The organism is Nocardia sp. 852002-20019_SCH5090214 (assembly GCF_001665865.1).
In the GTDB taxonomy this organism is placed as follows: Bacteria; Actinomycetota; Actinomycetes; order Mycobacteriales; family Mycobacteriaceae; genus Nocardia; species Nocardia nova.
In genome coordinates this window covers 1-42,285 of record NZ_LZMK01000244.1, presented here as the reverse complement: position 1 = coordinate 42,285, position 42,285 = coordinate 1, and the positions used below count along the sequence as shown (strand labels likewise).

39 protein-coding genes are annotated in these 42,285 nt (G+C 64.5%); 19 read left to right on the top strand and 20 right to left on the bottom strand.

Annotated elements, in window-relative coordinates:
* Positions 1-145: 145 nt before the first annotated feature.
* On the top strand, positions 146-397 hold the full coding sequence (locus tag A5780_RS19500) for a hypothetical protein (RefSeq protein ID WP_156769562.1): 252 nt from the start codon (positions 146-148) through the stop codon (positions 395-397).
* Between the two features lie 64 nt (positions 398-461).
* Here the strand turns inward: A5780_RS19500 and A5780_RS19495 are convergent, their stop codons facing one another.
* The 7 genes from A5780_RS19495 to A5780_RS19465 all read right to left on the bottom strand — a co-directional run bounded on the left by A5780_RS19495 (position 462) and on the right by A5780_RS19465 (position 8,721).
* Positions 462-1,331: an alpha/beta fold hydrolase gene (locus A5780_RS19495; protein WP_064909196.1), complete on the bottom strand. Its 870-nt coding sequence runs from the start codon at positions 1,329-1,331 to the stop codon at positions 462-464.
* 87 nt (positions 1,332-1,418) lie between these two features.
* Positions 1,419-2,408, bottom strand: a complete 990-nt coding sequence (locus tag A5780_RS19490; RefSeq protein ID WP_064909195.1) for a triacylglycerol lipase — start codon at positions 2,406-2,408, stop codon at positions 1,419-1,421.
* 184 nt (positions 2,409-2,592) lie between these two features.
* On the bottom strand, positions 2,593-4,224 hold the full coding sequence (locus tag A5780_RS19485) for an AMP-binding protein (protein ID WP_064909194.1): 1,632 nt from the start codon (positions 4,222-4,224) through the stop codon (positions 2,593-2,595).
* A gap of 178 nt (positions 4,225-4,402) precedes the next feature.
* Entirely contained in the window at positions 4,403-5,203 is an 801-nt protein-coding gene (locus A5780_RS19480; RefSeq protein ID WP_064909193.1) for an SDR family NAD(P)-dependent oxidoreductase, read from the bottom strand.
* Positions 5,200-6,126: an acyl-CoA dehydratase activase gene (locus tag A5780_RS19475; protein ID WP_064909202.1), complete on the bottom strand. Its 927-nt coding sequence runs from the start codon at positions 6,124-6,126 to the stop codon at positions 5,200-5,202. Before A5780_RS19475 ends, A5780_RS19480 begins: the two co-directional genes overlap by 4 nt.
* Positions 6,127-6,179: 53 nt before the next feature.
* On the bottom strand, positions 6,180-7,520 hold the full coding sequence (locus tag A5780_RS19470; protein ID WP_064909192.1) for a 2-hydroxyacyl-CoA dehydratase subunit D: 1,341 nt from the start codon (positions 7,518-7,520) through the stop codon (positions 6,180-6,182).
* A gap of 28 nt (positions 7,521-7,548) precedes the next feature.
* The gene (locus A5780_RS19465; RefSeq protein WP_064909191.1) at positions 7,549-8,721 is read right to left on the bottom strand and encodes a 2-hydroxyacyl-CoA dehydratase subunit D; all 1,173 of its coding nucleotides are present in this window, start codon (positions 8,719-8,721) and stop codon (positions 7,549-7,551) included.
* A 136-nt stretch (positions 8,722-8,857) separates the two neighbouring features.
* On the opposite strand from A5780_RS19465, the gene A5780_RS19460 reads away from it, so the two are divergent.
* Positions 8,858-9,976: a CaiB/BaiF CoA-transferase family protein gene (locus A5780_RS19460; protein ID WP_064909190.1), complete on the top strand. Its 1,119-nt coding sequence runs from the start codon at positions 8,858-8,860 to the stop codon at positions 9,974-9,976.
* A 91-nt stretch (positions 9,977-10,067) separates the two neighbouring features.
* Positions 10,068-10,910, top strand: a complete 843-nt coding sequence (locus A5780_RS19455) for a PaaX family transcriptional regulator C-terminal domain-containing protein (RefSeq protein WP_064909189.1) — start codon at positions 10,068-10,070, stop codon at positions 10,908-10,910.
* A gap of 33 nt (positions 10,911-10,943) precedes the next feature.
* On the opposite strand, the gene A5780_RS19450 is transcribed toward A5780_RS19455, so the two are convergent.
* The 4 genes from A5780_RS19450 to A5780_RS19435 form a co-directional block, all read right to left on the bottom strand.
* Positions 10,944-11,180, bottom strand: coding sequence for a hypothetical protein (locus A5780_RS19450; protein WP_064909188.1), 237 nt, complete (start codon positions 11,178-11,180; stop codon positions 10,944-10,946).
* A 246-nt stretch (positions 11,181-11,426) separates the two neighbouring features.
* A complete protein-coding gene (locus A5780_RS19445) occupies positions 11,427-12,527 on the bottom strand; it encodes an acyl-CoA dehydrogenase family protein (RefSeq protein ID WP_064909187.1) in 1,101 nt (366 codons plus the stop codon).
* Positions 12,527-13,672: an acyl-CoA dehydrogenase family protein gene (locus A5780_RS19440; RefSeq protein ID WP_064909201.1), complete on the bottom strand. Its 1,146-nt coding sequence runs from the start codon at positions 13,670-13,672 to the stop codon at positions 12,527-12,529. Before A5780_RS19440 ends, A5780_RS19445 begins: the two co-directional genes overlap by 1 nt.
* 51 nt (positions 13,673-13,723) lie before the next feature.
* Positions 13,724-14,155 (bottom strand): SRPBCC family protein, encoded by a 432-nt coding sequence (locus tag A5780_RS19435; protein ID WP_197521799.1) that lies wholly within the window; start codon positions 14,153-14,155, stop codon positions 13,724-13,726.
* 232 nt (positions 14,156-14,387) lie between these two features.
* On the opposite strand from A5780_RS19435, the gene A5780_RS19430 reads away from it, so the two are divergent.
* Positions 14,388-15,137, top strand: coding sequence for an SDR family NAD(P)-dependent oxidoreductase (locus tag A5780_RS19430; protein WP_064909185.1), 750 nt, complete (start codon positions 14,388-14,390; stop codon positions 15,135-15,137).
* Positions 15,138-15,148: 11 nt separating this feature from the next.
* Positions 15,149-15,937, top strand: a complete 789-nt coding sequence (locus tag A5780_RS19425) for an amidohydrolase family protein (protein ID WP_064909184.1) — start codon at positions 15,149-15,151, stop codon at positions 15,935-15,937.
* Positions 15,938-16,039: 102 nt separating this feature from the next.
* Here A5780_RS19425 and A5780_RS19420 read toward each other — a convergent pair whose 3' ends face one another.
* From A5780_RS19420 to A5780_RS19410, 3 genes are read right to left on the bottom strand one after another with little or no spacing between them, the layout of a single operon-like run.
* On the bottom strand, positions 16,040-16,240 hold the full coding sequence (locus tag A5780_RS19420; protein WP_064909183.1) for a ferredoxin: 201 nt from the start codon (positions 16,238-16,240) through the stop codon (positions 16,040-16,042).
* 5 nt (positions 16,241-16,245) lie between these two features.
* Positions 16,246-17,469: a cytochrome P450 gene (locus A5780_RS19415; RefSeq protein ID WP_064909182.1), complete on the bottom strand. Its 1,224-nt coding sequence runs from the start codon at positions 17,467-17,469 to the stop codon at positions 16,246-16,248.
* 59 nt (positions 17,470-17,528) lie between these two features.
* Positions 17,529-19,019 (bottom strand): aldehyde dehydrogenase family protein, encoded by a 1,491-nt coding sequence (locus tag A5780_RS19410; protein WP_064909181.1) that lies wholly within the window; start codon positions 19,017-19,019, stop codon positions 17,529-17,531.
* A 225-nt stretch (positions 19,020-19,244) separates the two neighbouring features.
* Between A5780_RS19410 and A5780_RS19405 the strand changes: the two genes are divergently transcribed.
* From A5780_RS19405 to A5780_RS19385, 5 genes are all read left to right on the top strand, one after another.
* Positions 19,245-20,387 (top strand): amidohydrolase family protein, encoded by a 1,143-nt coding sequence (locus tag A5780_RS19405; protein ID WP_064909180.1) that lies wholly within the window; start codon positions 19,245-19,247, stop codon positions 20,385-20,387.
* A gap of 28 nt (positions 20,388-20,415) precedes the next feature.
* A complete protein-coding gene (locus A5780_RS19400; protein ID WP_197521798.1) occupies positions 20,416-21,378 on the top strand; it encodes a PDR/VanB family oxidoreductase in 963 nt (320 codons plus the stop codon).
* Between the two features lie 96 nt (positions 21,379-21,474).
* Positions 21,475-22,644: an acyl-CoA dehydrogenase family protein gene (locus A5780_RS19395; RefSeq protein ID WP_064909179.1), complete on the top strand. Its 1,170-nt coding sequence runs from the start codon at positions 21,475-21,477 to the stop codon at positions 22,642-22,644.
* Positions 22,641-23,816 (top strand): thiolase family protein, encoded by a 1,176-nt coding sequence (locus A5780_RS19390; protein WP_064909178.1) that lies wholly within the window; start codon positions 22,641-22,643, stop codon positions 23,814-23,816. The genes A5780_RS19395 and A5780_RS19390 overlap by 4 nt, the downstream gene beginning before the upstream one ends.
* Positions 23,817-23,872: 56 nt before the next feature.
* Positions 23,873-24,229 carry a Rieske (2Fe-2S) protein gene (locus A5780_RS19385; RefSeq protein WP_064909177.1) on the top strand — a complete coding sequence of 119 codons (357 nt, stop codon included), beginning with the start codon at positions 23,873-23,875 and terminating at the stop codon, positions 24,227-24,229.
* Positions 24,230-24,332: 103 nt separating this feature from the next.
* Here A5780_RS19385 and A5780_RS19380 read toward each other — a convergent pair whose 3' ends face one another.
* From A5780_RS19380 to A5780_RS19370, 3 genes are read right to left on the bottom strand one after another with little or no spacing between them, the layout of a single operon-like run.
* Positions 24,333-25,124 carry a FadR/GntR family transcriptional regulator gene (locus A5780_RS19380; protein ID WP_082976571.1) on the bottom strand — a complete coding sequence of 264 codons (792 nt, stop codon included), beginning with the start codon at positions 25,122-25,124 and terminating at the stop codon, positions 24,333-24,335.
* 12 nt (positions 25,125-25,136) lie between these two features.
* Entirely contained in the window at positions 25,137-25,922 is a 786-nt protein-coding gene (locus tag A5780_RS19375; protein WP_064909175.1) for a crotonase/enoyl-CoA hydratase family protein, read from the bottom strand.
* Positions 25,919-26,683 (bottom strand): SDR family NAD(P)-dependent oxidoreductase, encoded by a 765-nt coding sequence (locus tag A5780_RS19370; protein ID WP_064909174.1) that lies wholly within the window; start codon positions 26,681-26,683, stop codon positions 25,919-25,921. The genes A5780_RS19375 and A5780_RS19370 overlap by 4 nt, the downstream gene beginning before the upstream one ends.
* Before the next feature lie 247 nt (positions 26,684-26,930).
* Between A5780_RS19370 and A5780_RS19365 the strand changes: the two genes are divergently transcribed.
* From A5780_RS19365 to A5780_RS19340, 6 genes are all read left to right on the top strand, one after another.
* Positions 26,931-27,797: a hypothetical protein gene (locus A5780_RS19365; protein WP_064909173.1), complete on the top strand. Its 867-nt coding sequence runs from the start codon at positions 26,931-26,933 to the stop codon at positions 27,795-27,797.
* Positions 27,797-28,219, top strand: a complete 423-nt coding sequence (locus tag A5780_RS19360) for a Zn-ribbon domain-containing OB-fold protein (RefSeq protein ID WP_064909172.1) — start codon at positions 27,797-27,799, stop codon at positions 28,217-28,219. Before A5780_RS19365 ends, A5780_RS19360 begins: the two co-directional genes overlap by 1 nt.
* On the top strand, positions 28,216-29,757 hold the full coding sequence (locus A5780_RS19355) for a class I adenylate-forming enzyme family protein (RefSeq protein ID WP_064909171.1): 1,542 nt from the start codon (positions 28,216-28,218) through the stop codon (positions 29,755-29,757). The genes A5780_RS19360 and A5780_RS19355 overlap by 4 nt, the downstream gene beginning before the upstream one ends.
* Positions 29,754-30,923: a thiolase family protein gene (locus A5780_RS19350; protein ID WP_064909170.1), complete on the top strand. Its 1,170-nt coding sequence runs from the start codon at positions 29,754-29,756 to the stop codon at positions 30,921-30,923. Before A5780_RS19355 ends, A5780_RS19350 begins: the two co-directional genes overlap by 4 nt.
* Before the next feature lie 17 nt (positions 30,924-30,940).
* Entirely contained in the window at positions 30,941-31,726 is a 786-nt protein-coding gene (locus A5780_RS19345; protein ID WP_369829536.1) for an enoyl-CoA hydratase/isomerase family protein, read from the top strand.
* Positions 31,727-31,995: 269 nt separating this feature from the next.
* Positions 31,996-32,868, top strand: a complete 873-nt coding sequence (locus A5780_RS19340; RefSeq protein ID WP_082976570.1) for a FadR/GntR family transcriptional regulator — start codon at positions 31,996-31,998, stop codon at positions 32,866-32,868.
* Positions 32,869-32,909: 41 nt separating this feature from the next.
* Here the strand turns inward: A5780_RS19340 and A5780_RS19335 are convergent, their stop codons facing one another.
* The gene (locus A5780_RS19335) at positions 32,910-36,248 is read right to left on the bottom strand and encodes a protein kinase (protein ID WP_369829535.1); all 3,339 of its coding nucleotides are present in this window, start codon (positions 36,246-36,248) and stop codon (positions 32,910-32,912) included.
* 274 nt (positions 36,249-36,522) lie between these two features.
* Between A5780_RS19335 and A5780_RS19330 the strand changes: the two genes are divergently transcribed.
* The 3 genes from A5780_RS19330 to A5780_RS19320 all read left to right on the top strand — a co-directional run bounded on the left by A5780_RS19330 (position 36,523) and on the right by A5780_RS19320 (position 39,996).
* A complete protein-coding gene (locus A5780_RS19330) occupies positions 36,523-37,566 on the top strand; it encodes an alcohol dehydrogenase catalytic domain-containing protein (RefSeq protein ID WP_064909168.1) in 1,044 nt (347 codons plus the stop codon).
* A 170-nt stretch (positions 37,567-37,736) separates the two neighbouring features.
* Entirely contained in the window at positions 37,737-38,933 is a 1,197-nt protein-coding gene (locus A5780_RS19325; protein ID WP_064909167.1) for a cytochrome P450, read from the top strand.
* A 31-nt stretch (positions 38,934-38,964) separates the two neighbouring features.
* Positions 38,965-39,996 (top strand): NAD(P)-dependent alcohol dehydrogenase, encoded by a 1,032-nt coding sequence (locus A5780_RS19320; protein WP_064909166.1) that lies wholly within the window; start codon positions 38,965-38,967, stop codon positions 39,994-39,996.
* A 414-nt stretch (positions 39,997-40,410) separates the two neighbouring features.
* Here the strand turns inward: A5780_RS19320 and A5780_RS43150 are convergent, their stop codons facing one another.
* Together A5780_RS43150 and A5780_RS41085 are read right to left on the bottom strand one after the other, a co-directional pair.
* Positions 40,411-41,124 (bottom strand): CocE/NonD family hydrolase C-terminal non-catalytic domain-containing protein, encoded by a 714-nt coding sequence (locus A5780_RS43150; protein WP_369829537.1) that lies wholly within the window; start codon positions 41,122-41,124, stop codon positions 40,411-40,413.
* Positions 41,125-41,304: 180 nt separating this feature from the next.
* The gene (locus A5780_RS41085) at positions 41,305-41,550 is read right to left on the bottom strand and encodes a hypothetical protein (RefSeq protein ID WP_197521796.1); all 246 of its coding nucleotides are present in this window, start codon (positions 41,548-41,550) and stop codon (positions 41,305-41,307) included.
* Positions 41,551-42,285: the final 735 nt, after the last annotated feature.

Sequence of the window (42,285 nt, the reverse complement as noted above, 5' to 3'; positions counted from 1 at the left end):
GCGTGTGCTGCTGCGGTCTCACAGGGCGCAGTCGCGAAAACATCCGTGCGCCGAAATTCCTCCTATGGGGGACGGGCATGCCCCATAGGAGGGATGTGGCGAACGGCAGATTGCCGGAGCATGGATCTGATACCGAGGAGCCTCGATGAAGCAGCTACCGAGAAGCGTATCAGCGATGCAGGCGGCACGGTGGTGTCCGTCCGAAGGGCATGTGCACCTGCGTATCTGGCTGGCCGACGTCGCGCTCGACTACACCGCCACCGCGGAAGCCGCGCGCAACATCATCATGGACTGGGCGCGAAGACGCTGGTGCACAATAGAATTGGTCCTCACCACGATAGAGCATTGCGACGTCATGCCCCGATTGCCGTGTGAGCGTCTCTTTCTCGGCCCTTGAGGCCCTCCGATCTCTGGTATCCATCGCCGCCCGGCCGAAACGAAGGCCGCGATACCAGCGCGCCTCAACTCAGCTTCCGATCGATCCAGGCCAGCAGATCGGCGAATACCTCGTCGCGGTTGGTCTCGTTGAAGATCTCGTGGCGGGCGCCGTGCCACACCTTCAGCGTGATGTCGGTCAGCCCGGCCTGCTCGTATCGCTGCACCAAGGCGTTCACCAACGCGAGTTCGCCGTTCACCGGATCTTTATCGCCCACAGCGATATACAGCGGCAGATCCGCGCGAATCGACGCGACGTATTCCGCGGCGGCGACCGAGACCGCCCCGCCTACCATGCCCTTCATTCCCGCGATATCGAGCCCGAAACCGCACAGCGGATCGGCGAGATAGGCGTCCACCTGCGCCTCGTCGCGACTGATCCAGTCGAATTCGGTTCGTGGCGAAGGGATTCCCGCGTTGAACATCGACAGATCGACCGGTGCGTCGAGGTCCAACGGGAGCAGATCCAGGGCGGCGGTGCCCGACAGCACCACGGCATCGACCTCGGCGCTGTGCTCGGGCAGGAACTGTTGAGTGGCGAAAGAACCGAGGCTGTGGGCGATGAGCACCAACTTCAGTCCCGGATTCGCGGTACGGGCATTGCGCGCCATTCGGCCGACATCGGCCACCAGCTCGATCCAGCCGTCGGCGCCGATGGCCCCTGGTTCCTGACCGTCGAGCAGTGTCGCGCCGTGGCCGCGATGATCGTGCGCATAGACGACGAAGCCGCAGGATGCCAGTATCTCGGCCAACGGTGTATAGCGCAATGCGTGCTCACCTACGCCGTGCACGATCTGGGCGATCGCCCGGGGGGTCCCCTGCGGGTCCCAGCGGTAGGCGGCGACGGTCAGACCGCCGCTGCTGTGAAAATCGACGCGTGTGGGTTGCTGAGACACTGTGCACTCCTCTCGAGCCGAGCGCTCGACTCGTTGTTTCCGACAGCCGCGCACATGCGACCGGGATGAAACGCCGACGGACAGCGGTCAGCGGTCGTACAGCTCCGCATATGCCGGCAGCGGCTTCTCGGCGGGAACCCAATTCCTGGTATCGAGCAGTCCGAACATCAAGGCCGACACCGTGTGGGTGAACGTCGTATAGCCCGCGGGGTCGAAGCCGGGCAGTGTCGCCTGCCCGCACACCGACCGGTCCACCCGGCTCGGATCGGCGGGCCCGGGATGGCCGAGCGCGTCCAGAACCAGGGCGTAGGCCACCGGGTCGAAGACCAGCATTCCGTGATCGGCCAGATGGCCGGGGCACACCTGCTGAACCATGATCGTCCGTCCACCGCGCATCGAACCGGCCTGCGGCTGCGGCAAAACGAGTTCATCCTGCACGGTCTGGATGGAGGTGAACGCCGGTCCGTCCGGTACGGGCGCATTGGCGAAGGCCCGCGTCACATGGGAACGAGTACCCATTTGCCAAGCGATCGGCGCACACGCGCCGCCTGCGCACAGACTGTCTGCCACCGCGCTGCCACCCAGCGGACCGGCGATCGGGATCACATCGGAGGTAACGGCAGCCACCTGTGGCCAGAATTTCGCGATCCACGCCGCCATCGCACCGCCCTGGCTGTGCCCCACAATGCCGATCGGCCGGCCGGATACCCGATGGGCCTGCATCGCCGCGTATGCCGCATACTCGGCCGAGACCGCGAAATCACCGAGCGCCCGGTCCGGAAGCTCGACGGTGCACCACCCATAACCCGCTGTGGGAAGCGCCTTTTCGTAATTCCAGGACCAGATCTCGTCCGGCGTGCCACCGGTTCCGGGAATCAGCAGCACCGTTGGCCGGCCGGACCGCGCGCCCGAGTCACACCGGACCGCAGCGCGCAGCCTCTCCTGGCCAACGGTGAACTCGTGCGCCGCCACCACAGGGAATCCGACTTCCGGATCGTCCGCCGAACCCGGCGGCGTGGTCACGCAGAGCATTCCCAGCCCTGCGGCCACGGTGGCGACGAAACGAGCCAAACGCATACTTCACTCCACACATCGTCGGACCGAGCCGGGCGACGGCCTTCGATGGCTCTGGAGCGCCCGCTCAATGTGACTGCCGTCACAAACTGGCCTTACTATATGTATGGTCAGTCCAATAATCAAGGTGTAGCAAGGTTTGGTTAGACCTTCGTGCCTTATTTCGGCATGGGCTGCGATGAATTGGTCAGTCGGTGACCGGCGTCAACGATGACGCCGGGACCAGGCGCCCCGAGGCGATATCGTCCTGGACACGGAACTTCTGGATCTTGCCCGAGGGCGTCATCGGAAGTTCGGTGGTGAAGTACCACAGCGATGGCGTCTTGTGTGCGGCGATTCGTTCGCGGCACCAGAGCTTCAAATCCGCCACGTCCGGCGGATTGTCCGGATCCTCGGCGCGCAGCACCGCCCCGATCCGCTCACCCCACTTCTCGTCGGGCACACCGACGACGACCGCTTCGACCAACGCCGGATGCTGAAAGAGCAGTTCCTCGATTTCGCGCGGGTAGATGTTGAGGCCACCGCGGATGATCATGTCCTTGAGGCGGCCGGTGATTCGCAGGAATCCCCGGCCGTCCATGGTGCCCAGATCGCCCATGTGCAGCCAGCCCTCGGCGTCGATCGCCGCAGCGGTCTCCTGGGGCATATCGGAGTAGCCGAGCATGTTCTGGTAACCGCGGCAACAGATTTCGCCCTGCTCGCCGATCGCGACAATGTCGCCGGAGACCGGGTCGATGATCTTGACCTCGAGTTCGGGCAGCGGCTGACCGACGGTGGTGGCCTGGTCGACCGGATCGTCGGTGATCCGGGTCTGGCTGATCACGCCGTGCATTTCGCTCTGCCCGAACAGGATGGTGAATCGGCAGCCGAGCCGGGCGATCACGCGCTCGACCAGTGCTTGCGGAACGGCGGCGGCGCCGGACATGATCGTGTGCACACTGGACAGATCACGCTTGTCGAAATCCGGATGTTCGAGCAGCGCGATGAGCATCGTCGGGACCATCAAAGAGTGTGTGCCCCGGTAGGTTTCGAGCATCTCGAGCATGAGCGCGGCATCGAATCCGGGCAGCACCACATACGTCCCGTGCGCGGCGAAGGTACCGAGTTCGGTGACTCCCCCGCCGCCGATGTGGTACATCGGCATCGCGTTGACGCATACCACCGGCCCCGCTCCGCCGGCGCGTTCGAAGACGAAGGTCGCCTCGTTGACGATTCCCTTGTGATGCAGCAGCGCGCCTTTGGGGAATCCGGTGGTGCCGGAGGTGTATTGGATCTGCACCGGGTCGGTGGGTGACACGGCGGGAAGTTCCGCGGCCGGATCGGCGGTGGCGAGGAATTCCTGCCACCGGCCGGTCGGCACCACCTCGCGCAGGTCGGGAAGGGCTGCGGCGATCTCGCCGAAGACGCTGTGCAGGTCCGTCCCGCGATAGCTCTCGCGGAAGAACAGTCCGGCGGCACGTGATTGGCGCAGGATGTATTCGAGTTCGTGCGCCCGGTAGGCGGGGTTGATGCCGACCACCACCATCCCGGACATCGCGACCGCCTGCTGCAGGATCACCCAGTCCGCACTGTTGGGAGCCCAGACCGCGATCCGCTCGCCGGGGACGAAATGCGTGAGCAGTGCCCGGGCGACGGCCTCGACGTCGGTGAGCAGTTCGCGGTAGGTCCACTCCCGGCGGCCGGCCGGATCGGGGGTGCCGTCGACGAGTGCCACCCGGTCGGGCACCGTGGCCGCGGCCTCACGGAGCAGATCACCGAGCGTGATGTCGCGAACGCCCGTGCTCGTCGAGGCCGGCCAGAAGGATTGTGTGAGGGTCATCGTGCGATCCGCCTTCGGCTGTGCGGTGTGAATGATGCTGTGAATTCGTATGCCACGAGGGGTGGCGCGGCGCTGACGAGGTATGGCGCCGGTCACATCGAATGTAGTACGAATCCAGCTCTAATATCAACAGAATTGTCAAATATTCTAATGTTCAGACCATAACGCCGGGCGGTCGTCATCCCGCCGAGATACCCCCGTTGGGGCTCACCGCTTGGCCGGTGATCCGACGAGCCTGGGGACTGCAGAGAAAAATGATGAGCTCGGCGACATCGACCGGTTCCGCAACGCCGAGAGATGCTGCGCGAGCGGCCTTTTCGAAGAGTTTGGCGCTGAACGGCTCGGCCATCACGCGGTCGTAGGCGCCGGTGTCGCGGATCAAGGACGGTGTGACGGCATTGACACGCACACCGTCGCGTTTGGCCTCCATGGCCAACGTCTTGGTGAAGGAGACAATGGCCGCCATTGCGGCGCCCAGGACCGACTCACCCGGCGTCGGCACCTTGGCGGCATCGGACGCCACATTGACGATGGCGCCGCCGCGTTGCGCACGCATATCCGGCAGCACCGCACGGCACATGTTGATCGGCCCGAGCGCCTGCTGCAGCAGAATGTCGGGCACGTCTCCCGGAGCCGTGTCGTGGAAGAGCCGCGGCGTGAACGAGCTGGTCGTGCTGTTGATCAGAATGTCGGCGCTGCCCAGCCCGGCGCGCAGTTCGTCGGTCACCCGCCCGGCTTCGGCCGGATCGTTCACATCACCGGCGACGAACAGCGACCACACGCCGGGTGCGAGGGAGCGGATATGCGTTGCGGCCTTCTCGCCGCGTTCGCGATTGCGTCCGACCAGCCCGATCCGCTGCGTTCCGGCCGCGACGAATCGACGCGCGACCTCGAGGCCGACACCGCTGGTGCCGCCCACGATGTACACCGTCGACTCGGCGGTAGCCGGTATTCGGATCTCGGTCGTCGGCTGATTCATCGGATACTCCTTCGCAGTTCGAGTGTTGTCGGCCCGCGGTGCGGTGCGTGATCGAGTTGGCCGTCGCATTCCTGACAGTGCGGTGTCGCGGCGGAAGCCATTGCCGCCACATGCTTTTCGGCCGCGCCGTCACGATCCGCGGGAGATTGCGCAGCGCCGAGGTATTCATCCCGGGCGAGCAGGCCGGCCCCGTAGGCACCGGCGATCTGAGGCTGCTCGAGCAGTTCGACCGGCCCGCCGAGGGCCCGCGAGACGTAGTGCAGGGCGGCCGCGTTCTTGGCCACCCCACCTGTCATCACGGCCGGTGGCGCCTTACCCACCTGCGCCACCAGTCCGAGGGTGCGCGCCGCGACAGCCTTGTGCACCGACGCCGCAATATCGGCTTTCGCTCGACCCTGCGCCAGCAGCGAAATAACTTCCGTCTCCGCGAAAGTCGCGCACATGCTGCTCACTTCGAGGTCGTCGGAACCGGAGAGCGCCAGCTCCCCCACCTCGCCGACGTCGACTTCCAGCGCCCGGGCCAGCACATCGAAGAAACGCCCGGTCCCGCTGGCGCAGCGGTCGTTCATGGCGAACCGATCCACCAGGCCCTCGTCGTCGACGATGATGGCCTTGCTGTCCTGTCCGCCGATATCGATCACCAGCCGCACCCCCGGCCGCAGGGCCGCCGCACCGCGGGCGTGACAGGTGATCTCGGTGAAGCTGCGGTCGGCGCCGGGAACCAGTTTGCGGCCGTAGCCCGTACTTATCGTCCGGCGGATGGCGTCGGACCGCACCCCGGCGGCACCCAGCGCACCGTCGATGGCGCGGGCGACCGCGGCCGGACTCACCGCGCCCATCTGCACGACATCCGCACCGCAGAGGGCTCCGGTCGCATCGACGACGACCGCTTTGGCCGTGGTCGAGCCGAGGTCGACGCCCATGACGAACCAGTTGCCGGTAGTCACGACGCACTCCCGCACATACCGGTCATCGCCTACACCACCGACTTCATTCGCTGGACGTCGATGGCTTCCAGCATGGCCTCGAGCCGGCTGTCGAACAGTTCGTCGTTGTAGAACGAGGCGTCGGCGACGTCGCCTTCGAAGAAGAACGACTTCACGCCGCGCTCTTGTTCGGCGGTGCGGGCGAGCATCGCCTGCGGGTTGGTCATCGCGCGGCAAGTGCGGGTCGAGTGGAAGGCGATGCCGTCGATCGCGTATTCGTCGAGACGACGCAACAACAACTCCTGCAAATTCTTCAGACCGTGGTTGAGCGGGCACAGCAGATAGTGCTGCGCCATTCCGAGCAACGGATTGTCGGGATCGATGAGCTGCGGCTCCTGCCAGAAGGATTCATGGGTATAGCGGCCGGCGACCACGGCCACGTCGTACTCGGCGAACTTGCGGGTGAGGAAACCGAGCTTGTTCCAATTCATGATGCCGTCGAAGTACACGCGATAACGCTCGTCGGCCACCGCGCTCACACCGTCGGCGAGCCGCTGTTCGATTTCGGCCTTCACCCCGGCGAAATAGTCGACGAGAGCCTGGTTGCCGGGCAGGAAATTGATCGGCGCGATACTGGCCACCCAGTCCCAGTAGGTCGCCGGAGTCGGCGCCTGCGCGCACAACGCCATCCCTTCCAGACGCAGCTCGGAGGCGCGCTTGATGTAGAACATGCTCTCGCTCAACGCATCCCAGTCGAACGGGTGGCCGGTCTGGTGTTCGAGGAAGCCGATCAGCTCCCGTAGCTGCCCTTCCACATACCGGCTCACCTCGGTCCACTCTTCGCCTCGCATATATCCGGCGTCGGGCTTGTTTCCCCACAGCATCGGCATCGACACGTTGAACAGCGGAAGTTTGCGGTCGAAGACCCGATAGGTCATCGCGTCCCACTGCTGACCGGTGCTGCAGCCGGCGTAACCGTTGACGAAGAAATCCGGCGCGGGCAATTTGGCCGCCAGCTCCTGTTGATCGACCATGCCGACCACCCCGGTCGACTGCCCACTGACCGTTTGATGCGTCAGCACGGCACACCCCAGATGCGTTCTCGCATAGGAGCACAGCTCGCCGATGTAGCCGTATTCGGCACCCGCCGCCTGCGCGGGCCCCTCCAGGTGTTGGGCAGCCAGGCGGGCGGCGAACGCCTCGCCGTGGCACCATTCCAAACCGGCTGCCTGGAACAACGGGTTCATCGCGGCGCCGTTGTACCAGACGACATGTTTGCCCCGCTCTTTGGCGGTGAAGATGTTGTCCCAATAGTCGGCCACCATGCGCCCACCCGCTCGGGTGCTGCTCAGCCGGTTGGCCTTCTCGGCATTGGATTGTTGAGTCGTCATGGCGAATTCCTTTGTGCGTAACGAATATTCAGGACCGGACGCCCGCCGGTTGGCGACGAACGCGTTCGACGAACGTCTCCACCCGGGTGCGCAGCGTTTCGACCGGATTGCCCTCGTGTTCGGTTTCCAGCAGCAGCAACGGAATTCCGTGCGCCTCGAGGGCCTTGCGCAGCTCGGGGTAATAGAGCATGTGCGGCTCGCAGAATTTCGCCATCAGCACGACGACACCGTCGCTGCGGCTGCTGCGGAGCGAGTCGATCAGGTAGGTGTCCCAGTCGACGTCGGTGGTCACCCGGGTCGGGCAGGGCGCGGTCCGGTTACGGTCGAGATACCACTGCGACAACGCCTGCAGCGGATCGCCGGACTGCGGCACATCGGTGGAGATGTAGCGGAACCCGGTGTAGAGATCGTCGTCGACGACGAGGGCGCCCGATTCCTCTATCACGTCAAGGATTTCCGGTCGCGGAGCGTGACAGAAATGTCCCGACAGATGAAGACGAACCAGATCGCCGCGGGGTGGCGCGGCCGGATCGAGCTGTGCCAGTAGCCGTTCCAACAGCGCCGTGTGTTCTTCGATATCCATCACCATGCTGGATTTGATCAGCACCTGCATATCGGAAGCGGTGATACGGGCCCGGCCGGAGCGGCGCACGTCGTAGAGGCCGCGAAGCAACCCCCGGTTCTCATTGAACAGCGCGATACTCGCCGCCAGCGCCGACGTCGTGATCTCGGTACCGAGGACTTTTTCGATCTCCTGTTTCAGTTCCTCGATTCGACCCTCGACCCGCGGTTTGGTCCACGCATCGTCCATCGCGCTGGTGAACTGGGCGAAATGCACCGGCTTGTCGGGCCGCGCCCAGCGAATTACGTCGACCGCGCCGAGCAGCTGCACACAGTGATCGGCGGCGACGAACGCGTCGAAGATATCGAGGCTGCCGCGCGCCGCCTGGTCGGCCACGCTGCGGGTATAGCCGCAGTAGAACTCGGCCAGCAGGCTGCGGCCCTCGGTGATCGGGGTCGGATCGTCCTGGATGATCACCGGTAGCGCGCCGGCCGCGTGGACCAGTTCGGCCGGAAAGTTCATCGGGAACGACGCGATCGCCATCCCTCCGCGCCGCGCCTTCCATCCTTGCGCATATGTGGTCGGATCGTCGGTCACCGCGCGCAGTGCCGACATGACCGTCGGATCCAGTTCGCTCATATTCAGCCCCTCGGCCTCGTGGACGGTCGCACCGCAGACGCTCGACGGGCGTCGCCGCAACCTGATTCAGATGATACGTTATTTGATAGATCGTAGCCAGAACTGTCAAACGACGGAAGAGTTTCAGGAGGATTCGATGGAGCGTGTACTCACCGGCCTACGTGTGGTCGAACTGGCCGGCATCGGTCCGTCACCACACGCCGCCATGCTGCTGGCCGATCTCGGCGCCGATGTGGTACGCATCGAAAAGCCCGGCGGCGTAACACAATTGGTTCCGGTGGACAAGGACGCGGTGCTGCGTAATCGCCGTTCCGTCAGCGCCGATCTGAAGAACCCCCAGGACTTGGCCACAGTGCTGAATCTGGTCGAGAAGGCAGACGTGTTGATCGAGAGTTACCGGCCCGGTGTGGCCGAACGACTCGGGATCGGCCCGGATATCTGCGCCGAACGCAACGCACGGCTGATCTACGCCCGGGTCACCGGTTGGGGTCAGGATGGGCCACTGGCGTCCCGAGCCGGGCACGACATCAATTACCTGGCCCTCAGCGGTGCGTTGAACGCCATCGGACGCCCGGGCGAGCGACCGCTCGCGCCGCTCAATCTGGTCGCCGACCTCGGCGGCGGTTCGATGCTGGCCGTGCTCGGCATACTCGCGGCACTGCACTCACGCACCCGGACGGGAACCGGCCAGGTGCTCGACATCGCGATGGTGGACGGGGTGAGCGCGCTGATGTCGATGTTCTGGACCCTGACGGAGAATGACCTGTGGTCGCCCGAGCGCGGCGCGAACGTCATCGACGGCGGGGCCCCGTTCTACGACACCTACGAATGTGCCGACGGGCGGTATATCGCGGTCGGCGCCGTCGAACCGGTCTTCTACGCCCGATTGCTCATCGGCCTCGGTCTCGACGCCGCCGACCTTCCCGACCAGTACGACCGGAGCGAATGGCCCAGCGTCCGAGACTGTTTCGCACGTATCTTCCGTACTCGCGAACGCGACGCGTGGGCGGCCACGTTCGCTGATCTCGACGCCTGCGTAACACCGGTGCTGTCGCTGGCCGAGGTTCCCCATCACCCGCAGATCACCGCGCGCGGCACTGTGGTCGAGGCCTTCGGTCAGCGACAGCCCGCGGCGGCACCACGTTTCGCCGATATGCCCGGCACGACGTATTCGGCGCCCCGAATCCCCGGCGCCGATACCGTATCCGTCCTTCGAGACTGGTGCGGAGACCACGGCAACAGATCGGGGCGTTGACGACGGACGTGTGATCGCGCGAGAACCGGAACCCCGCACGATGGGTGGGCCTCGCTCGCATCGCATCGCACCGTTGCGCGACGATGGGCGTATGACCGACGCCGATCAGCCGACCTCCGCGAAGGACGCTCCATCGACCCGCAGCGCACGGTCGGTGCTCATCACCGTGCTCGGTGAGCTCGTGGAACCGTATGGGCAGCCGGTCCGCACCGCGGCGCTGCTGTATGTCATGAAAGGGCTGGGTTTCGGCGCGCACGCGGGCAGGCAGGCCATCGCGCGCACAGGATCGTCGGGGCTGATCGCCGCGCGCCGCGACGGACGCGAAACACTGTGGACCCTCACCGACAAGGCGCATCGCCTGTTCACCGAGGGGGATGTGCGCGTGTTCTCCACCGATATCGACACCACCCAATGGGACGGCCGGTGGCTCGTCGTCAACGTGCCGATCCCCGAGTCACACCGCTCGACGCGTAAGAAACTCTATGCTGCGCTGCGCTGGGCGGGTTTCGGGAACCCGACGCCCGGCGTATGGGTCACCCCTCATAGCGGACGCGCCGCCGAGGCGGCGAAGGCGATCGATGCCCTCGGCTTGAACGCCAACACGGTGTCGTTCATCGGAACGACCGCTGCCGCAGGAATTTCCGAAGAAGAATTGGTGCGGCGATCCTGGGACCTCGACGCTGCGGAGGACGCCTACGACGCGCTGCTCGAGCGCTTCGATTCGCACACCTTCGGATCGGATGACGAACTGCTGTTCAACCACGTGGAACTCGCGGACGCACTGCGCCGTATGACCTATGTCGATCCTCGGCTACCGGAGGTTCTGCTGCCCGACTGGCACGGACAACGCGCAGCCAAGCGGCTGCGCGACCTCCGGGCGGAATGGACGCCGGCCGCGCATGCTCGCTGGCGTGATATCGCCCGTCTCGAGTGATGGGCACGCCGGAAGCAACCCGCAGTTGTCCGATCATCCGGGGAGCGCGTGCGCCTGGAAGAAATCCCAGGAGATGCGGGTGGCGTCGATAGTGTGGGCAGTGGCGCCGACGAAATTCGTCTCCCCGACGAGGTCCGAATCCCCGCTGTGACGCCTCGTCGTTCGCCGGTTGGCGATCGCCAGCTCGATGGCGGTATGCATCCGGTACGGCCGGCGCAGGAGCACGGCCGCCCACGCGAGCGGCAGTTGCAGATCGGGATCGGCGGCCATGCGTGATCGACTGCCTCGCTGAGCATGTTGGTTCGGCGACAGCGGTTTCCAGCAGGGAGGTCAGCAATTCGAGCACGAGCGCATCGAGAACATTATCGGTGAGATATTCGCCGATGGCCTGATGCCGACCCGAGGACTGGCATCGGGTCACCGACGCCGACACCCCCGGAATCCCCATCAGATTTCGGTGCGGCGGTCGTACCCACTCGGCGCGATCAAGTCCGATTGTTCGGCCAAAGCCTCCGGTCAAATCTCGCGCAGGTGTGTTCTTGCACCACTCAGCGGCCATATTGCGCGCAGCAGATCGCGCACGGCGCCACCATCGGTTACCAGAGCCCACGCAGCGTCCGGCCCGGTGTCCACGACCGCATCCGTCAGCAACCGGTCCCACCGCGCGACCGATCCGAAGTCGGCCCGCCACGCCAGGACAGGGTTGGTGTATCGGTGGAGATCGTGCTCGAAGGTGGTACCGATCGCGCCGTGGATCTGGTGGGCGTTGCGAACCACCGTCGAGGACGCATGTCCCGCACACGATTTGGCCACCGCCACCACGAACGCTGTGCGGTCGTCGTCCCAACCCTTCCGCTCCACATGCGCGACGGCCGCATCGGCGGCCGCCCGAGCGAGGGCCGCCTCGGCGGCGATCGCACTGACGAGTCGTTGTACGGCTTGAAATTTCGCGAGAGACCGCCCGAACTGCTCGCGGCTCGACACATGGGCGAGACACAGGTCGGCGATTCGTTCCATGGCGCCGCAACTCTGGAGAACCCGAGCCAGCGCACCACGCAGCAGCATCGTCTCGGCCGTGCCGGAAGGCACCGGCGACCACGTCACCGCGTCGATCCCGATCGTCACGCCGTCGCGCGGTTCGTTGGCGAGATTCTGTCCGCAACGTACATCGACACTAGTCGCCGGAACGTCGGCGACCACCCAGTTCGTTCCGTCGTGCCGAAGGGCGACCACGAACTCGGCATGCCGAGCCCACGGCACAGCGGCGGAAGAGCCCGAATCACTGATCACGCACGCGGTCCGCAGCCCCGGCGTCATCGGCAGACCGGCTGTTTCCAGGAGCCATCCCGCAAGCATGTCGTGCTCGGCCACCGGGTTCGGAACCGCGGCGGCCGCTGCCACGCCCAGCAGTGCCGATGCGGCGTACCAGTCGGCGCCGCTACCGCCGTGGGATTCGGAGCCGGTCAGCCGGGTCAGCCCGAGTTCGTCGAGGACCTTCCACAGGTCTCGATCGAACTCGACGCACGCGCCGGGAACCGTGTGCCGGTTCGGATGTGCGGCGAAGACCGAGTCGAACATCGCGACCAGTTCATGATCGATCGGCTGCGTGGAATTCATCACCGTAGTCCTAGTTCTCGTGCCACGACTCCCTCGAGGATTTCAGTCGTGCCACCCCGCAGGGTGAAACCGGGCCGCTGTAATACGGCGAGGTCGACCAATTCCCGATATCGGCGGGTCGCATCGCTTTCCATGTCACGATCCAGCAGAAGATCTGCGTACTCGGCGATATCGCCTTCCGTCGCCGTGCCCAGCAACTTCACAGCGGCAGCCGCGCTGTCGGCGCGCTCGCCGCGCTGCAACGCTCCGGCCACTGCTGCGGACATGTGATGCAGGCCGGTGATGCGAGCCATCAACCGACCTATATCGCCGCCGGCTCGGTGGTCGCGACCCGCGCTCGCCGCGAGCAGGGGAAAGGTGGACAGGAACCGCTCGGGGCCGCTGCGCTCGAACGCAAGCTCGGCGGTTACTTGATGCCACCCGTGACCGATCGTGCCGAGCACCATACTGTCGGGAACGAATACGTCGTCCATCACCACCTCGTTGAAATGATGGTTTCCCGTCATCGAGACGATGGGGCGTATGTCGACTCCGGCCGATCGCAGATCGACGATGAACTGACTCAGCCCCGCGTGCCGGGCCGTCGCGTTCTTCGGCGCGGTCCGCGCCAGCGCGAAGAACGCATCCGCGCGGTGAGCGCCGGAGGTCCAGACCTTGGTCCCGCTGAGTCGCCACCCGCCGGTGACCCGCACCGCCTTCGTGCGCACGCTGGCGAGGTCCGAACCGGAATCGGGTTCGCTCATCCCTATTCCGAAGTAGCACTCGCCCCGGGCTATGGCGGGCAGAAAGCGATGCTTCTGCTGCTCCGTTCCGAATCGCATGAGCGCGGGCGCGATCTGCCGATCCGCGATCCAGTGCGCCGCGACCGGAGCGCCCGCAGCGAGGAGTTCTTCGGTGACGACGAAGCGTTCGATATGCGAGCACCCATGCCCCCCGTACTCGACGGGTATTGTCATTCCGATCCATCCCCGCGCCGCCAGGCGCCGGGAAAACTGCGGATCCCAATCGGTGAGCCAGGTGTCTATCCCTGGTGTGAAGACTCCCTCATCCAGGCATTCACGCAGGAAGGTACGGACCTCACGCCGGAGGGCCGCATGCTGTTCCGCCTCCCCGACCACCCGCGGCAGCAGCCGTTTCGGATTCACGTCGATCTCCTTCACATACCGGTGTTATGTCGTCGCCGATGGTCGAAGCCCTCACTCCCGACCGGGGCGTAGAACTTCTCCGATCTGCTCCAGCCCACCCTCATACATGCCGTCGACGGCTTCCTTGAGTCCGGCTCCCTCGGCCTCGCTGTCGGCTCGGAATCGGGCAGTCCACACAACAGTGCAGCCGCCGTCGGTCGCCGCGGAGACCGCGAAGCGCGAGCTGAACTCCTTCAGCACCAACGGTCCGTCGATGTAGTCGTATGCGTAGAAGTACTGCTCGTCGTTGTGCTCGGTGATGCGTTCACGCGCCTGCCCCGCGCCGCCCTCCAATTCCGCATAACGGATGTCGCCGTCCATCCACGACTTTTTCACGGCCGGCAGCCACTGATCGATCCGACCAGGCGTACCGCACAGTCGCCACACCTGGGCGGCCGGGTAGGGGTAGTGCGCAGTCTGGTTGATCTCGAATTCCACGCTCATCTTCATCTCCTTTATTGCGCTGCAACCGATTTGGCTTCACGTCGTCGCCCGGATCGGGTCTCTCGGCAGTGGGCGTCGCATGCGAGCAGAGGGGGCTGGCGCTCATCCGTCGCGCCGTTTAACATGGCAAATATAATCATATTATTTCTGGATCGCAAGCGCTCGGACGAGTCCTCGAGTCGCGTTCCGATCGCGATCCCAGCCCACACAGAACAACCGAAAGGATCAATCGATGGACCTGCGACTAGCCGGCAAGGTTGCGATAGTCACCGGCGCGAGTCGAGGGCTCGGAAGAGCCGCCGCGCAAGCGTTGCTCGACGAGGGGGCCTCGGTGCTACTCGTTGCCCGGTCACGGGAGCCGCTCGAGAAGCTGCGTGCCGACTATCCGCGACACACGGCGGTGCGTCCGTGCGACATGCGCGATATGGGTGCTGTCGCAGCACTGGCGGAAGCGGCGGTCGACGCCTTCGGGCGCCTCGATATCGTCGTCAACAATGCCGGTATAGCGCCCGCCGGCCGATTCGACGAACAGTCCCAGGACGTGTGGGACGAGGTCTTCGACGTCAACGTCCGCGCACCGGCCATCCTGACGCGCGCGGCCGCGCGATATCTACTGCCACAGGGTTCGGGCAAGATCATCAATATCGCCAGCACATCAGGGATCAAGGGAAAGCCGACGTTGGTCGCCTACTCCTCGTCCAAGGGCGCGGTACTGCAGTTCACGAAGGCGCTGTCGGGTGAATGGGCGAAGAAGGGCATCCAGGTCAACGCCATTGCACCCGGCGCCTTCGTGACCGATGCGCAGAGCGCGGTTACCGAATCGCCGGACATTCTCGCGAAACGGCTGCGAAAGATCCCCGCCGCCCGGATGGGCGCGCCGGACGAGTTCGGGCCTCTGGTGGCCTACCTTGCCTCCCCGTTGTCCGATTTCGTCACCGGTTCGGTCGTCGTCATCGACGGCGGCGAAGTCAGCCGGCTCTGAGAGGAACAGTCGTGATCATCGATGCGCACACCCACATCTGGCCGGATTCGGTCGCCCGGAAGGCCCTCGCCGGATCGGTACCCGATCTCGAGCGCCGCGGCGACGGCACACAGGACGGCCTGAAGAAGTCGATGGCCGCAGCCGGAGTCGATCGGTCGGTCTGCTTGGCGGTCGCCAACAACGGCGCCGCGGTCGACAAGGCCAACCGGTTCTCGGCCTCACTCGACCCCGGCCACTTCCTCGGCTTCGGCTCGGTTCACCCGGATTTGACGCCCGAAGAGAATCTCGCCAGCCTGCGGCGGCACGGGTTGAGGGGAGTGAAAATCCATCCGTTCTTCCAGCGCTATGCGCTGGACGACGAGCGGCTCGCACCACTACTCGACGCGATGCAGGGCGAGTTCGCGGTGATCATTCACATCGGCTCCATCAGCACAACGAACTCCGAAGGTATCTGCAGCCCGGGCATGCTCGCGGATCTGGTGCGGAATTTCCCGCGACTCGACGTCATCGCGTGTCACTTCGGCGGGTACCGGCAATTCGAAGCTGCGGCGGAGATCGTCATCGGTCTGCCGGTGTACGTGGATACGTCGTGGCCGCCCAGCCTCGCCGAACTCGATCCCGGGGAAGTTCGCAAGATCATTCACAAACACGGGACCGAACGTGTCGTGTTCGCATCGGATTGGCCGATGGCCGACCAGGCCCGCGAGATCCGGGCAGTCCGCGAACTGGGTCTGGCCGACGACGACGTCGATCAGATTCTCGGGCTGAATCTCGCACGCCTGCTGGGCCTTTCGAGCTGAGCCGAGACGACTACGGCCTGGAGAGCGCGAGCGCTCTCCAGGCCGTAGTCGTTCACTCAGAGCTGTGACCGCCGCGGGCGCCGCCGCCCGCGGACACCGCGGTCAATCTTCGCTCAGGACAATTGCTCCTTCAGGACAACTGTAGGCACCCAGCCGCGCCGACTCCTCATGCCCCGGTGCCACTTCGCGTTCCACATCGCGGTTCGCCGAGTAGCCCTCGTCGTCGGGTGCGTAGACATCCTCGGCAACCGAATAGCACCGGCCGTGTCCGGTGCACAAATTTCCGTCGACCCTCAGCTTCATTGCGATCAGCCTTTCGCCTCGTCATCGCGATCGAAAGTGATCTCGAGCGATGTCGTCGTCCGTAGTTGCCCCGTTTCGGTCTTCGCCGAAGTTCCTTCGGTGATATGGAAATTCGGGACTCGACGCAGGAATTCTTCGAGAGTTACCTTGAGTTCGAGCCGGGCGAGATGAGAGCCCAGGCAACGGTGCGGCCCCATGCCGAATGCCGAATGCACCACACCTTTCCGATGAATATTCAATGTGGTCGGGTTGTCCGTCGTTTCCGGATCGCGCGACACCGCGGCATAGTTCAGCGCGATCCAGTCGCCTTCTCGAAGTTCGAGATCACCGAGCTTCGTATCCCGGGTGACATAACGCGCCGGTGCGACGACGGGCGCAAAAAGTCGGACGAATTCCTCGACCGCCTGAGGAATCAGCGCGGGATCGTCGTGCAGTTCCTTCCGCACCTCCGGGTGCTGGGCAAGATAATTCACCGCCGCCGTCATGGCGTGGGTCGTCGTAGCCAGACCGCCGAAGACAAGGTCCAGCACGATCGCGACCTTGTCCTCCCACGGAGCGGGGGTGCCGTCTTCCCGCGTGACACCAGCGTTGACGATATCGATCACGTCGCCGCGAGGCGGCTCCGTACTGCGTTGCGCGAGATAGGAGTCCAGATAGTCGTTCACCTTCTGGAAGTATTGCGGGCGTTCTTCCAACGGCCCGAAGGTGCCCTTGTCGATCCCTTCGAAGAGTTCGGGCAGATCCTCCTCCGGTACTCCCATGACGCAGCGGAAGAACACCATGCCGGGAAGGTGCGCCGAGAAGTCGCGAACGAAGTCGCATTGCTCCTTGTCTTCGAAGCCGTCGATCAGCTCGTTCGCAATCCGGCGGATCTCCTCTTCGAATTCCGCGACAGCAGTCGGCGAGAAGTACGGGTTGAGGACCTTGCGCCACTTGTCGTGGTAGGGAGGGTCGGACTCCTCCGGCAGAATGGTCGGCGTTCCCTCCGGCCTGTTGAGCGCGTATCCCTTGGCGGAGCTGAATGTCCGCCAATCCTGCGCGGCCTTCTTCACATCTTTGTAGGTGTTGATCACCTTATAGCCGTGTCCGGTTGAACTATGTGCGACCGGGCATTTGGCTGCCATTTCGTTCAGAACCTCGTCGAAGCGTTCATTGAACTCTCGATCCTCGAAGTCGAAGTCCGTGAACATATCTCGCTTGAACGGCTGAACGGGTGGGTTCTGTGTCATCAGAGTGACCTCCTTGTCGAATTACTGACGTCTGAAAAAGATCATTGATTCGAGCAGCGCTATCCCGAGTACGCGCCGCTCAGCAGGATCTGCTTGATCTCGGTGAATTCGAGAATCCCTTCGGCGCCGCATTCACGCCCCCACCCGGACTGTTTGACGCCACCGAAGGGTTCGGTCAGCGAACAGCCGGCGAGGTTGAGTGCCACGCCGCCGGACCGGATCCGCAGCGCGATCTCGAGCGCCGCGTCACGGTCGCGGGCGTACACCGATGCGGCGAGCCCGAAATCGGTGTCGTTGGCGATCCGTATCGCGTCGTCGATGTCGTCGTAGGCGATGACGACGATGATCGGGCCGAAGACCTCCTGCTGCGCGATTTCCATATCACTGGTGACATCGCGCAACAGGGTGGGCTCGAAGTAGTAACCGCGAGTGATCCCATCCGGCCGTTTGCCACCGGCCGCGACCACCGCCCCCTGCTCGATCGCGCGGGCCAGCATCCGTTCGGTGCGTTCGAGAGCGCGCTTGTTTGCCAATGGACCGAGATCGGTGTCCGGGGCGAACGGGTCACCGACCTTGATCGCGGTGAACGCCTCGGCGAGCTTGTCGACGACCTCGTCATACCGCTTGCGAGAGACCAGAATCCGGCTGAGGGCGACGCACACCTGGCCGCACCCGCCGATCGCCCCCGGAACCAGCGTCGCCAAGACCTCATCGATGTCGACGTCGTCGGCGATGATCGCAGGTGACTTTCCGCCCAGTTCCAGACCGGTACGCGCCAGCCGCTCCGAGGTCTGCTTCACAACCTCCTTCGCCACCGCCGTGCCGCCGGTCATGTGGACCATGTCGATACCCGGGTGCGCGACCAGATATTTACTCGTCTCCAACTCCGCCGCGAGACCACTGATGACGCCCGCCGGAAAACCGGCGGCCGCGGCGGCGTCCATGATCAGTCGCGAAGTCAGTTGCGACTCCGGCGCGAACTTGACCACGACGGTACATCCCGCGAGCAGCGCGGGGATGACCTTCATACCCATCAACGGAACCGGGCCGTTGTAGGTCAGGATTGCGAGCACCGTTCCGATCGGACGATGCTGGACCAGCACCTCGCTGGTGGCGTTCGTGCGCGTCTGCTCCCAAGCCAAGCCGGGGGCGATCTCGATAGCGTGGCCCCAAATCGCCCGCCCGGCACCGGAGTTGATCATCTCGCCGTGTGCGCGCGTGTATCCGGATTCGAACATCCACGCGCGGTTCAACGCATCCAGTCGCGTTTCGAGCTCATCGGCGAAGGCGCGACAGATTTTCGCCCGCTGTTCAGGCGACATGCGCGGCCAGGGGCCTTCGTCGAATGCCGCCCTGGCTGCGGCGACAGCGGCGTCGGCGTCCACAGCACCGGGTGCGGGCACGGTCGCCACGACCTCCTCGGTGGAGGGCATCACCACATCGATCGTTCCGGTCCCCGCCGGATCGACCCACTCCCCCGCGATGAACACCTTGTCGAGCGCGGGCACGTCGACATCGAGCGTGCGTGCGGTTGCGGCAGTAGTTGACATCTTGACCTCTCGAATTCGTTCTCCGTGCAACCAGATTGTGACGGAGACAACACTTTAATGGGTATAACATAGTCATGTTTTACGAACAAGACAAGTGCCTCGACCGCCGATCTGCCGACGGATCCACTCCCGAGCCACCCGAGTCTCGACAACCCCCAACACCGACTGTAATGTGCATAACATACACCTATTTTCCGCACTGTAGCCGAAGCAAGGAAACCCGCCATGACCACCGCATACGAAGCCATCCAGGCCGATAGGCAGGAGACGAAACTCGCGATTATCGACTCCGACGTTCACCCCTACATGGACAAGGGGCTGGCGACGTTGGTGCCGTACATGAGCAAGGCATGGCAACAACGCCTAGGCATCGGGCTTTCCGACGATTGGGCAGCGGGGTACGCGACGTCTCAGTTCCACCTGCCGCTCGATTACCTCTACATCAACTCGTCCGGAGGTATGCGCGGCGACACCGCACGACCGGGGATGGCGCCGGCGACCGATCCCGCCTTCACCGCCGCGCAACTGCTCGACGGCCGCGGCATCGATCGGGCGATTCTGCTGTCGGGCCACTTGCTGGGCCTCGGAGCCATGCCCGACCCGCAGGTGGCAGCCACCATCGCCGCCGCATACAACGACTGGATGTGTGAGCGCTGGCTCCAGTTCGACCGGCGCTACCGCGGCGGATTGGTCATCGCCCCACAGGATCCGGAACTCGCGGTCAAGGAGATCGACAGGGTCGCCGACCGCCCGGGAATTGTCGAGATCTTCATGCCTTTGCACGACATTCTGATGGGCGAGAAGCACTATTACCCCATCTATGAAGCCGCGCAACGCCACGGACTGCCCATCTGCGTACACCCCAGTGGCACCGAGAACGTCTACGCTCGCGCACCCCGCATGGCTGGAACTCCGACCTACTACATCGAGTGGCACGCCCTGCTCGGCCAGATCCATCAGGCAAACACCGCAAGCCTGCTGTGCCACGGGGTGTTCGAACGCTTCCCCGAGCTGAAGGTCGTCATCGCGGAGGGCGGTATCGCATGGATTGCGGAACTGACCTGGAAGCTCGACGCGGACTGGCACGGGCTGCGCGATGAGATCCCTTGGGTCAAGCGCCATCCGAGCGACTACCTCAACAGCAATATGCGGTTCACGACGCAGCCGTTCGTCGAACCGCCCAAGCGTCAGCATCTGACCGCACTGATGGACATGATCAATGCCGAGCAGGTGTTGATGTTCAGCTCCGACTACCCGCATTGGAATTACAACGACCCGGTCAATGCCCTCGCCGGGCTCCCGGAAGATCTGCAGCGCCGGATCATGTTCGACACCCCGCGGGAGTTCTACGGTGACCGCATCAATTGAGCAGAGTGCCTCGACGCTGAGGAATCTGATGATGACTACGAACGATCCGGAAGTCGACCTCCGACTTGTGGTCGGCAACCGGCGAATGCTGACATCCGACATTGTTGCCCTGGATCTGACCTCCGAAACGGGTGCCCTACTTCCTTCGTGGGCGCCCGGCGCGCATGTGGAGATGAAGCTCGACAACGGACTGGCCAGGCAGTACTCGCTGTGCGGAGATCCCGCCGATCGCACGACCTGGACGGTCGCCGTGTTGCGCGAGCCGAACAGCCGCGGCGGTTCGGTCTACATTCACGACGAACTCCACACCGGGGCGACGGTCGACTGCCGCGGGCCGCGCAACAACTTCCCGCTCGAGCCGGCCAGCATGTACAAATTTGTCGCCGGCGGTATCGGCATCACTCCGATCCTGCCCATGATCCGCGCGGCGGAGGCGTCGGGCACCCCGTGGAGCCTGCTCTACGGTGGACGCTCACTGCAGTCGTTGGCCTTTCGTGACGAACTGGCCCGCTACGGCGAGAAGGTGAAGCTGCACCCACAGGACACCGAAGGGCTGCTCGACCTGGCGGCCGAACTGGCGGTTCCCGAACCCGATGTCGCGGTCTACTGCTGCGGCCCGGAACCGCTGCTCGCCGCGATCGAGGAGCATTGTGAAAGTTTTTGGCCCGCAGGCGCATTACACGTCGAACGATTCCGCGCGGACCTTCCGGACCTCAGCGGCGCGCGCCCGATCCGGGTGGAACTCGCCCAATCCGGCACGACCGTGACCGTTCCCGCGGACAAGAGCATTCTCGCGGCGTTGCTCGAGGTGGGCGTCGAGGTCGACGCATCGTGCGAAGAGGGCACCTGCGGGACCTGCGAGGTGGTGGTGCTCGAGGGCACCCCGGAACACCACGACGTGGTGTTGACCGAGAGTGAGCGCGCCAGCGGTGAATGCATGTTGATCTGCGTCTCCCGCGCCAAAGGCGACTGCCTCAGGTTGGACCTGTGAATCCCGTTCCAGGACGCGGACAGTGCCCACTCCGGTGCATTCGGCGCAGTGCAGCCGGGCCGGCCTGTTCAGTACCTGTGTAGAGAAGGAAAACGAATGTCATTCGAATTGGATCAGACGTATCTCGATATCCGCGAGGAGGCGATCGCCCTCGCGGCTGCGGTCGAACCGCTGGCCGTGGAAGCCGACGCGATGAGCACAGTGCACGAGGGTGTGCACAAGATGCTCGCCGACAGCGGTCTGTGGGCGCTGATGGTGCCGGCCAGATGGGGAGGGCGTTTCGACTCCGTGGACCCGCTGGCCGTCAGCATTGTGCGCGAGGTGCTGATGGGCACCTCCGCCCACCTGGATTCGCTTTTCGCCCTGCAGGGCATCGGCAGTTTCGGCCTGGCGCGAGCGGGCAGCGACGCCTTACGCGACCACTGGCTGCCCAAGGTGGCGTCCGGGGAGGTTCTCGCTGGACTGGGGCTCACCGAGCAGGACGCTGGTTCGGACCTGAAGAATATCGTCACCGAGGTTCGCCGCGACGGCGACCGGCTGGTTCTCAACGGCAACAAGTCGTTCATCTCCAACGGCGGCGCCGCCGGGTTCTACTGTGTTCTGGCCCGCGAGCACGCCGGGCTGAGCCTGTTCCTCGTGCCCGCCGACGCGCCCGGCCTGGAGATCACGCCCACGCCGGAAATCATCGCCCCCCACATCCTCGCCGAACTTGCTTTCAATGATGTGGAAGTGGACGAGACCAACCGGATCGGCGAGAGCGGCCACGGGCTCGAGCATGTACTCGCGACCCTCGCGGTCTTCCGCGTCTCGGTCGCGGGTGCCTCGATCGGCCTGGCCGAGGCCGCCCTGAAAGAGGCAGCGCGGCACGCGGGTACCCGGGTCCAGTTCGGACGACCGCTGGCCAAACTCGGTGCGGTCGCCGACATGCTCGGCAGCTCCTGGGCCGAACTCGAGGCCGCTCGTCTGCTGACCTACCAAGCGGCCGATGCGGCGCGGATCGACCCGGCCGCATCCCTGCACCTCAGCTCCATGGCGAAATTGGTCGCCAGCGAGACCGCCGGACGCATCACCGACCGGGCGGTGCAGATCTCCGGCCGCTTCGGGCTCGTCCGTGATTCCAAGCTCGAACGGCTCTACCGGCAGGCCCGCCCTATGCGGGTCTATGAGGGGTCCTCGGAAATTCTCCGGCTCGGCATCTCCAAGGAGCTCGTCAGCCGAGTGTCGGCGGCCGGAACCGATTCAGCGACATTGGGAGTCGTGCGATGAGAAAACCCGACGCCGCGCAGGACGCCGTCATCATCGAGGCCGTCCGCTCGCCGGTGGGGCGAGGGCACGCGGAGAAGGGGGTGTTCCGCAACGTCCACCCTGCCGATCTGCTGGGTCAGTGCTATCAGGGAGTTCTGCAGCGAGCCGGTATCGATCCGGCCCTCATCGACAATGTGATCGCCGGCTGCGCCAACCAGATCGCCGAACAGTCCTCCGGGATCGCCCGCAGCGCGTGGCTGCAGAAGGGGCTCCCCGCCGGCACCGGTGCCACAACGGTGGACATCCGCTGCGGTTCGGGCCAGCAGGCCGCACATTTCGCCTCGTCATCGATCCGGGCCGGGATCGACCGCGCCGTGATCGCGGCTGGGGTAGAACACATGGGCCGCAACGGGTTCCGGGTGAATCAAGGCGCACAGGAACACTGGGGCCAGGCGTTCACAGCCGAGTTGCGCTCCCGCTACGCGCTGGTATCCCAGGGTGTCGCGGCCGAACGACTGGCCGACGCCTATCGAATCAGCCGCGCCGAGATGGACGAATTCTCCGCACACTCGCACCAGCGCGCTGCGGCGGCTGCCCGAGATGGACACCTCGCTCGGGAGATACATCCCATCGATGCCGACGGCGTGAAGATCGACGCCGATCAGGGTATCCGGCCCGATTCGACACCGGAGGCCTTGGCGACACTGAAGCCCGTCTTCGCCGAAGACGGGAAGGTCACCGCCGGCAATTCCTCGCAGATCTCCGACGGTGCCGCGGCGATATTGCTCACCAGCGGGCAGTTCGCACAAGAGATGGGGCTGCGGCCGCGTGCGCGCGTGGTGGACCAGGTAGTACTCGGCGTTGATCCGGTCGAGATGCTGACCGGCCCGATTGTCGCGACCAAGCGCATCCTCGAGCGAAATGATCTGCGCATCCACGACATCGATGCGATCGAGATCAACGAGGCCTTCGCGTCGGTGGTGCTCGCCTGGCAGCGCGAGTTCCAACCGGATATGAGCCGACTCAATGCTTGGGGCGGAGCGATCGCGATCGGGCATCCGCTGGGCGCCACCGGTGCTCGGTTGCTCACCACGATTGTCAACCGACTGGAGCACACCGATTCCCACCTCGGTCTCGTCACCATTTGCTGTGGCGGCGGCCTCGGCACCGCCATGTTGATCGAGCGCCTCTGACGCGCCGCAGTCCCACCCCGCAGGGCGATCCCCTGCCCCATGACTGGAGTACAAGAATGACACGCCATGTAATCGGCAAACCGGAAGACTTTCCCGGCGATACGCGCTGCGTCGTCGATATCGACGGCGTGGAGGTTGCCGTCTTCAACGTCGACGGCACCCTTCACGCGATGCGCAACACCTGCCCGCACAAGGGCGCGCCGCTGTGCACCCACGCGCCCACGGGGATGATGCTCGAAAGTGCGCCGGACACCTACGAATGGGGACGGGACGGCGAAATCGTGCGCTGCCCCTGGCACGGCTTCGAATTCAACCTATCGGACGGGAAGTCTGTTCTCGCCCCGCGATTGAAACTGCGCGCCCGGGTGTACGAGATCCGCGTCGAAGGTGAGGACGTCGCGGTGTACGCGTGAACCGAACAGCGGCTCGATACGAAGCGGCCGGCCGGATCGATCGTTCTCGATGGATCCGGCCGGCCGCTTCGGGATGAGTTGATACGTGACGTCGTAGCACGGGTCAGAGCCCGTAGAGCTCCCACGTCACCACTTGACTCATCACGTCAGGAAATTTCTTGTCGTAGTATCGCCCCGCCTCGGCGATGTGCTGCTGCATCGCCTTTCCCGCTTCCTCGACCTCACCCTCGGCGATCGCTTCGCAGATCGCCTCGTGCACGGCGAGAACCGACCGGCGCGCACTCCGGGTGAACTGCACCCCTAGCGGCGCGCCGTCGAGAATCCAGTCGAGCGAATTCGATACGTAGGTAATCAGCGGGTTCTTCGTGCCGTCGGCGACCAGGCTGTGGAAGTTGTGGTTCTCTTCGAGGAAAACGACCTCGTCGTCGAGGTTGGCACGCATCGTGGCCACCGACTCCTTCAAGGCGACGACCGTTTCTCCGCTTCGACGTGCCGCACACAGCGATGCCGCGATCGGCTCGAGGTATCCCCGCATCTCGACAACCGACGCGAACGTGGTTTCCGAGAACTGCATCAGCAGCGCGAGGGTACTGGCGAGGTGCCGTGAGTTGGGGGCGGCGACCACCGGCCCACCACCCCGGCCCGCCCGAACCTCGAGTACCCCGAGTAGTTCGAGTATTCGCAACGCTTCCCGGAGCGTGCTCCGCCCGACGCCGTAGCCGGCACACATCTCCGGCTCCGGCGCAAGCGGATCCCCAGGGCGCAGCTTGCGATTGCGGATCTCCTTGACGATCCGCTGCGCGATGACTTCGGAGCGTTTCGGCGGCATCCGGGGCGCATAGGCATGCGGTGTCATGTCGTGCACGGTGGTGGCACGGCTAGTCCTCGGCTGCATCCGACGCTCCTGTCAGCTTCCCGACCACCGGGGTTCACGTTTCTCGGCGAACGCCGCGGTTCCTTCGCGAGCATCGGCCGAGTGGCGCACCGGATCGACGATGGCTTCCTGCTGGGAGAAAGCCTCGGCCGCAGACCAATCACCGGACTCGACGATCACCTGTTTCGACGCACGCACTGCCAGAGGCCCGTTCCGGCCGATCTCCTCGGCAAGTTCCACCGCTAGCCGGCGAGCGTGGCCGGGTTCAGCCACCCGATTCACCAGACCGCGCTCCGCACACCACGCGGCGGACAGTTGGCGACCGGTCAGAATCGCCTCCATGGCCAGGTGGTAGGGGATCCGCGAGGGCAATCGCAGTAGACCACCGCCCGCGGCGGTAAGGCCCCTCCGCACCTCAGGCAGCCCGAACACTGCATTCTCGGCGGCGACGATCAAGTCGCAGGCCAAGGCCATCTCGAAGCCTCCGCCCACGGCCGCGCCTTCCACCGCGGCGATCAGCGGGGTGCTCGGTGGTTTGCGTACCAGGCCGAACGCGCCGCGTTTCGCGTCGACGGGGCGTTCGCCGGTTGCCCGGAAGGCCTTCAAATCCATGCCCGCCGAGAAATGGCCGCCGGCGCCGGCCAGGACGATCGCCCGGCATTCGGGATCATCGTCCAAGACGTCGAACGTGCGGCTGATCGCCTCCGCGGTGGCGAGGTCGATGGCATTGCGGGCTTCCGGTCGGTTGATCGTGAGAACGACTACGCCCTGGGGTAATTCGTCGATCAGCAGTGACGAGGCGTACGCGGGGGCGCTCATCGCGCGGCCATCCGGATAGCGCCGTCGAGGCGGATGGTTTCACCGTTGATCATGGGATTTTCCATGATGTGGACCGCGAGTGCCCCGAACTCCGCCGGATCGCCGAGACGGCTGGGATGCGGCACCGATTGTCCGAGCTTCTCCCGGACGTTCTCGGGAAGCCGGGCGAGCAGCGGCGTGTCGAAAATGCCGGGAGCGATGGTCGCCACTCGGATCTGGTAGGTGGCGAGATCGCGCGCGGCGACGATGGTCATGCCGACGACGCCCGCCTTCGACGAGGCGTAGGGGATTTGACCGACCTGTCCCTCCCATGCTGCGACGGACGCCGTCATCACGATGGCTCCGCGATCCCCGTCCAGCGGCTCGTTGTGCACCATCCGACCAGCGCTCAGCCGCAGCACGTTGTAGGAGCCGATCAGATTGGTGTGAATGACACCCGCGTAGTTCTCCAGCGGGTTGGGCCGACCCTGCTTGTCGAGGATGCGCGTGGTGTGGCTACGCCCCGCACAGTGGACAACGGCACGCAACGGGCCGTGAGCCTCGGCCTGGTCGAGCGCGGCCGCCACCGAAACCTCGTCGGTGACGTCGGCGGCCACGAAGTCGGCGCTGCCACCGAAGCTTTCGGCGACCTCCGCGCCGGCGGATGTGGGCAGATCCAGAATCGTCACGTGCGCGCCGCGCTTGGCCAGCGCTCTGGCACTGGCCAAGCCTAGACCGGACGCACCGCCGGTGATCAGCGCAGATGTTCCATCAAGATTCACGAATTTCTCCTCACATCTCGAGACGCCTTACCCAACGACCGAGCAAGGGACGATTAACAGTAATAATATAATCATGTTTCTTGGCCGTCGGTAAGCCCTGCCAGAGTGACCGCCCACACGGAACAAGCCTGGCGAGGGATGTCCAGAGTTCGCCCGACGCACTTCTCATACCCACTAAAATATGACTATGATATTGATAGATTTCGGCCGTGAGAGGTTCCGCGGCCCAGCCGGTGAGGAGAACGAAGTGGGAAAAACCCTGCTCGAACGAGAGAGTGACCATCCTCAGGAGGTCGTCTCCGAAAACAACGGGCGCCGCATCGTCATTATGGACTCAGCGCGCTGGGTCGATGAGCGGAACACCGGGCGCGACGTCGTCCTACCGGCGTCCTACATCGGCGTCCTGCCCGCCCGGATGTGTGCGGTGCACCGCCCACGTGGCGTGATCGGGCACGACGCGTGTGTCGGCAAGGACGGCGCAGGCATCGCCGGGCTGTGGTATCTGGAATCCCTCGGCATCCCCGCCGCGACCGCGGACGGTATGACGGTCGAGATGGGCAACGGCCGCGATCTCTACGACAGCGGGGTCATTTCTTATGTGAATTACCACGCCGAACTCGTCGGGGTATCGGTCGGGATGCCCGTTCGCGTCGCGGCGGAGCTGCTCCGCGACAACGATCCCGGCGATACGACCGTGGGCAACAAGATCCGGCGGAAGATCTTCGAGGAGTTGCCCGACGGCCGCCGTGTCGTCGTCACCGATTCCATCGTCTGGGCACTCCCCGAGGACGCCGGTCGCAGCGTCATGGTCACAGCGGGACACACCGGCCGCAGTGGCGCGAAATTCCTGATCGAGGCCGACCCATGGGCCTTCATCTGCCACGACGGCGGCATGTCGAAGAACGACTCGGGCATCGTGGGCTTGCGGACCGCCGAGGAGGCAGGGCTGGCCGGCGCCTGCATCGATGGGCGGACCGCGCCGATCGGGGACGCCTTTCGCGGCTACCGCGAGGGGATGATCAGCGCCTGCAACGGCCCCGCACGCGACCGTGGCGTCACCATCGGTATGCCGGTGTCGGTAGCAGCTCATTACCTGCTCGTGGGCGGGCGCTGATGGCGGTGCAATTCACGCGGCCGCTTCCCTCCCCGACCGAGCTGACGGCGCCGTTCTGGGAAGCCGCTCGCAACCATCGTCTGATCCGTCCGGTCTGCGACGACTGCGACCGCAGCTTCTTCACTCCGCAATTGATCTGTCCGCACTGTCTCGGAGAGCGGTGGAACTACCGGATCAGCATCGGCCGTGGATTCGTCTACAGCAGCACCCGCGTTCACCGCTCGCCGTCACCAGCCTTGCCCGCACCGTATGAACTGGCAATCGTCGAAATCGACGAAGGGTGGCACATGCTCGCGAACATCGTCGCCACTGGCCCGGCGCCAACTCCGATCGGCACTCGAGTCGAGGTCACCTGGCTCGAGGTCGATGAGCACTGGACCCTTCCCGCTTTCCAAACCACCGATATAGAGGATCTGCGATGAACATCGGACTCGCATTCAGCAGGAACGCTCGGCGCAACCCCGACGGACTCGCGTGTTTCAGCAGCACGCGGTCGCGGACCTGGTCCGAAGTCAACGACCGAGCCTGCCGCCTTGCGAATCTGCTCATCGAGCGCTACAGGGTGCACCGCGGCGATTGCGTCGCCGCCTTGGTCGCCAACCGTCCGGAGGTGCTCGAACTGGTCGGCGGCTGCGCGAAGGCAGGAGCCGTTTATGTCGGGCTGAATTTTCGTCTGGGCGAACCCGAGTACACCGAAATCTTCGACAACTGCCGACCGAAGATCATTCTGGCCGACTCCGAGCTGGCGCCGATGGCCCGGCGGCTCACCGAGGGCAGCGATGTCGTCGTCCTGGATATCGATGACGACAGCGAGTACGAGGCGCAGCTGAGCACCGCGTCGGCCGCAGCGCCGCGCACCGAGCGCGAAGTGGGGCCGGGTGACGACTTCTGCATCGTGTACTCGAGCGGCACAACCGGTCGGCCGAAAGGGATCCTCTTCAGCGTCGGCGCGACGCTGCAACACGCTGCCGTGGCCGTGAGCGAATACGAGCTGACGGCCGATACGCGGTGGTTGATTGCCATCCCTCACAACTCGAGCATGCAGATCACCATCGCACCCCTCACCCTCCTCGGCGGCGCGATCGGATTCATGGACTCGCGCGGTTTCAAGCCCGAGCGCTTCGTCGCCGATGTGCGCGCGAACGACGTCACCCACACCTTTCTGGTGCCGACCATGCTCATCCGGCTACTCGAATCCGACGTCAGCGTCGAATCGATCCCCACGCTGCGGACGATCGGATACGGATCAGCGCCTATCGCCCCGGACCGAGTCGCCGCTTTGATCGAACGTTTCGGCCCGATCTTCATCCAGCTCTACGGAATGGCCGAAATCGCCTCGATCGGGACGATGCTTCGCAAGAGCGATCACGCCCTCGCCGCGGCCGGACGTCCCGAGCTGTTCGCGACCTGCGGTAAGGAGTCGCTGGAGGTCATGGTCCGGCTCGTCGACGAGACCGGTGCCGACGTAGCGGCGGGACAATCGGGCGAAGTTGTCTTCGGAACCCCGCACACGATGGCCGGCTACTACCGCGAACCGGACCGGACATCGGAAGTACTCATCGACGGCTGGATGCATTCCGGTGACATCGGACAATGGACAACGGACGGCTATCTGAAGATCGTGGGCCGAAAGAAGGACCTCATCATTCGCGGCGGCTTCAATATCGCGCCCACCGAAATCGAGAACGTCCTGACGCTGCACGAGCAGGTACGCGATGCGGCCGTCGTCGGACTGGACGACCCTGAATGGGGTGAGGCCATCGCCGCGGTGGTTGTCCCGAGCGGACCCGCGGCTCCCGTAGCCGAGGAGCTGATGCAGTGGTGCCGCGACCACGGCCTTCCCAGCATCAAGGTGCCGGAACGAATCGAAGTCTGGCAGGACCTGCCACGAAACGCGGTCGGCAAAACGGTCAAAGCCAAGATCCGTGAACAGCTCGACGCACCGGCCGCAGTGTCATGACCGCGCATCCCTTCCACGACATCGCCATCGTCGGTGTCGGAATGACGGAGCAGGCCAGGCGGCTCGACATGAATTCGCTGTCAGCCAGTGTGCGGGCGGCCAAAGCCGCGCTCGCCGACGCCGGCATCGATCGAACCGAGGTCGACGGCATCTGCGCTAGATGGCCCGGCCCCGGCGGCACCGTTTTCCAACCCGGATCGGCCGACTGGGCAGGATTATTGGGTATTCCGGTGCGATGGATCGGCGACACCTATCCGCAGGGAGTCCCCGCAGTGCTCGACGCCGCCGCGGCAATCGCCACGGGCCAGTGCCACACCGTGCTGATCACCGGTGGACAAGCGGGCGTCATGAACGCCGAAGCCGGCCGGGTCGCCTCCTACACCCGTCCCGCGAACGAATTCGTCGAGCCCTACGGATCGTTCACCACCGCCCAATTCGCGCTGGTCGCGCAGCGCTACCTGTACGAATATCCGCATGCGCGGGAAGCGATGGCCGCGGTCGCCGCGACCATCCGCAACACAGGATCGATCAACCCCGATGCTGTGATGGCCGGCCGCGGCCCGTACACAGCCGATGACGTCCTCGCCGCCCCGCCACTGGTCGATCCCTTCACGCGTCTGGAAGTGTGCCTGGCCAACGAGGGCGCCGCCGCGCTGGTTGTCACAACGATGGAGCGGGCCAGAGACCTGGACTCGGCGCCGGTGCGGATCCTCGGCGGTGGCGCCGAGTGGATGCGCCAACAGTACGTAGACCCTCCCCTGTACGACGATGTGTGGACGATCGGGGCCGACGCCGCCCGGCGGGCGTTCGGTACCGCCGGACTCGAACCCGGTGACCTCGACTTCGTGCAGCTCTATGACGTCAATTCCGCCGAGGTACTCAGGCAGTACGAGGCACTGGGATTCTGCAAACAGGGCGACGGCGGACCCTTTGCTCTCGATATCGGTATCGGCATCGATGGCGGACTTCCCACCTGCACCGACGGGGGCGTTCTTTCCTTCAGCCACATCGGTTGGGGCGCACCCACATTGAAGATCATCGAAGCCGTCCGGCAGATCCGCGGACGGAGCGGCGCCCGGCAGGTGGCGGGCGCTCGAACCGGGCTGGTCGCCGGCGCGGGGTCCGGTGCCCAGTATTACAACGTTCTGATCTTGAGCGCCGACTGAATCCGAATGAAAGAACAATGATGTCAGACATCGAATACGAAGTGGCCGATCACGTCGCCACCATCCGGCTCAACCGGCCGCACCGAAAAAATGCGTTCACCCTCGAGATGATCGACGCCTGGGCCGACGCGTTGAGCGAGGCCGAACGCGACCCGAACACGCGAGTCGTTGTCGTCACTGGTGCCGGTGGTTCGTTCTGTTCCGGCGTCGATCTGACAGTGCTGGAGCAGATCGAGCCGACGCCGCTGGGCGCGAAGAATTTGCTGACCAAGCATGTCCACCGAGTCGCGCATGCCGCCGAGGCGCTGAGTAAGCCGTACCTCGCCGCGGTCTCCGGGGATGCCTTCGGCGCCGGCATGGATATGGCCCTGCTCGCCGACATCCGATTGGCGTCGGAATCGGCACGATTTTCCCAGGCCTATATTCGGGTGGGCCTGGTGCCGGGCGACGGTGGGTGTTATCTACTGCCCCGAATCGTCGGCACGGCCAACGCATTACAGCTGATGTGGACGGGACGGACGGTCGACGCCGCCGAAGCATTGGCGCTCGGCCTGGTCAGCGCGGTCCATCCCGCTGCGGAATTGGACCGGGCGATATGCGCCCTGGCAACCGAAATAGCGAGTCAACCACCCATCGCGGTGCAGATGATCAAGCGAAGTACGAAACTCGGTGAGAAGCACGACCTTACAACAGCATTGGACCTGATTTCTTCTCACCATGCCGTCGTCATGTCGACCGAGGACTCCCGAGAGGCGCGACGCGCCCTGGCTGAGAAGCGTTCCGCACATTTCACGGGTCGATGATGTTCACGCCGGAACCGAAGACACTGTCGGTTGAATGCCGTTACCCGCCCGATCCGATGACTATCGCACAAGCTGAGGTCATACTCCATCTTCACCAATTCTGCGACCGGCACGCCTGTCTACACCTCAGGGACGCCGTCCGAATAGCCGGCACGCTCGGCTCGCGCACACTCGGACACCCATCCGATGATCCGGCTCACCGGCACGGCGCCATGGCCGGGCGAACGGGCACCGGATGGTTGGCGCGGGAATAAATATATGATGATCATATGCCCGGAAAGACAGCGCCCGACGCCCGCACCCCCGCTTCCCGCTCTGCCGGGACGGCTGGACGCGACTCCGCGGCCGGTAAGGAGGACACTACCGAGATCATGCCCCTTTTCCGGGACGTCACTCCACGCACGCGCCGATCGGAGATGCCGCGCAAGCGATCGGAGGTCGTCGCGCAACGGATCGTGCGAATGATTCGCGAGGACGGGCTGCGTACCGGAGACGCGCTGCCGATCGAAGCGGATATGAACGAATCGTTCGGTGTCGGGCGAAGCACTGTGCGCGAAGCGCTGCGGATCCTGGAGCAGCAAGGAGTGATCAACATCCGGCCGGGCCGAGGTGGCGGACCGACGGTCGGCCTGCCCGATTCCCGCCAGCTCGCCAGCACACTGGCGCTGCTGATGCAGTTCTCCGACACTCCTTTCCGATCTGTTCTGGAGGTACGCGAGTACATCGAGCCGATCGCGGCGGCGCTGTGCGCGCGCAATGGCAATCAGCGCGTTCTGGATGGCATTCGGCAGTCCGTGGAAGCGATGCGGGCCGGGCTGGCCGACGAAGAATTGTTCTTGTACGAGAATCACCGCTTTCACGAACTCGTCGCCGAAGGTTCGGGCAATCCGCTGCTCACGTATTTCCTCAACTCCTTGGACTGGATCATCGATGGGGCCCGCCTGGGCGTGGTCTACAGCCGGACCTCGCGCAAACATGTCGCCGAAATCCACGAGCAGATCTGCGAAGCGATCGAAGACTGCGACTCCGACCGCGCACGGGACGTGATGAGCCAGCACATGGCAGAAACTCGGGCCTTCTTCGAACGAAAGTTTCCCAAGGTTATGGACCAGGCGCTGACCTGGGAGATGTACGGATCCTGATACCCAAGCCAGGAGTTCGCCGACAGCGCGAATGCGCCGTCTCAGCGGACCGTCGACGCGGCGGTTTGCGCAGTGGATCCGTAACCACGCCGTTGGGCCCGGATCCAGACGGAAATCTCCTTCTTCGATCTGACGCCGAGTTTTGTCCGTATCTGCTCCAAGTGCCGCCGCGCCGCGGCCAGTGAGATGGCCAATTCCCCCGCGATGTCATCGTTGCTCAGGCCCCGCGCCACCAGCTCACCGACTTCCCGCTCCATGGCGGTCAGCATCGGCCCTGCCACAGCCGTCCTCGAACGGCCCGCGGCGAGGGCGAACGCAATTGCCCGGTCGGCCGTCATCCGCGAGCCGCGGCGATAGGCGCCACGAAACCCCGACTCCCCCAGCGCTTCCCATGCCAGGCGCCAGCATTTCTCGTGGTGGTTACGAAGCTCGGGAAAGAGTATCGCGGAGCTGCCCACCGCCGCGCCCAGAGCATCGGCGGCCCCCATCAGCAGGGCCGCGTCGCCCATGTCCGAGGTCTCGGCGGCGACCCATGCCAGGGCCTCGAGGCACACTGCGGTCACCAAGGGCTGATCCACGACCTGGCACAGTCGCAAGCATTGCCGAAACAACTCCGATGCCCGCTCCGAGTCATCCTGCCGAAACACCGTAATCCCCAGTGCCCACAACGAATACGACCGGTACACGGATTCACCGGCCGCGTCGGTGATCTCGAGGACCTTCTCCTGACACGCGATGGCCCGCTCCGGGCGCCCGTCCAAGTCGTATGCCAGTCCCAGCATCATCAGGATCCACACCCTCGTCGCCTGATCGTCATCGACCGTGAAGACGGCGAGTGCGTCCTCGAGATATCCGCAGGCCTTCGCGACGTCACCGCTGTACAGTGCCAGGAGCCCCGCCGCGTGAGCCATCCGTGCGACACCTACACGATGCCCTTCCTTCGCCGCGATCGCTTGCCCTTCGGCGACGAGTTCACCGCCGATAGCCAACTCGCCCTGTAGCTCCGCCAGGACGCTATCGGCATACATTGCCTTCAGACGATGCGCCGAGGAGTCGACACAGCCTTCGGACAAAGCTCGATCCAGCCAGTACCTGCCCTCGCTGAGCAGGTTCCGCGACAACCAGAAGGGGAACAGACCGGCCGCGATCCGCAACGCCGATTCCGTATCCGCGCCTTCTTCATCCGACAGCGCGTACTCCATCGCTTCTCGGAGGTTGGCCTGTTCACGTCCGAGCCGGGCGAGCCACCTCAGTTGCTCGGCACCCACCCAATTTGCTTCGGCTTCGAGCACCAATTGTCGGTACCACTCGTGATGACGTCGCCGCAACGATGCGTAAATCCCGCCTGCCTGAGCCTTCTCCCGCCCGAATTCGCGCAGCGTCTCGAGCATCCGATAACGCACCACACCGTCGAGCTCTTCCCTGATCAGGATGGACTTGTCGACCAGAGAGACCAAGCAGTCCAGCAAGTCGACCGCGCCGTCTTCCGCCAGGCACACAGCCTCCACGGCATCGAGTTCGGAACTGCCCGCGAATACCGACAGTTGCGCCCACGCCAGTTGTTCGGCCGCGGTGCACAGCTCATAACTCCATTCCACGCACAGGCGCAGCGTTTGTTGCCGAGTCGGCGCGACCCGATTCGAATGGGTGAGCAGCTTGTATCGGTCGGTCAATCGCTGCGACAGCTGCTCCACCGACATCGCCCGCAACCGCGCCGTCGCCAGCTCGATCGCCAAGGGCAGGCCGTCGAGGTGCCGGCAGATCCGCACGACCGTGCCGAGATTCTCATCCGTGATCTCGAATCTCGGGACGGCCGTGGCGGCACGCTCCTCGAACAACGTCACCGCGTCGTAGCCGGAGACGCCGATCAGCGCCGGCTCTTCGCCGGGGTCGGGGACGGTCAGGGGCGGCACCCGCAGTACCTTTTCTCCCTCGATATCCAGCGGCTCGCGGCTGGTCGCCAGGACCCGCAAGGCAGGACAGGCGCGCAGCAGAGTCCGAGCCAGTCGTGCGACGGCCTCGATCATGTGCTCACAGTTGTCCAGCACGACCAGCGCACGACGCGTTGCGAGATACTCCACGACGACGTCCTGCATCGGTGCGGCGGACTGATTCCCCAAACCCAGCGAAGAGGCCAACGCATCCGCTATCAGCGACTCGTCCTGCAGTTCTGCCAGTTCTACCAGCCACACCCCGTCGGGATAACTCTTACGTACGTCTCCGGCCAACCGCAGCGCCAGCCGGGTCTTGCCGACACCGCCGATCCCGGTCAACGTCACCAGTCGTGACTTAGTCAACTGCTCGCGCGCTGCCCCCAATTCCGCCTTGCGGCCTACGAAGCTGGTCAACTCCGACGGCAGGCGTCCCACGGTACTACGACCCGAATGCGCGCCACCATAACCGATCGGCGCCGGGCCGGGCTCGGGGAGTCCGGGTTCTTTCCGAGCCTCGCCGCCCTCGGCAGGCAAGGTCATATCGTCGACAATGAGCCCACAGTCGGATTCGATCGCGCGCAAGGTTTCCCCGAACTCCGCGGCAGTGCTCGGCCGGGCGACGGGTTCTGCCGCCATCGCTCGCTCTATCGCATCGGCCAACCCACCCGGTACGCCGCGCTCGCGCAGGTCCGGGACAGGGCCGGTCGTTATCCGGACGAATTGGGTCACCACCCGTTCGCCGGTCCGTCGCTCGAATGCGGCGTGGCCGGTCAGTGCACTGAACAGCGTTGCCGCAAGACTGTAGACATCGGAAGCGGGACTGGGCCGCTCGCCCTTCAGTACTTCCGGAGCGGTGAACGCCGGGGAGGCGATGACCGTGCCGGCGGCGGTCTCGAACCCCCCGGCAAAGTGCGCTATCCCAAAATCGGTCAGCGCCGGCTCACCGTATCGGGTCAGCAGAATATTTCCCGGCTTGATGTCACAGTGCAGCACGCCGAGCCGGTGCGCGGTCTCCACAGCCCCAGCCAGCTTGACGCCCAGTCGCAACACTTGCGGCACCGAGAGCGGGCCACTGCGGCGGATGACGGCGTCCAGAGACTCTCGCGGATGGTACTGCATGACCAGGAACGGATACCCGCTCTGCGTGGCACCGACTTGCAGGACCGTGACGATGTTCGGATGGCCGGTCAATCGGCCCATGGCCTGCTGCTCCCGCAGGAAACGCGTCCGATTCTCGTCGTCGATGCCCCGAGTGAGTACTTTGACCGCCACAACTCGGTCCAGGGCCGGCTGTGCACACCGGTACACCGCACCGAACCCACCCCGACCGATTTCCAACGGATCATCGAACCCGGCCGCCCGCAACTCCGACTCCAGAGTGGCGGCTTCGTCACTCTGCGTCGCGAACAGGTCGCTACTGCCCATCGAATCCTCGTCTACCTTCACGATTCTACCGTCGACGGCGCACTACTCACCCCACATAAGCACCGGCATCGGCGACTCCTCGAAACGCAACGCACGGGCCGTAACCTACGCCACGACCTTGTCCCGCCGCTGCGGATTCCGCACTGCGTACCGACATTTCCCACGGCCGAGGCGCGCTCGCCGACCCGCGTAGTGCGATGCCGCCGACCCGGATGCAGCTGCCGGCTTCCCATTGCCTACGGAAAACATGATCACTATATTTATGGTGATCATGTTTTAATGAAAGGAGGCGGCCATGCGCGCCGTCCAGTACTTGGGCGTCCAGGACGTATCCGTGACAGAGGTGGACGAGCCGAAACTTCAGCCGTCCCACGCTCTGGTGCGAGTCGTTGCCGCGGGGGTGTGCCAAACAGACATCCATATGCGGGCTTCCAGCGAGCCGATGCTGACTCCCGGCACTGTGCTGGGGCACGAAATCTGCGGTCGGATCGTCGAACTCGCCGACAACGTCGAGAACTATGCCGTCGGAGATCAGGTCGTGGTGTATCCCGTCTGGTCGTGTCGGGTCTGCCGCCAGTGCGTCGCCGGCCGGGAGAACGCATGCCTGAACACGGGAGGGAGAATGTTCCCGGCGCCGACGCCAGGCGTGTCGGCAGACGGTGGGCTGGCCGAGTTGGTGGCCGTACCCGCCGCCGCTCTCGTCCCCGCGGCAGGTCTCGATCCGGCCTTCGCGGCAATCCTGCCCGATGCCGGACTGGTTCCCTATCACTCGATCAACGCGGCCCGAGATCTGCTGCGGCCGGGCGCGACTGCCGCGATCATCGGCATCGGCGGACTCGGTCAATTAGCGGTCGAATTACTCCGAACGCTGACGGGGGTACGAATCATCGCACTCGACATCAAGGACGAGGCGCTGGCCGCCGTGCAGGACAAGGTCGACCACACATTCCGGTCCGACCGGGCGGGAGTAGACGTCGACATACTCACTGCCGCCGACGGACACGGACTGGATTTCGTGCTGGATCTGGTCGGCAATTCGCAGACCCTGAGCCTGTCCGCGTCCGTCGTCGCACCCTATGGCACGATCCGCGTACCCGGCCTGAACGACGGCGTCTTCGAATTCGAGACCTCCCAACTATCAACGTCCCTGCCCTGGGGCGCATCCATCATCCGACCCTACAGCGGCACCCGGCAGGATCTGACCGATCTCGTAGCGCTCGCCCGAACGGGCCGAATCAACGCGAACGTGACCCGTTACCGATTCGGCGATGTGATGCAAGCCTTCGACGACCTCGAAGCGGGAAAAATCAACGGGCGCGCAGTGATCGTCATGAACTGACCTCGACCGGCCTTCCGCTGGATTCGCGGTCGCGACCCTTGCAAAATAACATGAATATATTTAGTATGTTTTTCGTCACGCGCGCATAGTGTCCCGCGCATCACATCCAGCTATCCCTCGGCACCGGAACGGATTCGGTGACGTCGACAGTCCTGATTTGGAGGTCAAAGGTGACAACCACGACGGGTTTCGATCCGCTATCCCCCATCGTTCAGCAGAATCCCTACCCCTACTACAAGGAGCTCCGCGCCAGCGCTCCAGTGCACTACATCGAATCGGTCGGAGCCTGGGGAATCTTCCGGTACACCGACGTCGAGAACGCCTTCAAGCATCCGGAGATCTTCTCCGCCAAGGACTTTGTCGCCAACGCGTTCGGTGAGTTCGATCCGGTCCCCGAGACCAAGTCGATCATCGCTACCGATCCGCCGGAGCATTCACGCATCCGGCGGCTCGCGAACGCCGGCTTCCGCCCCGGGGCTATCAAGGCGATGGAGCCCAAAGTGGACGCGGTGGTCGAGCGGCTCCTGGACAATCTCGAATCCAAGCGTTCCGAGTTCGACCTCGTTTCCGACTATGCCGCGTACGTGCCGGTCAATGTCACGGCGGACCTGCTCGGTGTCGAGGATCCGGAGGTCCGGGAAGACTTCAAACGATGGACGATGGATCTGCTGAAGTCGCCGAACCGCGCCGTTCTGCCCCAGGAAGAACTCGACCGGATCCACCGTAGCGTGGCCGAACTTCGCGCATACTTCACCGACCAGATCGAGTACCGGCGCAAGAATCCGGGAAATGACCTTGTCTCCGATCTGGTGCGAGCGGAGGAGGAGGCCCAAACCCTCACGGCGACAGAGATATTGAGCCTGGTTACGTTGATGCAGTTCGGTGGGTCGGAAACCCCGTCTCATCTCATCAGCTCGACGGTCTACAACCTCTTCACGCATCCGGAGATCCTGGCGGAAGTCCGCCGCGATCCGAACCGCGCGCTTGCCGCGGTACAGGAAACTTTGCGCCAGAACTCACCCGTGCAAATGGTGTTCCAGACCTCCACCCAGGACGTCGAGGTAGCGGGAGTGACGATCCCAGCGGACGCAATGGTGTTCTCCTACATCAGTTCCGCGAACCACGACGACACGGTTTTCGACGACCCCGAGAGCTTCATTCTCGATCGTCCGAACCTCAATAAACACCTCTCCTTCGCCACCGGTGCACACCACTGCATCGGCGCGCCCCTCGGTCGCATGATGTGCGCGAAAGCGGTCGGCGCGCTGCTGAGCCGATACCCCGATCTGCAACCCCTCGAAGCGGCCCCGGAATGGATGCCGTCCTACTGGGTGCGCGGACTGGCCGCATACCGATTCACCGCGTGATGACGCAACCCGCAACTACGAAGGGAATTTTGTGCGCGCAGCTCAATTGCCATCCTTGGGCTCCGACCTCGAAATCGTGGAAGTCCCCGACCCCACGCCCGGACCCGGAGAAGTTGTCGTGCGGATAGCGGCTTCCGGGGTCTGCCACTCGGACCTCACGATCCAGCAGGGCGGCCCGGGAATGCCACCGACGCCGTACTTCCCGTGGACACCCGGTCACGAGAACACCGGCTTCGTGCACGCACTCGGCGCCGGCGTGACCGGACTCGCCGTAGGCGACGCGGTGGCGGTCTGGCCCGGCTGGGGGGACGGGACATGCCGGGTATGCCGAGCAGGCCACGAACACGTCTGCCCGAACGTCAGCTACGTCGGTGTCACCCAACCCGGAGGCTGGGCAGACTATCTCCTGGTGCCCGCCGCGCGGCATCTGGTTTCGCTCGGCGACCTGGATCCGGTGGCCGCCGCACCGCTGACCGATGCAGGACTCACCGCGTACGGCGCGGTCGCGAAAGTGCTGGAACGGCTCAGCGGATCCGATCGAAGCGTGGGCATCATCGGCGCCGGCGGCTTGGGCCAGTTCGCGATCAAATACTTGGCCGCACTCACCTCGGCGACAATTGTCGCCATCGATACCGACGAGGCCAAACGAGCACACGCGCTAGACATCGGCGCGGCATTGTCGGTGGACCCGACCACCGACGACGCCATCCCGCAATTGCAGAACGTGTCCGAGGGCGGACTGGGGCTCGACGCCGTCATCGATTTCGTCGGAATAGACAGCACCCTGTGCCTCGCCGCCGCCACTACCGTCGCCTGCGGTGCGATCATCCTGGTCGGCATCGGTGGCGGCACACTCGATTTCGGCTACACCAATCCCAATCAGCAAGTGCAGGTCAGTACCAGCTCGCTCGGGTCGCGCGCGGACTTGGCCACTGTGATCGAACTGTGGAAGGAGCACGGTATCAACGCTGAAACCACACGGTATCGCCTCGACGAGGTGAACGACGCGCTCCGTGACCTCGCCGCGCACAAGATCGGTGAGCGGGCAGTCCTGGTTCTCTGACGGCTCGCCTGCTACGGCGCGCTCCGAACGAGCACGCCGCCCGACCACCCGCCCCTCAGCGGGAGACATATCCCCGAACCGGGTTGGTCCACCTCACCACGCGGTGAGGTGGACCAACCCGACTGTGTCCGAACCCGTGCCGAGCGGCGCGGCCTTGCCGGGCACCTCCGCGAAGCCGGAGTGGTCCGACTCGATCATCGGCGCGCTAGCTGTAGACCCGCCCTTTCCTGGACTGCCGGGCCGCTGGCGGCGACCACATCGACGACCGCCCGGCATCACTGGCCGAATACCAGCGGGCGATCGACGCATCGACCATTCGAATCGCGGATCTGACCGAACGCCGGGACGCTCTGCGGCGACGACTGCATGCCGCGGCATACCGACACGGTGAATCCGCAGCGCCAGCACCGGGGCTCACCGTTCTGCCACCGGACCTGCCGGTGCCCGGTCGACGATGGAGCCGCGTCTCACCTCACTGGGCAACCCCTGCCGCAGTTGGCCTTCGACAGCACCGACGGCACGGTCGTCGACCTTCCCGCGTCGGCAGCCGACGAGTTGTCCTCTACCTCTATCCGCTGACCGGCCGCCCGGACACCGACCTGCCTGTCGGATGGAACACGATTCCCGGAGCCCGCAACCGCACCGCGCAGGCGTGCGATTTCCGGAACCATCACCACGGCCGAAGGGCGAGTACACGACGAAGGGGGCAAGCTCATCGCCCACGCCACAACCACCTGCATCCTGCTGCCCACCCACTAACCGACGTCGCCGACCGCTCGATCGTACCGGCACTATCGGTCCGCGGACCGTGCACCGAGTAGGCGGCCACAGCCGCCGCCTCACCGCCCTACGCCGGACCAGAAATTGCGGGCAGCAGATCCTCGAGGACCGAGGCGCGCCGTGAGCAATTTCCTGCTGGGCCACCAGTGACCGTGTGCCCCGATCGGCGGGCTCGCCGATGTTGAGATTTCGCTCCCACCGCGGGAAGTTGCTGGATGTGACCTGTACCCGGATGCGATGACCGGCGCGGAACACATAACTGATGGACCACAGATCAACGATCTGTTCGTGAATTCGCCAGGGTGGCAACTGCCCGCACGATGCCGTCGGCGATGTTGCGTGAGACATCGTCGGCGTCGACATCGCACAGGCGGACGACCCGATCGGTCGTCGGCGAGGCGGTCTCTGGTGTAGGCGCAGACGTCGGGCCGGACTTCGCCCCGGGCTTGGTCCGGCTTGTACTCGTTCTACAGCAGTAGGGCGCCACTGGTGGTCGGCACCGGGTCGCTGGGGTCGTATGTGAAGGTATCAGGTGCCTTCGTCGGCTTCCGGGGCGTCGAAGGCGAGGCGGTGATCGGCACGCAGGAACAAGTCGGTCCCGACAGCGCGCGGGCCAGCGGCCACTCCTGTTTCCACGCGCTGGTTGATGCTCATGACGAACAGCAGGACCGGCGGCAATGAGGGCCGAGTAGCGCCGTCGACATCGGCATCAGCGAGGGCTTCACCACCCTCACCATGGGTGAGCTCACCGAGCGGCTGCTGCTCCAAAGCCACGCTCTGCAGCCTCGCCGCAACGAAGGAGCAGCTGGTGGTATGGGCCACCAAACAGTTCTTCGGCGAATCGGCCAAGCACATCGAAGCCGACATCAGGCAAGGGCGTCACGAAGAGAGTCCTTTCCGGTAGCGGCGCGAGCATCGGCTGGCTGTCGAGACCACCGTCAGCGGTAACCGAATCTCCACAGCCTCAGCCGTTCCGTCGCCGAGCTGCCCATAGAGTTCACGGAGGACGGGAGAGCCGTTGCGATGCCGCCGGGCCGATCGCCACGCCGGCGGCATCGCTACTTTCGGTGTCCGACGAGATCGTTTCCCCAGTCGGAGCGATATCTCAGCGGGATCGTTCAACGGAAAGCGATCATAATCGTCAGATTCCACACTGAAGCCGACACCTAGACGTCCGCCACGATGAGCGACGCACAGCTATTGCACGTTTATCGCACGTATCCAAGAGCAGCTTGAGAAAGCGTCGCTCACCTGGTCCAACAAAGTGGTCCCAGCTGGTTTCGAACCAGCGACCGCTCGCGTGTGAGGGTCCTGGCACCCAGACTGGCCACTCAGCGTGCGATGGTTCAGCCTAAGCTTATCTGTTCGACACTTGGGCAACACGTTTCGATCAACTACGCGGGAGGGCTACGTGGCGAAGAAGGTCATCGTCTGTCAACTTCGGTTGAATGGTGACCCGGTCGTTCCGGTTGAATTTGGACCCACCCCTTGTTGGTTTGGTTAGTCGTT

Bases quoted from the DNA above. Each gene is read 5' to 3' on its own strand.
- A5780_RS19500 (WP_156769562.1), top strand. From the start codon at position 146: ATGAAGCAGCTACCGAGAAGCGTATCAGCGATGCAGGCGGCACGGTGG.
- A5780_RS19490 (WP_064909195.1), bottom strand. From the start codon at position 2,408: ATGCGTTTGGCTCGTTTCGTCGCCACCGTGGCCGCAGGGCTGGGAATG.
- A5780_RS19485 (WP_064909194.1), bottom strand. From the start codon at position 4,224: ATGACCCTCACACAATCCTTCTGGCCGGCCTCGACGAGCACGGGCGTT.
- A5780_RS19480 (WP_064909193.1), bottom strand. From the start codon at position 5,203: ATGAATCAGCCGACGACCGAGATCCGAATACCGGCTACCGCCGAGTCG.
- A5780_RS19475 (WP_064909202.1), bottom strand. From the start codon at position 6,126: ATGGGCGTCGACCTCGGCTCGACCACGGCCAAAGCGGTCGTCGTCGAT.
- A5780_RS19470 (WP_064909192.1), bottom strand. From the start codon at position 7,520: ATGACGACTCAACAATCCAATGCCGAGAAGGCCAACCGGCTGAGCAGC.
- A5780_RS19465 (WP_064909191.1), bottom strand. From the start codon at position 8,721: ATGAGCGAACTGGATCCGACGGTCATGTCGGCACTGCGCGCGGTGACC.
- A5780_RS19460 (WP_064909190.1), top strand. From the start codon at position 8,858: ATGGAGCGTGTACTCACCGGCCTACGTGTGGTCGAACTGGCCGGCATC.
- A5780_RS19455 (WP_064909189.1), top strand. From the start codon at position 10,068: ATGACCGACGCCGATCAGCCGACCTCCGCGAAGGACGCTCCATCGACC.
- A5780_RS19450 (WP_064909188.1), bottom strand. From the start codon at position 11,180: ATGGCCGCCGATCCCGATCTGCAACTGCCGCTCGCGTGGGCGGCCGTG.
- A5780_RS19445 (WP_064909187.1), bottom strand. From the start codon at position 12,527: ATGAATTCCACGCAGCCGATCGATCATGAACTGGTCGCGATGTTCGAC.
- A5780_RS19435 (WP_197521799.1), bottom strand. From the start codon at position 14,155: ATGAGCGTGGAATTCGAGATCAACCAGACTGCGCACTACCCCTACCCG.
- A5780_RS19430 (WP_064909185.1), top strand. From the start codon at position 14,388: ATGGACCTGCGACTAGCCGGCAAGGTTGCGATAGTCACCGGCGCGAGT.
- A5780_RS19420 (WP_064909183.1), bottom strand. From the start codon at position 16,240: ATGAAGCTGAGGGTCGACGGAAATTTGTGCACCGGACACGGCCGGTGC.
- A5780_RS19415 (WP_064909182.1), bottom strand. From the start codon at position 17,469: ATGACACAGAACCCACCCGTTCAGCCGTTCAAGCGAGATATGTTCACG.
- A5780_RS19410 (WP_064909181.1), bottom strand. From the start codon at position 19,019: ATGTCAACTACTGCCGCAACCGCACGCACGCTCGATGTCGACGTGCCC.
- A5780_RS19405 (WP_064909180.1), top strand. From the start codon at position 19,245: ATGACCACCGCATACGAAGCCATCCAGGCCGATAGGCAGGAGACGAAA.
- A5780_RS19400 (WP_197521798.1), top strand. From the start codon at position 20,416: ATGATGACTACGAACGATCCGGAAGTCGACCTCCGACTTGTGGTCGGC.
- A5780_RS19395 (WP_064909179.1), top strand. From the start codon at position 21,475: ATGTCATTCGAATTGGATCAGACGTATCTCGATATCCGCGAGGAGGCG.
- A5780_RS19390 (WP_064909178.1), top strand. From the start codon at position 22,641: ATGAGAAAACCCGACGCCGCGCAGGACGCCGTCATCATCGAGGCCGTC.
- A5780_RS19385 (WP_064909177.1), top strand. From the start codon at position 23,873: ATGACACGCCATGTAATCGGCAAACCGGAAGACTTTCCCGGCGATACG.
- A5780_RS19380 (WP_082976571.1), bottom strand. From the start codon at position 25,124: ATGCAGCCGAGGACTAGCCGTGCCACCACCGTGCACGACATGACACCG.
- A5780_RS19375 (WP_064909175.1), bottom strand. From the start codon at position 25,922: ATGAGCGCCCCCGCGTACGCCTCGTCACTGCTGATCGACGAATTACCC.
- A5780_RS19360 (WP_064909172.1), top strand. From the start codon at position 27,797: ATGGCGGTGCAATTCACGCGGCCGCTTCCCTCCCCGACCGAGCTGACG.
- A5780_RS19355 (WP_064909171.1), top strand. From the start codon at position 28,216: ATGAACATCGGACTCGCATTCAGCAGGAACGCTCGGCGCAACCCCGAC.
- A5780_RS19350 (WP_064909170.1), top strand. From the start codon at position 29,754: ATGACCGCGCATCCCTTCCACGACATCGCCATCGTCGGTGTCGGAATG.
- A5780_RS19345 (WP_369829536.1), top strand. From the start codon at position 30,941: ATGATGTCAGACATCGAATACGAAGTGGCCGATCACGTCGCCACCATC.
- A5780_RS19340 (WP_082976570.1), top strand. From the start codon at position 31,996: ATGCCCGGAAAGACAGCGCCCGACGCCCGCACCCCCGCTTCCCGCTCT.
- A5780_RS19330 (WP_064909168.1), top strand. From the start codon at position 36,523: ATGCGCGCCGTCCAGTACTTGGGCGTCCAGGACGTATCCGTGACAGAG.
- A5780_RS43150 (WP_369829537.1), bottom strand. From the start codon at position 41,124: ATGTCTCACGCAACATCGCCGACGGCATCGTGCGGGCAGTTGCCACCC.